Below are 56,599 nucleotides of genomic sequence, written 5' to 3'. Positions count from 1 at the left end.
TGGATCACGTGGCCGGCGGGCACCAGCTCGCAGATGTGGCCGCAATCATCGGCACGATGGATGTCGTTTTTGGAGAGATTGACCGCTAATGCTTCGCCGTCTTCATCCCGAACAACCCGCAAGCTTTGCTTTTACGCCCGCCAATCAGGCGTGGGCCAAAGGGCAGATTTCCAAGTACCCTGAGGGCCGCGAGGCTTCAGCCGTCATTCCGTTGTTGTGGCGCGCCCAAGAGCAAGAGGGTTGGTTGACCAAACCCGCGCTCGAGGCCGTGGCTGACATGCTCGGCATGGCTTATATTCGTGTGCTCGAAGTGGCGTCATTCTACTTCATGTTCCAGCTTCAGCCGGTCGGCACTGTGGCCCACATTCAGATTTGTGGCACAACGTCCTGTATGATTTGCGGAGCAGAGGACCTGATCGCCGTCTGTAAAGAAAAGATCGCGAACGCGCCGCACACAGTGTCTGCGGATGGCAAGTTTTCTTGGGAAGAAGTCGAATGTCTTGGCGCGTGTACCAACGCACCGATGGCGCAAATCGGCAAAGACTATTACGAGGACATGACCGCTGAGGGGTTCTCAAAGCTGCTTGATGATCTGGCCGCCGGATCTGTGCCTGCACCCGGTCCGATGAATGGCCGTTTTTCTTCGGAACCTTTGGGTGGTTTGACCAGCCTCAAGGAATACGACAGCGGCAAGACGCAATATAACGCGTCTGCGCAACTGGCGACAGACATTGGCGACACAATCAAGCGCATCGATGGCACCGAGGTTCCGTTGTTGACGCCTTGGATCGGCAAAGATGGCAAGGTTGCTGGCCGCGACCCGTCAACACCTGTGCCTGCCGAAGCTCCGACGCCCAAACCCGCTGTAAAGCAAGCTGAAGATGCAAAGAAAACGCCTGCTGCCAAAAAGCCGGTCGCCGCAAAAGCAGAAGAAAAAGCAGCCGACGTTGCCGAAGAGGCTCCGGTGATTTTGACCGAAGCGCGCGACGGTGGTGCGGATGACCTTAAGAAACTCAAGGGTGTTGGCCCCAAGCTTGAGCAAACTCTGAACGAATTGGGTTTCTTCCACTTTGATCAGATCGCGGCATGGACCCAAGCCCAGATCGCATGGGTGGATAGCCGCCTGTCGTTCAAGGGCCGCATCGAACGTGATGGCTGGGTCGATCAAGCGAAAGCTTTGGCCTCTGGCGAAGAAACCGAGTTCTCAAAGCGCGTTGCCAAGGGCGACGTCTATAAGGACTAACGCAAGATGGGTGGGCAGAACGATCAACATCTGGCACGCAAGGGGCGCACTGTCAGCCTTGTGATTGCAGGTACGATGGTGATCTGGTTGGCCGCCCAATGGCTGGGAAAAGCAATGGGCATGCCAGGTCGGTATGCATTGTTGTTTGATTTCGCCGCAATTGCCGCGCTGATTTGGGCGCTGGTAAATATTTTTCAGATCTGGCGCGCGCGTCAGTCAACGCAAGGGTAACAAGATGCTCAAAGATCAGGATCGTATCTTTACCAACCTCTATGGCATGCACGAGCGCACGCTCAAGGGCGCACAGGCGCGCGGCCATTGGGATGGCACCGCAAAGATCATTCAGAACGGGCGCGACTGGGTCATCGACCAGATGAAGGCATCCGGCCTGCGTGGTCGTGGCGGTGCGGGTTTCCCCACCGGTCTGAAATGGTCATTTATGCCCAAAGAAAGCGACGGTCGTCCGGCGTATCTGGTGATCAACGCGGATGAATCCGAGCCGGGCACATGTAAAGACCGCGAGATCATGCGTCATGATCCGCACACATTGATCGAAGGCGCCCTGATCGCGTCTTTCGCGATGAATGCACACACCTGCTATATCTATATCCGCGGCGAGTACATTCGCGAACGCGAAGCTCTGCAGAACGCAATTGACGAAGCCTATGATGCGGGTCTTTTGGGCCGCAACGCGGCTGGCTCCGGTTGGGATTTTGACGTGTTTGTTCACCACGGGGCAGGCGCCTATATCTGTGGCGAAGAAACAGCCTTGCTCGAAAGCCTTGAAGGCAAAAAGGGCATGCCACGTATGAAACCGCCGTTCCCAGCGGGCGCGGGTTTGTACGGATGCCCGACAACAGTGAACAACGTTGAATCTATTGCGGTTGTGCCGACGATCTTGCGTCGTGGCCCCGAGTGGTTCTCGGGCTTTGGTCGCCCGAACAATGCTGGCACCAAAATTTTCGGCATCTCCGGTCACGTCAACAACCCCTGTGTTGTCGAAGAAGCCATGTCGATCAGCTTTGAAGAGCTCATTGAAAAACACTGTGGCGGTATTCGTGGCGGTTGGGACAATCTTAAGGCGGTTATCCCCGGTGGATCGTCTGTGCCATGTGTTACGGGTGAAAATATGCGCGATGCCGTGATGGATTTCGACGCATTGCGCGAAAAAGGCTCGAGCCTTGGTACCGCGGCGGTGATTGTCATGGACAACTCGACCGACATCATTAAGGCCATCTGGCGTTTGTCCAAGTTTTACAAACATGAAAGCTGTGGCCAGTGCACGCCATGCCGTGAAGGCACTGGTTGGATGATGCGCGTCATGGATCGTTTGGTGCGAGGCGAGGCAGAACTCGAAGAAATCGATATGCTGTTTAGCGTGACCAAACAGGTTGAAGGCCACACCATCTGCGCGCTTGGCGATGCGGCCGCTTGGCCAATTCAGGGTCTGATCAAGAATTTCCGCAATGAGATCGAAGATCGTATCAAAGCCAACAAAACCGGCCGTATGGGCGCGATGGCGGCGGAGTAAAATCAGATGTTTGCCCAGCTCCCCTCAACGACATCATCCAAAAGCACAAAGTTGCGTTCAGCAGCTTTGATTGTGCCCGTATGTCTTGTGGTGGCTGTTTCTGGTTGCGAGCGTATGGGGAAAAAGGACGAGCTGTCCTTTAATGGCATCAACTTCCGCTCCAAGGCCAAGATGGTCGACAAGAAAGATCGCAGCCACTTCACGGTGAATGTCGACAAAGCCACTCAATCAATTGAAGGCGCGCGCGAGGCTGGTCGTCATGCTGCCGTGACCTATTGTATTGAAAACTATGGTAGCTCGTCGATTGACTGGGTTCACGGACCGGATGTCGAACCAGAGAATCTTCGCATGATCGAAGATGATCTGTATCTCGAAGGCGTGTGCAAAGAATGATCGCACGTTATTGCATAACACAGGCCTCTGGCCTTTCTGCTCAGGGCGGGGCGCGTGCAAGCGCGCCTGTGACCAAGACAGATCGGAGAGAGACTATGCGTGCGATTATTCCAGTGACCCTGTGTGCTGTTCTGGCGGCTGGACCTGTGTTTGCCAAGACGGGGCTGAGTCAGGAAAAATCTATTAATGACGGGCTTTTTGCTTTGGCTGTGGCGAATGAAATTCGCGACTATTGCCCCACAATAAGTGCTCGGTTGTTCAAGGCCTATTCATTCATGCGCGCGCTCAAGCGTTCTGCGAATGAATTGGGGTATGCTGACAACGAAATCGAAGCCTACATCGAAAATGACGATGAAAAGGCCAAGATGCGCGCGCGCGGCGAGGCGTATCTGAAACAAAACGGGGTCTCTTATGACGACCCACAAAGCTTTTGCACGCTTGGGCGTGCAGAAATTCAAAAAACAAGCCAGATCGGCGCGCTGTTAAGGGCGAAATGAACATGTCTGACCTACGCAAGATCATCATTGACGAGACCGAAGTAGAAGTGGATGGGGCGATGACCCTCATTCAGGCCTGCGAACAAGCCGGAGTGGAAATTCCGCGGTTCTGTTATCATGAACGTCTTTCCATTGCCGGCAACTGCCGCATGTGTCTGGTAGAAGTGGTCGGTGGACCGCCCAAGCCTGCGGCGTCATGCGCGATGCAGGTGCGTGATTTGCGCCCTGGGCCAGAAGGTCAGCCCCCTGTGGTGAAAACCAACTCGCCGATGGTCAAAAAAGCGCGTGAAGGCGTGATGGAATTCATGCTGATCAACCACCCGCTGGATTGCCCGATTTGCGATCAGGGTGGCGAATGCGATCTGCAGGATCAGGCCGTGGCCTATGGTCTGTCAGGTACACGGTTTAACGAACCGAAACGTGCCGTTGACGATCTGGAACTTGGGCCCCTTGTCAGCACAGCCATGACGCGTTGCATTAGCTGCACGCGGTGCGTGCGTTTCACATCAGAGGTCGCAGGTATCACCCAGATGGGCCAAACGGGTCGCGGTGAGGATGCCGAGATCACCAGCTATCTGAACCAAACACTTGATAGCAATCTGCAAGGCAACATCATTGACTTGTGCCCAGTCGGTGCTCTGACATCCAAGCCCTACGCCTTTACTGCGCGTCCCTGGGAATTGACCAAGACCGAAACCATCGATGTGATGGATGCCTTGGGGTCTAACATTCGCGTCGACACCAAAGGTCGCGAAGTGAAACGCATTCTGCCACGCAACCATGATGGCGTGAACGAAGAATGGATTTCCGACAAGACACGCTTTGTTTGGGATGGATTGCGCCGCCAGCGTCTGGACACACCCTATGTGCGTGAAAATGGTAAATTGCGTCCGGCAACTTGGGGTGAAGCCCTGACTAAAGTCGCTGATGCGATGAAGGGTAAAAAGGTCGCTGGTCTGATCGGTGATCTTGCTCCTACCGAAGCAGCCTTTGCTCTGAAGCAAATGATCCAAGGTTTGGGCGGCAATGTTGAATGCCGGACCAACGGTGCTGTGTTGCCTGCAGGCAACCGCAGTGCCTATGTTGGAACCGCATCGATCGAGGACATTGATACCGCCAAGGTTATCTATTTGATCGGGTCCAACCCGCGCAACGAAGCACCGGTGTTGAATGCTCGCATTCGCAAGGCTTGGTTGCAGGGCGCTGAAGTGATTGTCTTGGGTCCAAAAGGTATGGATCTGACCTATGAGACAACGTATGGCGGTCGCGGTCGTGCACCTTTGAATGAACTTGCCGAAAATGCACAGGCGCAGGACAATGCGATTGTGATTGTAGGGCAGGGTGCCATTTGCGAAGGCGACGGCATTGCCGTGCTGGGCAAGACAATGGCACTAACCGAGAAACTTGGCGGCAAAATGATGGTTCTGCACACTGCGGCAAGCCGTGTGGGTGCCATGGATGTTGGCGCGGTCACCGAAGGTGGTCTGGACACTGCGTTGGAAGGGGCCGAGGTCATTTATAACCTTGGTGCTGACGAAGTTGAAATTTCCGATGGTCCGTTTGTGGTGTACCAAGGGAGCCATGGCGATCGGGGCGCGCATCGTGCCGATGTGATTTTGCCAGCGGCAGCATATACCGAAGAAAACGGTCTATTTGTGAACACCGAAGGGCGCCCTCAGTTGGCGATGCGTGCAGGATATGCACCAGGTGAAGCCAAAGAAAACTGGGCCATTTTGCGCGCTCTAAGTGCTGAAGTTGGCGAGGGGCTCGCATATGACTCTTTGGCGCAACTGCGTCAGGCGCTGATTGCCGAAGTTCCACATCTGGCCAAGATTGATCAGGTTGTTGAAAACACGTGGCAACCTCTCCCTGCGGCAGCTCTTAAGAAGGGCGCATTCGTGGAAACGATCGCTGACTTCTATCTGACAAACCCGATTGCGCGCGCAAGCGTTCTAATGGCCGAGCTGAGCGCTGCTGCGAAAGCACGTGGCGCAGAACAGATTGCGGCGGAGTAAGTGAAAATGCACCTGCAAGCGCTCATGGCTCCGACAATTCCGGCCCTCGCGGTTGGTCTGTCGGCGTGCGCCCCCACATGTGGGGACGGCGAGCAATGCGGGGCATCTGATCCTGCGCCAGAATACCTTGGCGTCGAGACCCGTCTATTGGACGGTGATTTGGTGAATTTCCGCGTATCGATGCAAGATGCGCTGTCCACCAATGACATAGATAAATATGCGGAATGTGCCGCAGCGCAATATGCGTTGATCCGAGGTTTCGGATTTGCGCGTCATGTGCGCACGACAATGGAACAAGACGGCAGAGTTTGGCGGGGGGATGCTGTTTATACCATCTCTGCGTCGCTGCCCCGTGGTTTGAAAACGATTGACGCAGAAGTCACCGTTTCAAATTGCGAAGATAACCAAATACCCACGGTGTGAGGACAAATGGCTGAATTCTTTACCACCCCTCTCGGAATAGGCATCCTGATCGTCGCCCAAGTGCTGGCGGTTGTTGCTTTTGTGATGATCTCGCTTCTGTTTCTCGTTTACGGGGATCGGAAAATCTGGGCTGCTGTGCAAATGCGCCGCGGTCCCAATGTTGTGGGTACCTTCGGGATCCTGCAATCAGTTGCTGACGCTCTGAAATATGTCGTCAAAGAAGTGGTGATCCCGGCTGGTGCCGACCGCCCCGTCTTTATCCTTGCGCCATTGGTCAGCTTTGTGATGTCCATGATTGCTTGGGCGGTGATCCCGTTCAATGATGGTTGGGTTCTGTCCAACATCAACGTGGCGATCATGTATGTGTTCGCGGTGTCCTCGCTTGAGGTCTACGGCGTCATCATGGGCGGCTGGGCTTCCAACTCGAAATACCCATTCCTTGGCTCATTGCGCTCTGCGGCTCAGATGATTTCATATGAGGTCTCGATCGGCCTGATTATTATCGGCATCATCATCAGCACCGGGTCAATGAACTTTGGTGATATCGTGCGTGCGCAAGACGGCGACTATGGATTGTTTAGCTGGTATTGGTTGCCGCACTTTCCAATGGTCTTCTTGTTCTTTATTTCTGCTTTGGCTGAAACCAACCGCCCGCCATTCGATCTTCCCGAGGCGGAGTCGGAATTGGTCGCGGGCTATCAAGTCGAGTACTCGGCGACGATGTTCCTGCTGTTTATGGCCGGTGAATACATCGCGATCTTCTTGATGTGTGCGTTGATGTCCCTGTTGTTCTTTGGTGGCTGGTTGTCCCCAATTCCTGGATTGCCCGATGGCGTTCTTTGGATGGTCGGCAAAATGGCGTTCTTCTTCTTTATCTTCGCGATGGTGAAGGCGATTACGCCACGGTACCGCTATGACCAGCTGATGCGCATTGGTTGGAAGGTGTTCCTACCGCTTTCGTTGGCTTGGGTCGTCATTGTCGCGTTCCTTGCAAAATTTGAACTTCTTGGCGGTGCCTATGCCCGCTGGGCGATTGGAGGCTGATATGGCGAATATCGACTACAAGCGCGCCGCAGGCTATTTCCTGCTCAGCGATTTCATCGGTGGCTTCAAACTTGGGCTGAAGTATTTCTTTGCGCCCAAGGCGACGCTGAACTATCCGCACGAAAAGGGGCCTCTGTCGCCACGTTTTCGCGGTGAACACGCGCTGCGTCGCTATCCCAATGGGGAAGAGCGTTGCATCGCCTGTAAACTGTGCGAAGCGATTTGCCCCGCACAAGCGATCACAATTGATGCCGAACCACGTGAAGACGGCAGCCGCCGGACCACACGGTATGACATCGATATGACCAAATGCATCTACTGCGGTTTCTGCCAAGAGGCCTGTCCGGTTGATGCGATCGTCGAAGGTCCGAACTTTGAATTTGCCACAGAAACACGTGAAGAACTGTTCTATGACAAAGCCAAGCTTTTGGAAAACGGCGAACGTTGGGAAGCAGAGATTGCGCGTAACTTAGAACTGGATGCACCGTACCGATGACCGATAGCCCGAACCCATTTGAAGCGATGATCGCGCAGTATCAGGAAATGGCCAAAGCCATGAATCCTGCGCTGGAATCCTTTACACCTAAAGGGTTTGAAAAGCTGTGGCCAACGATGCCCAAAGATATGATGGAAATGTTCTTTGGCAACTCGTTCAACAAAGACGGTCTTGATGCGAAAACACGCCTGTTTTTGACCTTGGCCGCTTTGACTGTTCTGGGTGCTCAGGCCGAGGCGCAAATCCGACTAACTGTACGCCACCTGCTCGAAGCAGGGGCTACGAAACAAGAAATTGCCGAAACAATCGGACAGATGTCCATGTTTGCTGGCATTCCGGCCACGACCAAGGCGCTTGAAATCGCCCAAGAGGTTCTGGCTGAAAACGAGGAAAGTGACACATGACTATTGCAGCGCTGGCCTTCTATCTGTTTGCGATCTGTGTGATCGTTGGCGGATTGTTCACCGTAGTAAGCCGCAATCCGGTGCATTCGGTGCTCTGGCTTATTCTTGCATTCCTAAGCTCGGCAGGGCTGTTTGTTCTGTTGGGTGCCGAATTTGTGGCAATGCTCTTGGTGATTGTCTACGTGGGCGCGGTTGCCGTGCTTTTCCTCTTTGTGGTGATGATGCTGGATGTCGACTTTGCCGAGCTCAAGGCGGAGATGGCGCAATATATGCCACTGGCCTTGTTGATCGGTGTTGTCCTGCTGATGCAGTTCGGCATGGCTGTGGGCGCATGGCAGGCATCTGATGTCGCCGAAGCCCAACGTGCCGCTGTAGCGCCTGAAGGTGTACAGAACACCGAAGCACTTGGGTTGTTGATTTACGACCAATATTTCCTCCTGTTCCAGTTGGCGGGCTTGATCCTGTTGGTGGCCATGATTGGCGCCATCGTTCTGACCCTGCGTCATCGCAAAGATGTCAAACGTCAAAATGTTTTGGCGCAGATGTGGCGTGACCCTGCTGAGGCCATGGAATTGAAAGATGTAAAACCGGGGCAGGGCCTTTAAGAGCTCGCTACTGGAAGAATAAGGACCGAGGGACGAACATGATCGGACTTGAACATTACTTAACCGTGGCAGCAGCATTGTTTGTCATTGGTATCTTTGGCCTCTTCCTGAACCGGAAGAACGTCATCATCCTTTTGATGTCGATCGAACTGATGCTTTTGTCGGTCAACATCAATCTGGTCGCTTTCTCAAGCTTCCTTGGCGATCTCGTCGGACAGGTCTTTACCTTGTTCGTCCTGACTGTTGCGGCTGCTGAAGCTGCGATCGGCCTTGCTATCCTCGTCTCTTTCTTCCGCAACCGGGGCACGATCTCGGTGGAAGACGTCAACGTCATGAAAGGCTAAGCGACAATGGAAAAGATTATCCTATTCGCACCGCTTGTCGGCAGCCTGATTGGCGGCTTTGGCTGGCGGTTTATCGGAGAAAAAGGCGCACAGTATGTGACGACAGGTCTGCTGTTTCTTGCCTGTGCTCTGAGCTGGATCGTATTTCTTGGCCACGATGGCCAAACCCAGTATATCCACATTCTTGACTGGATTCAGTCTGGCACATTGGACACCGCCTGGGCGATCCGCCTGGATCGGCTGACGGCCATTATGTTGATTGTTGTGACTTCGGTCTCGGCCGTTGTGCACCTTTATTCCTTTGGCTACATGGATCACGACCCACAATGGAAAGAAGGCGAAAGCTATAAGCCGCGCTTCTTTGCATATTTGTCGTTCTTTACCTTTGCCATGCTTATGCTGGTCACGTCCGACAACCTTGTTCAAATGTTCTTTGGCTGGGAAGGCGTGGGCGTTGCATCCTACTTGTTGATTGGGTTTTACTATCGCAAGCCCTCTGCAAACGCCGCCGCGATCAAAGCATTTGTTGTGAACCGTGTGGGTGACTTTGGTTTTGGCCTTGGGATCTTCGGGTTGTTCATGCTGACCGATAGCGTCAAGTTTGATGATATCTTTGCAGCAGCGCCTGCGCTCGCGGATACACAGCTTCACTTCTTGTGGGCTGATTGGAATGCAGCGAACCTTATTGCTTTCTTGTTGTTCATCGGGGCGATGGGGAAATCGGCGCAGCTCTTCTTGCACACTTGGTTGCCTGACGCGATGGAAGGCCCGACTCCAGTGTCGGCTCTGATCCACGCTGCGACCATGGTGACTGCGGGTGTTTTCCTGATTTGCCGGATGTCTCCGCTGATGGAATACGCACCCGAAGCGACAGCGTTTATCACCTTCCTTGGTGCGACCACAGCTTTCGTGGCTGCGACCATCGGTTTGGTGCAAAACGACATCAAGCGCGTGATTGCATATTCGACCATGTCTCAGTTGGGCTATATGTTCGTTGCGGCGGGTGTCGGTGTCTATTCTGTCGCGATGTTCCACCTGTTTACGCACGCTTTCTTTAAGGCGATGTTGTTCCTTGGCGCCGGCTCGGTGATCCATGCGATGCATCACGAGCAAGACATGCGGAACTATGGCGCGTTGCGCAAAAAGATCCCTTATACCTTCATGGCAATGATGATCGGTACGCTTGCGATTACCGGCGTTGGCATTCCTTTGACCCATATCGGTTTTGCTGGATTCTTGTCTAAAGATGCCGTGATCGAAAGCGCATGGGCCGGAACCGCTGGCGGCTATGCCTTCTGGATGCTTGTGATCGCTGCGTTGTTCACGTCGTTCTATTCTTGGCGTCTGATGTTTATGACCTTCTATGGCAAGGCGCGCGGCGACAAGCATACGCACGACCATGCCCATGAGAGCCCAATGGTGATGTTGGTTCCGCTTGGACTTCTGGCGCTTGGCGCAGTGTTCTCCGGGATGATCTGGTACGGCAGCTTCTTTGGCGACCATGACAAAGTGAACAAATTCTTTGGCATCCCTGCACATACTGCTCAGGCAGATGGCGGCCACGGAGCGGCGGCATCGTCTGACACCCACGCGGCTGAAGACACGCACGCCAAGGTTACTCATGTCGATGACGCGGCACATGGCGATGACCACGCAGCAAAAATGGACGATCCGGCGCATGCCCCAGTGATGGCTGCACACCATGGCGAGGCTCCGAAAGGGGCGATCTTTATGGCGCCAGACAATCATGTGATGGACGAAGCACACCATGCCCCGACTTGGGTTAAAGTGAGCCCATTCGTTGCGATGATCATCGGTTTTGTGGTGGCGATGTGGTTCTATATCTGGAACCCTTCGATGCCCAAGAAACTGGCAGACGCGCAGCGCCCGCTGTATCTGTTCCTGCTCAACAAATGGTACTTTGACGAATTGTACGACGTGATTTTCGTACGTCCCGCCAAAGCGATTGGCCGTTTCCTTTGGAAACGTGGTGATGGAAACGTCATTGATGGTGCGTTGAACGGTGTGGCGATGGGTATTGTACCGTTCTTCACCAAACTCGCGGGCCGCGCCCAATCTGGTTACATCTTCACATATGCCTTTGCCATGGTGATCGGCATTGTAGTCCTGATCACATGGATGACGCTCAGCGGAGGAGCGCACTAATGAACGACAGCTTGCTCTCCCTAGTCACTTTTATCCCTGCGATTGCAGCGGCGATCCTAGCGATCTTCCTGCGCGGGGAAGAAGCGGCAGCACAGCGGAACGCCAAATGGGTTGCGATGGTGGCAACGGTCATCACCTTCCTTGTCTCGCTGGGTATCTTGTTTGAATTCGACCCTTCCAACACGGGCTTTCAGTTCGTTGAGGAGCGTGAATGGCTGATGGGCCTCAAGTACAAGCTTGGTGTTGATGGTATCAGCGTTCTGTTTGTGATGCTGACCACCTTTATGATGCCGCTTGTGATTGCGGCCTCGTGGAACGTGAATACGCGTGTCAAAGAATATATGATCGCCTTCCTGCTGCTTGAAACGCTGATGCTTGGCGTGTTTATGGCGCTTGATCTGGTGCTGTTCTATATGTTCTTCGAGGCTGGTTTGATCCCAATGTTCCTGATTATCGGGATTTGGGGCGGCGCCAACCGGATTTATGCATCGTTCAAGTTCTTCCTCTATACGTTCCTCGGATCGGTGTTGATGCTGGTGGCGATGGTTGCAATGTTCTCGGACGCAGGCACCACTGACATTCCCACGCTTATGAACCACTCCTTCGGATCTGAGACGTTCTCGGTCTTGGGTATTCAGGTTGTGGGTGGTCTTCAGACATTGTTGTTCTTGGCCTTCTTTGCATCGTTCGCGGTTAAGATGCCAATGTGGCCGGTCCACACCTGGTTGCCGGATGCACACGTTCAGGCGCCCACAGCAGGTTCTGTTGTGCTGGCTGCGATCCTGTTGAAAATGGGGGGCTATGGCTTCTTGCGGTTCAGCTTGCCAATGTTCCCCATCGGGGCAGAGGTGATGACGGATCTTGTGCTTTGGATGTCTGCAATTGCGATTGTATACACGTCGCTGGTTGCGCTGGTTCAAGAAGACATGAAAAAGCTCATCGCGTATTCCTCTGTTGCACACATGGGCTATGTGACCATGGGTATTTTTGCAGCGAACCAACAAGGCATTGATGGTGCGATCTTCCAGATGTTGAGTCACGGCTTTATTTCGGGTGCCTTGTTCCTATGTGTCGGCGTGATCTATGATCGTATGCACACTCGCGATATTGACGCGTATGGCGGTCTGGTCGTGCGGATGCCTGCGTATGCGCTGATCTTTATGTTCTTTACGATGGCCAACGTTGGTCTGCCGGGCACTTCTGGCTTTGTCGGTGAGTTCCTTGTGCTTGTCGGGATTTTCAAGGTGAACACTTGGGTTGCGGCTGTGGCGGCATCCGGGGTGATCTTCTCGGCGGCCTATGCTTTGTGGCTGTTTCGTCGGGTGGTCCTTGGGGACCTGATCAAAGAAAGCCTCAAGACGATTTCCGATATGACGGCACGCGAAAAATGGATTTTTGCGCCGCTGGTGATCATGACACTGCTATTGGGCGTCTATCCGGCGCTTATCACAGATATCATTGGGCCTTCTGTTGAGGCTCTGATTACCAACTATGAAACCGCTCTGGCGCATGCCCCTTCGGGCGCCCAGATGACATCGCATTAAGGAGAGCTTGAGAAAATGATCCAGGCTGATCTGAATATTATCCTGCCCGAAATCCTTCTGGCAATCTACGCGATGGTGGCGCTTGTCGGTGCGGTGTACACTGGCAAGGACCGGCTCGCGTCCCTGATGACATGGGTGACCGCAGTGTTGTTCGTGCTTGTGGCAAGCTGGATTGGCGTGTCGGGTTCGGGCGAAAACGTGGCTTTCAACGGTATGTTCCATGACGACGCGTTCTCGCGTTTTGCCAAGGTCACCATCTTGTTGTCTGCTGCGGCTGTACTGGCGATTGGTCAAGAATACATGAGCCGCCGCGGCATGCTTCGTTTTGAATACCCGGTGCTGGTCACATTGTCCGCAGTTGGGATGATGATGATGGTGTCCGCAGGCGACCTCATGGCGCTTTACATGGGCCTCGAGCTACAATCTCTGTCGCTCTATGTCATTGCATCCATGCGCCGTGACAGCGTGCGCTCGTCCGAAGCTGGCCTCAAGTATTTTGTGCTTGGTGCGTTGAGCTCTGGTTTGTTGCTGTATGGTTCGTCTTTGATCTATGGGTTCTCCGGCACGACCTTGTTCTCGGGCATCATCGAAGCGGTTGGACACGGGCATGTCTCACTTGGCATGTTGTTCGGGCTGACATTTGTCACCGCGGGCTTGGCATTCAAGGTATCTGCCGTTCCGTTCCACATGTGGACACCGGATGTGTACGAAGGCTCTCCGACACCTGTCACTGCATTCTTTGCGACAGCCCCAAAAGTGGCTGCGATGGCGTTGTTTGCGCGGGTTCTGCATGATGCCTTTGGGGGCGTGGTTTCCCAATGGCAACAGATCCTTGTGGCCCTGTCGGTGCTGTCTATGTTCCTTGGTGCGGTTGCTGCCATCGGTCAGACAAACATCAAACGCATGATGGCCTATTCGTCGATTGCGCATATGGGCTATGCCCTTATGGGGTTGGCAGCGGGCACGGCCTTTGGTGTGCAGTCGATGCTGATTTACATGGCGATCTATGTCACGATGAATATCGGCACATTTGCCTTCATCTTGAGCATGGAAAAAGATGGCCAGCCTGTGACCGACATTCAGTCGCTGAACATGTATTCCAAGCGCGAACCGGCCAAAGCATTGGCGATGCTCATCTTGCTCTTCTCTCTGGCAGGTGTTCCGCCGCTGGTCGGCTTCTTTGGCAAGTTTTATGTGCTGCGCGCAGCATATGATGCTGGGCTGGTGTGGCTTGCTGTATTGGGTGTGGTCGCTTCGGTTATTGGCGCGTTCTACTACCTGCGGATCGTGTACTATATGTACTTCGGCGAAGAAGGCGAAGTACTCGACAAGGGGCGCTCGCCGATCCTTTGGGGTGCACTTATGGCGTCCGCCGCCATCATGTTGGTGGGGGTTGTGAACCTGTTCGGTATCGAAAGCATCGCCCAAGCTGCGGCTGCGACATTGGTCAATTAGGCTTGACCACGTCGAGATATTCTTAATCTGTATTGCACGCGCCCCTTTCGGGGCGCGTCGTCGTTTTTAGCTACGGCCTTTGGCAATAAATTGATCGGAGACATGTGATGGAAAGCTGGCCTCAAGACTATGGCAGACGCGTTTTAGACCAAGTCGATAGCACCAATGCTGAGGCCGCGCGTATTGCGCCAACATTGACAAAGCCTGAGTGGATCTTGGGGCTGTCACAAACCAAAGGGCGTGGCCGACGTGGCCGCCCGTGGATTGATCCCAAGGGGAACTTTGCCGCGACACTCGTGATGCGACCTGCTGAACCTGCCGACCGGATGGCGTTACGGTCGTTTGTAGCGTCTTTGGCGCTGTTCGACGCGTTTGTGCTGGCAACAGGTCGCCCCGAAGCGTTTTCGCTCAAGTGGCCAAACGATGTACTGCTGAATGGGGCCAAGGTTGCGGGAATTCTGTTGGAAAGTGCTGGGTTCTCCGGTGGGGAAATTAGCCATATCGCCATTGGGATTGGGGTGAATTTGGCACAGGCACCGGCTGGAGCAGATCTTGAAACAAAAGCTGTTAGACCTGTATCGCTTTTGTCGGAAACCGGCGCACATGTGGATCCGGAAACTTTTTTGGATATCTTGGCGCCAGCATATGCCCGCTACGAGGCGCAATTCGCGACCTATGGATTTGATCCAATTCGGGCTTCGTGGCTGGATCGGGCCGCCAGACTTGGCGAGGTGATTACCGCAAGAACCACACGTGACGAAACGGTAGGTGTCTTTGAAACGGTGGACAATGCAGGCAATCTGGTGTTGAAAACACCCAAAGGCGCTGTGGCGATCCCCGCAGCTGAAATTTTCTTTTAGGCATCAAGGGGCTGATCATGCTTCTGGCAATCGATTGTGGCAATACCAACACCGTGTTTTCCATTTGGGATGGCGAGAAATTTCTGTGCACGTTACGGACATCGACGCACCACGCCCGCACGGCTGATGCCTATTTCACGTGGTTCCACACGCTTGTTCAGCACTATCAGATCGAAACCGATATCACTGATGTCATCATTTCGTCCACGGTGCCGCGCGTTGTGTTTAACCTTCGGGTGTTTGCCGACAGGTTCTTTAACTGTCGCCCTCTGGTCGTGGGCAAGCCCGAGTGTCTTTTACCCCACAATGCGCGCGTCGAAGCAGGGACCCAAGTGGGGCCGGATAGATTGGTCAATACCGCCGGAGCGTTTGACACCCACGGCGGAGATTTGATTGTTGTCGATTTTGGCACAGCCACCACATTTGACGTCGTTGATACCGACGGGGCCTATGTTGGGGGCGTCATTGCCCCGGGGGTGAACCTGTCTCTAGAGGCTCTGCACATGGCCGCAGCGGCGTTGCCTCATGTTGACATCACAAAACCACAAAACGTCGTCGGGATGAACACGGTTGCTTGTATGCAATCGGGGATTTTCTGGGGATACGTCGGACTTGTCCGCGAGATCAGCTCGCGCATTCGCGAAGAGCGCGGCCGTCCGATGAAAGTTATCGCAACAGGCGGGCTGGCGCCTTTGTTCCAGCAAGATACGGGCCTTTTTGACGCGTTCGATGAACATCTGACGATGCACGGGCTGACCGTAATACACAAATACAACAAGGATATGGCCGCGTGAGCAGCGAAAGATTAATTTACCTTCCTTTAGGAGGTGCAGGCGAAATTGGAATGAACGCATATGTGTATGGGTACGGCCCCAAGCACAAAGAACGTCTCATTCTTGTCGACCTAGGGGTGACGTTTTCCGATATGGAAAGCAGCCCAGGCGTAGATCTGATTTTCCCGGATATTCGCTGGCTGGAAGAAAACAAATCCCGCTTGGAAGCGGTATTTATTACACATGGCCACGAAGATCACGTTGGGGCCGTTGGCCATTACTGGGAAAAACTGGGCGTGCCGGTGTATGCGCGCGCATTCACAGCCAACCTTGCGCGTCACAAAATGGCAGACCAAGGGCAACCGGAAACCGAAATCAAGACAGTCTCGGCGTGGCCCGTCGTGACCAAGGCCGGTCCGTTCAGTGTTGGATTTTTGCCCGTCAGTCACTCGATTCCCGAAAGCGCTGCGTTGGTGATCGACTCACCTGCTGGTCGCGTCATCCATTCGGGTGACTTCAAGCTGGATGAAACACCTGTTGTCGGCGAGCCGTTCGACCCCGATCTTTGGGCGGATGTCGCCAAGGATGGTGTCAAAGCCCTGATTTGCGACAGTACAAACGTATTTTCATTGAAACCGGGACGGTCAGAATCCACCGTTGGGCCGGAAATTGAAAAACTGGTCGCGTCAGCGCCTGAAATGGTAGTGGCCACGACTTTTGCCTCCAACGTGGCCCGGGTTAAAACACTGGCCGAAGCTGGCGAGCGTGCAGGTCGTTCTATCTGCCTTATGGGGCGTGCCATGCGCCGCATGGTCGAAGCTGGCATCCAGACCGGTGTTTTGACCAGCTTTCCCAAGGTTGTGAGCATTGAGGATGCACGCGGGATTCCACGTGAGAACCTCATGCTTCTTGTGACGGGGTCTCAGGGTGAACGCCGCGCCGCGAGCGCGCAGCTTGCGCGCGGAAAATACAACGGCATGCAGTTGAAAGAGGGGGATCTGTTTTTGTTTTCGTCGAAAACCATTCCCGGAAACGAGCGTGGCGTCATTCGTATTATGAACCAGTTCTCTGAGATGGGCGTCGATATTGTCGACGATTCCGAGGGCAAATATCACGTATCTGGCCATGCCAATCGGCCCGACCTCGAGCGGCTTCAGGATATCGTGAATCCGCAGATGGTCATTCCAAACCACGGCGAACACCGTCACTTGCGTGAACATGCCAAACTGTCCAAAGAGCGTGGTCGCGAGTCGATCGTTGCAGTGAACGGAACAATGCTGGATCTGACGGGCGCGTCACCAAAAGTGGCCGAGTTCGTAGAGACAGGTCGCACCTATCTGGACGGGTCTGTGAAAATTGGCGCACTGGACGGTGTGGTCCGCGATCGTATTCGCATGGCGCTGAACGGGCACGTCATTGTCACGGTCATTCTGGACGAAGATGACGAACCGCTTGGCGAAGCATGGTGCGAGCTCAAAGGCTTGCCTGAACAAGGGCGTAGCTTTGCGCCGTTGCTGGATGTTGTCGAAGCGGACCTCACACAGTTCCTTGGGCGTGCAAACGAGAAAACGCTGTCAAACGATGACAAGCTTGAAACCGAATTGCGTCGGATCGCCAGAAACACCTGTCAAACAGAGATCGGCAAAAAGCCAGAAGTGACAATTATTGTCAGCCGGATGAGCTAAGGCCACCTCTGATCCATAAGGTCAGCTATCACGCACAAAAAAAGGGGCCATGATTGGCCCCTTTTCTTATTGAGATTTGATGTGTTGTCTAACCTGCGCGGCGCTCGTCAAAGCTCAGCGCGATAAAGCTGGGAAGATGATCGCCCATGCCGACAACACGGTTGTCCTTACCACCACGGTCATTGCGTCCACCACGGCCACGACGCGGCTGGCGATCCTGCTGTGCGGTCGCAGGCTTGTCTTCTGTGCGGGGGGCAGGGGGCTCGACTGCGGTCTTAGCTGGCGCAACAGGGGCCGCGGCCTCTGGCGTTTCGACTTTTTCCGCACGTTTGGGTCTAGGCTTGGATGGTTTCGCCGCCTTGATCGGGTTTTCGATCCGCGGAACCTCTTTTTGCAGCAACGTCTCGATGTCGGCAAAATTCTTTTCATCACGCGGCACGCAGATCATGATGGCTTTGCCATCACGTCCGGCGCGACCCGTCCGGCCGATACGGTGCACATAGTCTTCGGCATGCCCCGGCACATCATAGTTGAACACATGGGTCACATCCGGCACATCAAGCCCCCGTGCAGCCACATCGGATGCCACGAGAAATCTGAGCTCGCCATTGCGGAACGCATCCAAGGTTTTCATGCGTTGACTTTGGTCGAGATCGCCGTGAATTGGCGCTGCATCCAAACCGTATTTGGTCATGGACTTTGCGCAGATATCAACATCTGTCTTACGGTTGCAAAAGATAATTGCGTTGGTGCATTTGTCACCTTCAAGCGCGATCAATTCACGCAAAAGCTTGCGTTTTTCGCTGCCTTCACGATCTTTGCGCGAGGCCTTGAACATAACAACGCCTTGCTCAATGTTTTCGGACGCAGTGGCCTGACGTGCAACTTCTACTCTGGCAGGTGCAGACAGAAAGGTGTTGGTGATGCGTTCGATTTCCGGCGCCATGGTTGCGGAAAAGAACAAGGTCTGGCGCGTAAAGGGCGTCAGCGAGAAGATGCGCTCGATATCAGGGATAAAGCCCATGTCCAACATGCGGTCGGCTTCATCGACCACCATCATCTGAACACCTGTCAAAAGCAGTTTTCCGCGCTCGAAATGGTCCAGAAGGCGACCGGGCGTTGCAATCAGAACGTCCACGCCCCGATCAATCAAGGCGTCCTGTTCTTTAAAGCTCACGCCACCAATCAAAAGCGCTTTGGTCAGCTTGAGGTGCTTTGTGTAGGTATCAAAGTTTTCGGCAACCTGTGCGGCCAACTCTCGCGTGGGGCACAATACCAGACTTCTTGGCATGCGAGCCCGCGCGCGGCCTCGTGCCAAGAGCGAGATCATAGGCAGCGTAAAGCTGGCGGTTTTACCCGTTCCGGTCTGGGCGATGCCCAAAACGTCCTGCCCGAGAAGGGCTGGGGGAATCGCTCCGGCCTGAATGGGGGTCGGGGTTTCATATCCGGCTTCGCTGACTGCTTTCAGCACCTTGGGATTAAGGTTGAGATCGGAGAATTTTGTCATGTGTATCCGTGGTTTACGGACACATCTGGCCCGTAGCATCTGGGTGTGGGTCGGGCCCGTCTGGCCCCGTGGTTTGCCACATATGTGACCCACGGCGGGTTGTAGACCAATGGGCGGCTTTGGTCAATCAAACCTCTGATATGGAGCTGTTTTGTCGCCAATTCGGCAACATTAAGCCTGAAATGACGGGAAATGTTTTTGGCGAGAGGTGTCCAGAGCCATATCATAGCTTCGGAGAAGCCCATGTGTCTGCAGGGCTTTCAGGTGTTTTGGCGTCGCCAAGCAGACTTCTTCAAAGAAGTCGCGTATTCCGTTTTCTTTCTGAAGTTGGTCGAACAGGACATGCAGCGTCAGCCCGCCTTGGGATTCGGGCAGAGCCGCGCGCATTTCGGCGCGGTAAGAGCCCTTTTTGTGACGATAGGCCAAGGTTTGTGTCCACTCTGCCCAATCGGTCGCGTGGAAATGGCACAGATCGATATTCTGTAATTCAACGGAATTCGGGTTTTCGACATCATTCAGAAACGCATTGTGTATCCGAATTGACATCCCCTCAAGGCCCGTGCGCACAAATATCTTGCCTTGGACATGGCTGAGAAAACCGCCTCTGAGATATGGACCAAAGGTGGGGTAAACGGACCGCGAGCGCTCTGCGCGCCCCTGTTTGGCGCTGATCCATGCCTTGAAGTGCGAAATGTTGTCTGTTTGGCTGTGCATTGGAGCAAGCGCCTCAACGGGGCGTACACGTGCGACCTGTGCAGAGGAGGGCGTTTCGCACAGCAGAGCGCGAACAGAGTGTGTCTGGGGCCATAGAAATTCGTCGACGTCCATATGCATCAACCAGTCGATGTCGCTTGCCTGTGCATAAGCGTGATTGGCATTGCGTGATTGGCGCACCTGATGTTTCGGAGGTCGCTTCTTGCCGTCGGCTGTCCAATAGGCCTGATTGGTGCGCGTCACGGTTATCTTTGGGTGGGCCGCGAGCAACGATTGGGACACATCATTGCGTTCATCCAGATAGATAAACAGGTGATCTGCGCCCAACTCTAGATGGTGCGCAGCGAAATTCAAAACCGCCTGTGTCGGAGCCTTTACTGTGGCAACCACGCCCCAGCGCATTATTTCGACGCCTTGATGCGGGCGCGTTCGTCACGCATGGCGGCCAACCGACGAAACAGCGTTGTGGGATCATCGTTCAGCGTTTCGAACAAATGATTAGCCAGCGGTGCGATCACAGGATCAGTCTGCGATAGGGTCCAGACGGGTGCCAACAGGTTGATGTCCAAGCCCCCGTGCTGAAGCGAGTAGGGATCCATATCCATCGGCAGATTTGCTTTGATGCGGCCCTTGAAAGGATGCGCCGCGTCTGGTGGCGTACCAGAGAACAGCCGCTCGAATTCATAGAGTTTCATCATGCCAAACAGCATGCGCAAAGCTTGGCCGACTTGGCGTTGCACGTCTGTGTCACCATGGTCGGCAAATGTCATGATCGAGGAGACTTTCCAGCGCAGGTCAAGCACGTCAATCAAATGGGTCGACTGTTCGCGCCAAAGTCTCAGGAATAACGGTGCCGCCTGAACAGGCGCCTGCTTTTTGCGCAGGTTCGCAATCAGCATAGCGTTCAGATATGCGAGTTGTGAATTGCCGACAAATTCTGTTGCGATGGCGCGTCGCTTGTTTGCCCAAGAAGAGTTTTTTTGAGGCTCGGTCGCAAGCTTTTGCGTCGCCGTTTGTGGCACGGTCTGTTGAGAGAATGCATGTAAATCAGCGTCAAGATCAGGCAGGGATTCTTTGAAAAAAACAAAGGGTTCTCGCCGACTGTTGTAGCGTTCATTTAGCGCGGATAGCCCGCCCGGATAGCTCTGACGTTTGGTGTTCATACTGTATGATTGCACGGAGAAAACCCCCGTGCAATTACCCAAATCTTTAGACCATCATTTCCTTGGTCGCCGTCAAGACAACGTCTGGATAGTCTCTGGCCACGCGATCGATATCCCACTGCAGGCGTGTCAGAAACACGATGTCCCCATCATTGTCGAGTGCGATGTGCTGCTTGTTGGTATTTGTAAATTTATCAACAGCTTGCGCATCACCGCTCACCCATCTTGCCGATGTGAACTGGCTTTGTTCAAACCGCACGGGCAGCCCGTATTCCATCTCGATACGGCTGGCCAGTACCTCAAACTGCAGTTGCCCCACGACGCCGACAATAAAGCCGGATCCGATCGAGGGCTTAAAGACTTTGGCAGCACCTTCTTCCGCGAACTGCATCAAGGCTTTTTCCAGGTGCTTGGCCTTAAGCGGGTCGCCCGCGCGTACACCTTGCAAAAGCTCTGGGGCGAAGGAGGGAATGCCACTGACGCGCAGCGCTTCACCTTCGGTTAGGGTGTCACCGATCCGCAATTGCCCATGGTTGGGAATACCAATGATATCTCCGGCCCATGCCTCTTCTGCGAGTTCGCGATCCGATGCCAAAAACAACACAGGATTTGAAATGGCCATCGGCTTTTTCGTGCGCACATGGGTGAGTTTCATGCCGCGTTTAAAGTGCCCGGCCGCCATACGCACAAACGCCACGCGGTCGCGATGTTTGGGGTCCATATTGGCCTGAACCTTGAATACAAACCCCGAAACTTTGGTTTCTTCAGGGGAAATGTTGCGCGGGCTGGCAGATTGAACCTGAGGTTGCGGCCCATAACGGCCGATCCCGTCCATAAGCTCTTTGACGCCAAAGGAATTGATCGCAGAACCAAACCAAATCGGTGTCATATGACCTTCAAGCACGGCTTGCGGGTCAAGTGTGGGCAGCAATTCGCGCGCCATCTCGATTTCTTCAAGGAACTGGTCCAGCAAATGCGCGGGGACATGTTCAGAAAGCTTGGGGTCATCAAGACCGTTGATTTCTATGGTTTCTGCAATTTTGTTCCGATCCGCACGGTCCATCAATTCCAGACGATCCCGCAGCAGATCATAGCAGCCGACAAATTCTTTGCCGGTCCCAATTGGCCAAGACGCAGGAGTTACGTCAATCGCGAGGTTTTCTTGAATTTCATCAATGATCTCAAACGTATCACGGCTTTCGCGATCCATCTTGTTACAGAATGTCAGGATCGGCAGGTCACGCAACCGGCAAACTTCAAAGAGTTTCTGCGTTTGGCTTTCTACACCTTTTGCGCCATCGATGACCATAACGGCCGCGTCGACGGCAGTGAGCGTGCGATACGTGTCTTCTGAAAAGTCCGAGTGACCCGGTGTGTCGACGAGATTAAATCGCAGGCCGTTGAAATCAAAGGACATTGCGGATGCGCTTACCGAAATTCCGCGGTCTTTTTCCATCTGCATAAAGTCCGAACGGGTTCGGCGTGCTTCACCTTTGGCGCGTACTTGACCCGCCATCTGGATCGCACCACCGTACAACAGGAACTTTTCGGTCAGCGTTGTCTTGCCCGCATCAGGATGCGAAATAATCGCAAACGTACGGCGCCGCGCAATTTCTGGCGGCAGGTCAGGGCGGTTTGATGAAACGTCAAGCATGCGACCGCATATAGAGACGCTGCAGAATGGGCGCAATATGGCGCGAAGAATAACCTGTTTGAATTGAGATCAGCTTGAGCAGGCTGATCGCCATTGCCGGCCGCGCTATTTTGAAGAGGCGCGCCGCAATAGATCGACCACGTTGGGGCGTTTTAACAAGGTCTCGGTGACTTCAATGGCTTGATGTGCTTGTGATGCGGCCGCGTCATGCGCATTGGGAAGTTCTTGGTTGATCTCTTGGGGCAAAACGGGGCGGGTCCGTGTGTCGGCCTGCATGGTTTCTGCGGAAATGCCTTCTGCGAAGATGATCTGATGCGTATCAAATAGCAGTTGGAAGTAATCCACATAGCCGCCTTCTTGCACAAACACGGTGTTGCCGTTCACAAGGTGCCGCGCCCGCACCAGCAGCTCTGAGCGACCTGCGCCGATGTGGTCATGGCGCTGGTAAATAAACAGGCGGTGATCAGGGCTCACGATCAGATCGTCGGCGTTGTTCAAGGTGCCAGCTGTAATCACGATGGGGGCAAACTCGCCCAAAGCACGTACGGTTGAATGCCCGACCCAACGGATCGGTTGCGGACCGTCATCGCGGGTCAGCACAAGATCCCCCGCCTTGAGGTCCTCTATCGCGCGCTGTTCTCCCGAGGCCATGGTGATGTGGGTCCCCGAGGAAAAGCTCACGCAGGCCATTTGGGCCATGCGCAGACGCGCACTTTCGCGGTCAATTCCCACAAGTGAATACGGCGTTTTGACATATAGCGGGGCGAGGGGGGCGGCATAGATATCAGCCACATGCCCGTCTGTATCAACCTCGACAAGCAACAGCGTTTCGACGGTTTCTCCGGTGGGTGCCATAAATGTCAGCACACTGTCGGCGTGTAGTCCGGCACCGGGCGTACCCAAGGAACTCTCGGGGCTGATGATGAACTGGCCGCTCTCGCGAACCTCGATAGATAAGCCTTGGATGTCAGAAAGATACCGCAACTCGTAAATGTCGTCCGGCACCAATTCGTCTGCAAATGACAATGCATCGCCAAGATTGGCGCCATCCGTCACACGCAGTCTATCTGCACGATAGACCGGCAGCCGCTGAGCGGGCAGGGATGTTTGTTGCAGGTCATTGGACATTCGTGGACAATCTCACTTTTGTAAGGGTGTAATCAAGAGGGTACTGAAAATTGTGACCAATTCAGGCCAACCGATTGGCAATTTGCTGGCGCGCACCACAAATTAGGCATTAGGTGTTCACAAAGGTAGGGAGAATACGATGGATTTGGGAATTCGTGGCAAACGTGCGCTGGTGTGCGCATCATCCAAAGGTCTGGGGCTCGGCTGTGCCGAGGCGTTGGCAGAAGCGGGTGTTGATTTGATAATGAATGCGCGCGGGGCTGAAGCGCTCGACGCATCCGCAGATGATATCCGATCACGGTTTGGCGTTGATGTGGTGACGGTTGCGGCAGACGTGACCACTGCAGACGGGCAGACTGCGGTACTAGAAGCTGCGCGTGATGTTGATATTCTGGTGACAAATGCAGGCGGGCCGCCTCCTGGACTTTGGTCAGACTGGGAGCGGGACGATTTTATTAAGGCGTTGGATGCCAATATGCTGGCGCCGATTGCCCTGATGAAAGGGCTGCTTCCGACTATGATGGCCAAAGGGTGGGGGCGTGTGGTGAATATCACATCCCAATCGGTCAAAGCGCCAATCGCGGTTCTGGGGTTGTCGAATTCGGCGCGCGCGGGTCTGACTGGATATGTCGCCGGCACCGCCCGTCAGGTCGCGGGATCAGGCGTCACCATCAACAATCTGCAACCGGGCATTCATGCGACGGATCGGGCGGTGTCGTTGGACACAGGTGTCAGTCAGGCGCAGGGCATTTCTATGGATGATGCCAAGGCTGCCCGATGTGCTACGATTCCTGCGGGCCGATATGGGACGCGGCAGGAATTTGGTGCGACATGTGCCTTTCTCTGTTCGCAACACGCCGGATTTGTTGTGGGACAGAATTGGCTTTTGGATGGCGGCGCCACAAACTCAACGATGTAGGTCACCATGGCGCAAGGCTTTTCACTAAAAGATCAACTGTTCAATGCATCGACTTTGGGTGATTTGGCGGCAGAGTATTCTGCCGCCTTGCCCGATTTTGATGCACAGCCTTTTCTGGCCGAGGTCTTGGCCGGTCTGGAAGGCCGGGAGCTGATGGCGCGGCTGGACTGGATCGCCGATTGCGTCGAGAAACGTCTTGCGAGCGATTTTCCAACGATGGCGTCGCAGCTTGAGGCGGCGATGCCGGATCGCCTTGATCCCACGCTGCGTGACGACGATTTTGGCCGCTTTATCCATGCAGTACCCGGAATTTTGGCTGTGCGTCATGGGCTCGAAACCCACGCAAGCCGTGCCTTGGATTTGCTGCACGAGGCGACACAGCGGTTTTCTATGGAGTTCTATATCCGTCCGTTTTTGGACCGTTGGCCCGAGGACACGCTTGCGCGATTGTCTCAGTGGGCGACGGATGAAAATTATCACGTGCGTCGACTTGTCAGCGAAGGCACACGGCCCAAGCTGCCGTGGGCCAAAAAGATCACCTTGGATCCGCTTGTGCCGTTGCCATTCCTCACGACATTGCATGCGGATTCCACTCGGTTTGTGACCCGTTCGGTTGCCAACCATTTGAATGATATTGCCAAGTTCGACGGCGATCTGGTGGTGGCCACATTGCGCGATTGGCGCACGCAAGGGCGTCAGGTCTCAAAGGAGCTGGATTGGATGACCCGTCATGCTTTGCGCACGCTGGTCAAACAAGGGCATGTCGGGGCTCTCGAGTTGCTGGGGTTTCACGCAGACGCCCCCGCCAAAGTGGCATCTTTGGTCCTCGCAGAAACACGCGTGCCGATCGGATCGGCACTTGAAATTTCTCTGACGCTTGCCACTGATGCACCTCACGACGTGCCGGTGATGGTTGATTATATTTTGCGCTTTCACCGCCCCAAAGGGGGAGCCGGTGAAAAGGTGTTTAAGCTTAAGCAAACCAAACTGCCGAAAAACGGACAGGTTCTCTTGACCAAGAAGCATCCCCTTAAAGGTGACGCGACCACGTTTCGGCTGTATCCGGGACCCCATACGGTGGCCATTCAGGTAAATGGACGTGTCTTGGATGAAGTCGCGTTTGAACTGGTGCCCGCGATTGGCTAATCTTGATAAACTTCGTACCCATAACAGAGGCGCGAATGGTTGCAGCCCAAAAGGGGGGCTGGTAGAGATCAGGAAATCCGATGGTTTCCATCGGACATAGCGCGAGGCCCTTGTGACAACTGTTCCCCCAAGACTTGAAATCCGCAACCTCAAGCGCCGCTTTGGCGATCGCATGGTGGTGGATGACGTCTCTCTGAGCATTCAGCCCGGACATGTGACGTGTCTGTTGGGGCCGTCCGGGTGTGGAAAATCCACAACGCTGCGCATGATTGCCGGTGTTGATATGCAAGACAGCGGCGAAATCTATGTTGATGGCCAGCTGATTTGCGACACCGTGTTTCGCATTCCCCCCGAGCGGCGGCACATCGGATTGATGTTTCAGGATTTTGCGCTGTTTCCTCACCTGAGCGTGGCAGACAACGTGGCCTTTGGGCTTTCTGGGTCCAAAGAGGTGAAACGCGCGCGTGTGAGTGAGCTGTTAGACAAAGTGGGGCTGAGCTGGGCCATCAACGATTATCCGCATGTTTTGTCAGGGGGCGAGCAGCAGAGGGTCGCCTTGGCGCGGGCCTTGGCACCGCGTCCCCGGATCATGTTGATGGACGAGCCGTTCTCGGGGTTGGATAACCGCTTGAGGGATGCCATCCGGGATCAAACTCTGGCCCTGCTCAAAGAAGAAGACACCGCAGTGATGCTTGTGACACATGAGCCAGAAGAGGCCATGCGTATGGCCGACGAAATTGCATTGATGCGTGGCGGGAAAATTGTTCAACAAGGCGCGCCATATAACATTTATAATGCACCTGCAGACAGAGAGGCCGTGGCGTTTTTCAGCGACGTCAATGTCATCAAAGGAACCAGCAACGGGGCTTTGACAGATACGCCTTTTGGCCAATTCTTGACACCCGGGCTTGCGGATGGTGCCGAAGTTGACATCGTTATTCGACCTCAGCACCTCAAGCTTGACTTCGATCGCGGCGGCAAGGGGCCGCTGCCCACCGCCACCGATGGTGTTGCTGCACGCGGGATTGTGACGCGCGCAAGATTCATGGGCAACGAGAGCCTTGTCGAGTTCCGTATGGACTATGACAATTCAACCCTTACTGCGACGGTGCCCAACGTCTTTTTGCCAGCCATCGATACTCCGTTGTGGCTGACAATCCGGCGGGATCGGTGTTTTGTATTTCCCGCCAAATAAGCGGTTTGCTTACATACCCCAGTCAGGCCAAATCTCGTTGACACAAGTGTCTTGCCACCGTGTCCCCGGATAGACGCTGTCGATGACGATCTGAATGCTGCGCGGTTGCAGGTGCGACCAAGGCAGCGGAATTGGCTGTTCTACGCCATGATCCTCGAGACGATAGGACATGGTGCGGCGTTCCATATCGTCTTGGGCCCAAAAGTGCACAGTGATGTCTTTGACGCGACTGTTTGATGTGAACGATTTGCTCGATTTGGCATAACCGTTGCTGATCCAGATTGTGTTTAGGGGGCCAGCAAATCGATAATCAAACGAGATCGTTTCGCCGATCCCATGCCCTGAACGGCCTTCACACCATGCTGTGCGCGAATCCGAGTCACGCAGCGAGCGGATGTCATATCGGTTCCCTGATTGCGGCGCGAGGGCACTGCTGACGCAAATAGATTGATAGTCATATGCTTGCGTCCCCGATGACGTGTCGCACAACTGTTGGGCACCGACGGGGGCGGCAAGCGCGAGCATTACACCTGTCATACTGATCAAAGTTCGCATGGATCACCTCTTGGTTGGGATGTCCCAAGTATACCATGATCGTGATGGCGCGGCCTTGACCCGCCTCAAGTGGCATTGGCGTCAAAATCTCTGAGCCGCTTACCCGGTTCATCCACAAACAGACCCGGAAGTATTACGAGTTTCTCGATTTGATCCGCGCGCAGCGTCAGAAAACTCTCCGAACTGTCCGACCATACCAGGCAGGTCCATACGCGCCCCCAATAGTCGAGCTTGAGTGGGCGCACATCCTGAACCGTAGTGTCTTGTAACGTCACACGAAGCTTTTGACGGTTTCGGATGGCCGCGCGTAACGGCGCCAAATGCCGAAACCCTTGGGCCGCGTCGGCAAAGGGATATACGGCAAAGCCAAATGATTTCGGCGCGCCGTGGCGGTCCTCGGGAAGCACGGCATCAATTTTGGCCGACAGGCTTTCGGCGGCAGTGCGCAATGCGCCGTCTACGCCGTTGCCTACGGCTGCAAGTCCAAGGTGTAGGGCCTCCAGCTCGGTTTCCGTCAGGTTGAGCGGGGGCAGGGTGATGGCCGCACGTGCCGAATATCCGGCGCCACGTTCGCCTTCGACAGGAATGCCGCTGGCCGCCAGTGTGTCCATGTCGCGGTAAATTGTGCGCACAGATACCTTGAGCTGGCTGGCCATGTCTTCGGCACGGTGCAAATCCCCGTCTTTGAGGATCTCAATTAGTGCATAGAGCCGGTCAGAACGTTTCATTTGGTGATTCTCTTGAGGTTTCTCGGCTATTACTGACAAAATTCTGTCAACTGACAAGCTGTTGACAGAAGTCAGTCAAAAAACAACTCCAAAACAGGTGAACTGACCGAGTTTGGCGCTTTTCGTTCTGTGCGTGAAGGGCTAGATATGACGGGTCATTTACCGAATGTGCACGGGTTACATTCGACGCAAGGGAGACTACTCATGTTGAACAATATCGGCCTGCCAGGCCTTCTGCTGATCGCTGTTGTTGTGCTGGTTCTATTCGGGCGCGGCAAAATTTCGTCTTTGATGGGCGAAGTGGGCAAAGGCATCACATCTTTCAAAAAGGGTATCAACGAAGGCCAAGCCGAGTTGGATCAGGACACTGCTGATGCCGCCAAGGACGTGACGCCGGAAGACGAAAAAGACAAAGTCTGATCAGGGGATTGAACGGGTATGTTTGATCTTGGTTGGACCGAGCTATTGGTGATTGGAATTGTGGCCCTGATTGTTGTGGGTCCCAAGGATTTGCCTGTGATGTTTCGTCAGGTGGGGCGCTTTGTTGGCAAGGCCAAGGGCATGGCGCGTGAGTTCACCAGCGCGATGAATCAGGCCGCGGATCAATCCGGCATGAGTGATGTGACCAACACATTCAAAAGCGCCACAGATGGATTGAACAAGATGTCCAATCCGATGAAGGCGGCCACAGATGCCGCGCAGGATGCGATGAAATCGGCGACAGACCTGGGCCTTGATCCAGAAAGCGCGACCGGGAAGCTTGCTGCAGAGCGGGCAGAGGATGCACGTAAAATCCGAGAGGCCACAGCCAAAAAGGCCCAAGAGCGTCTTGATGCCGAGGCTAAGGCGGCCGAGGAGGCCAGCGCAGCACAAGCGTCTGAGACAGATGGCGCGGTGCCTTCCGACCCCAAACCTGCGCCCAAAAAGAAAGCTGCGACGAAGTCCGCCGCCAAGAAGCCAGCCGCGCGCAAACCTGCGGCAAAAAAGGCTGCAACCAAGGCACCGAGCAAAGCAGCGGCGAAATCCGCAAAACCTGGCGCAACACCGGCTAAGGCCAAGAAATCTGCGGCAAAATCGCCAGCGGCGAAGGATAAAGCATGAGCACCACCGACGAGATGGAAGACAGCAGTGCACCGCTGATTGAGCATCTGGCGGAGCTGCGGAACCGGTTGATCCACTCTGTGGTGGCGTTCCTGATCGGGATGATCATTTGCTTTACTGTCGCAACGCCGATCTTTAACTTTCTGACCAACCCCCTGTGTTCGGTGTTGGCTGAGCGTGGTCAGGATTGCGACCTTATCTTTATCAGCCCGCAAGAAGGCTTCTTTGTCGCCATCAAAGTCTCGCTATTGGGGGGCTTTATCCTGTCGTTTCCCTATATCGGGCTTCAGATGTGGCGCTTTGTGGCACCCGGGTTGTACAAAAACGAAAAAGGTGCGTTTCTGCCCTTTATGATCGCATCCCCCTTTATGTTCCTTCTGGGGGCGTCATTCGCATTCTTTGTTGTGACACCACTGGCCTATGACTTTTTCCTTGGTTTCCAACAATTTGGTGGGCAAGGCGAAGCTGTTGCAGAAGGGGGCGCAAATGCTGCACCCCTGAGCGTGGTGTTCCAAGGTTCCGCCCAAGAATATCTGAACCTGACCATCAAGTTCATCGTGGCCTTTGGCCTATGTTTCCAATTGCCAGTGCTCTTGACCTTGATGGGCAAGGCGGGTCTTGTCAGCGCCGAAGGTTTGAAATCTGTCCGTAAGTATGCCGTGATCGCGATTTTGGTCTTGGCGGCTTTGGTGACGCCACCTGATGTGATCACCCAGATCATCTTGTTTGTGGTTGTCTATGGGCTCTACGAGGTTTCGATCTTTTTGGTTGCACGTGTAGAGGTCAAACGTGAGGCCAAGCTGCGGGCCGAGGGGTATTATGACGATGAAGATGAAGAAGAGTTCGATGATCCTTTGATGAAGGAATTCGACGAGGATGAGAATGAAAAGTAAATCATTGAAGCGTATCGCTGCGGCGCTGGAGAGACTGTCTCCGGCGCCGCTTGCCGTTCCAGCCTTTGACGATGTGAATGCGTTTGTCTGGCATGTGGATCCTGATCGGCTGGTGCCTGTGCCAAGCGTCAGCCGTGTCGATATTGGGTTGTTGATCGGGGTGAACCGCTCGCGTGACACCTTGTTGGAAAACACGCTTCAATTTGCGCGCGGGTTGCCAGCCAATAACGCTCTTCTTTGGGGGGCGCGCGGCATGGGCAAGTCTAGCCTTGTCAAAGCGGTCCATGCCGAGGTGCTTAACCAGGGCCATGAGCTGAAGATCGTTGAACTACAGCGCGAGGATTTACCAAGCGTATCACGTCTGTTGCAGGTGCTGCGGGATCGATCAGAACGGTTTCTGCTGTTTTGTGATGATCTGTCATTTTCCCACGATGACCAGCATTACAAGAGCCTTAAGGCGGTGCTGGACGGGGGCATCGAGGGACGACCGGAGAATGTCGTGTTCTATGCCACATCAAACCGCCGCCACCTGATGCCGCGTGATATGATTGAAAATGAACGCGGCTCTGCGATCAACCCGTCCGAAGCGGTTGAGGAAAAAGTATCCTTGTCGGACCGGTTTGGGCTTTGGCTTGGGTTCCATCCATGTTCGCAAGACGAGTACCTGGAGATGATCCAGGGGTATTGTACTGCGTATGGGGTGAACATTTCACCAGAGCAACTGCGTGCGGAAGCCATTGAATGGCAAGCCACGCGGGGGGCGCGGTCTGGCCGTGTCGCGTGGCAGTATTTTACGGATCTTGCTGGTCGCAGTGGCGTGAAAATCTGAGCTGCGCGGGCTGTTTCACACTATCCCGAAGGGCGCTAAAGCTGCGCTCGGGCCACTTTGTGGCCGTCGCATGGCTTTGGTCGCAGTCCGCGACGTTGCGCACTTAACTAGCGGGCGTCGTGAACTCTATTTCAGATAGGGCATTGGATCGATGCTATCGAAGCCTTTGCGGACTTCGAAATGCACAAAGTTATCCTTTTTGGGAATGACAGCCAAAGCTTGCCCGCGTTTCACCTTGGCACCTTTGGCGACTTTTACACCTTCGACATTATAATATACCGTCATCAGATTGTCTGAGTGGCGTAGCACAACAATTTTGACATTATCCGAGTCGGTGGTGATTGCGGCGACTTTGCCATCTTTGGCGGCTTTAACAGATGTTCCAGCGGGCGCTGTAATGTCGATCCCGTTGTTTTTGCCTTTAGAATATGGGCGGATGATTTTGCCGTCCACCGGATAGCCCATCTTGGACGTCGTTTTGGTCTGGGTTTTTCCCAGATCGGGGGCAGGCGGCACCACTGGCGCCGTGGTTTGTTGCGGCAACGGTTTGGTCGCGCTTGGCGGGGTCGGCGTTGGGGTGCCTTGGCCTGGCACAGTGGTCGCAGCGACCCCTGCGGCGCCGGCCGCAGCAGCAGCAGTTCCACTGGACTTTCCAGTAGCGTTTGCGGGCGGAATTAGCAAAATCTGATTTTCACGGATCGTAAAGTTGCTATCCAGACCATTCCAGTCAGCCAAAGAGCGCACGGACACATTATACAGGCGTGAGATGGTAAATGCGGTTTCGCCACGCTTCACCTTGTGCCGGATGGGTTCAAATCCGGTCTCGCCCTTTGGCGCATCTTTTGGTGCCGGCTGTAACTGCGAGGTGCTGATGCCGGTTTGAGCGCTGTCAATCGCGCCGCCAGCCAAGGCCGCGACATCGACGTCAGACGGCGCTGTCACCACACCGGTTCCGCCGGTTGCCGCGGAGGGTTCTGCGACCCGATAGGGAAGTGCGATGACCTCGCCTTGGCGGAGTTTGTCATCGGGACGACGCGCATTATAGGATGCCAGTTTGTCTACTGGGACATCAATCCGGTTTGCCACATCTGTCAGGGTGTCACCGCGACGCGCGACGGCCACCTGATAATTGGGATAAGAGATGATCCCGCGTTTGTCCGGCGTTGGTCGAGGGGCCGTCGCTGATTGCGCCGCTTGGGTGGTGTCCAAACCGCCGCCAAAGCCGCCACGCATATCCAGATCAAGGCCATCCTCGCAGGCGCTCAGGGCGCTAAGTGCCAAGCCGGCGAAAACGACGCGGGCAGGGAATCTTTGGCGAAATGTCATCTCGATATCCTCAAATTTGCCTTGATATACCAGATTTGCAAGGCGCGGGTGGTACTCGTTACAGTGTATTGGCGTTGCGCGGCTGTGGTTGGGGCTGCGTACAGCCCCTGCATAAGGCCAGTTGGCGCACGTTTCAACTCTCGGGGCCAAGACCTTCGATCAGTGGCACAAAACGGACAGGGCGCAATTCGTCATAGTCAAAACCCGTCTCAAGGCGCCGTACGCGGATCATGCTTTGGACTGTGTCGGACTGCCCGACGGGAACCATCATGATGCCGCCGATCTTGAGCTGGGCCAACAGAGGTCCCGGGGGATCTTCGGCTGCGGCGGTGACGATGATACGATCAAAAGGGGCCTGATCTGGCAATCCAAAGCTGCCGTCAGCGGTGAAGGCCGTGATATTGTGTAAATCCATGGCTTCAAAAATGCTGCGTGCCTCGCGTACGAGGCGCTTGTGGCGATCCACCGTGTATACTCGGCGCGCTAGTTGGCTGAGAATGGCCGCCTGATATCCGGACCCGGTACCCACCTCGAGAACCTTGTCACGCGGCTGAACATCAAGCGCTTGTGTCATAAGTCCAACGACTGATGGTTGTGAAATGGTTTGGCCGCACGCGATTGGAAGTGGCGTGTCTTCATACGCGCGATCGGCAAAGAGCCCCTTGATAAACGGACCGCGATCAACCTTTTCCATGGCGGTGAGTACGCGTGCATCCGTGACGCCTTTGCTGCGCAACGCGAACAGAAATTGCATTTTGCGTTCGGCCTCGGTGGAGTCTGTCATTCGATTGCCTTTAGCGCGTCCATCATGTCGTGGGCCGTCAGGTCAGCGCGCATCGGGGTCACCGACACATATCCGTCCAGATTGGCCGCAGCATCCGTGCCGGGTGCGGTCATGATGCGTTGATTGCCCCCTTTGATCCACAAAAAACGGCGGCCTGATGGAGAACTATGTGGCTCAACACTGAAACTGGTGCCCTGACGAAATCCTTGTGATGTGACGCGAATGCCTTTGACGTTGCCTGACAACACCGGAGGGAAGTTCACATTGTAAAACAGACAATAGTCAGACGTCTCGGGTGGCGTGTTGGCAAGGATTTTGCGGATAACGTCAGCGCCATGCGTGGCGGCGGCCTCGAACGGGGTGTCGATGTCATAATTCTCCGGCCCGAGGTATTGCGAGAGGGCCATTGCCGGAATGCCCTGAAGCGCAGCCTCCATCGCGGCGCCCAAGGTCCCAGAGTAAAGCGCATTCTCAGCCGAGTTATTGCCGCGATTTACGCCCGACAATACCAGATCAGGTGGGCAGTCTTTCATGACGTCATGCAAGCCTGCCAAAACGCAGTCTGCGGGGCTTCCTTCGGCGGCAAAACGGCGTTCGCCCATTTTGGCGATCATGGTCGGGTGCGTATAGCTGATACAGTGGCCGACGCCGGATTGTTCGAATGCGGGTGCGACGGTCCAGACTTCGCCGTGCTCTCCGGCAAGATCATGTGCAATGTCCGTCAGAACCTGCAGACCCGGTGCGTTGATGCCGTCGTCATTGGTAATGAGAATACGCATGATGTGCCTGCCTTGCTTGGTCTTTTACCCTGTCTAGTGGAGGCCTGCATGCGGAGCAAGCGCTGGTTCGAGCATTTGGGGGAAGTGTCGCGCTGCGGGCAGGGGCCTTGCCCCTGCGCCTTGGCGGCGACATCGGGCTGAGCGCCCGATATGTGCCTCTTAGAGAGACAGGTCTTTTACAACGCGTGCGGCTTCGTCGCGAGGGTGAGAGAGCGGCGCGCGTTCTTCGCCAGGGAAGAACCGTGCACGGGTGCCAGTCGGCATGCCATTTGGTTCGACGACTGATACACGCGGGCCTGTTTTGGTGGTTTCGGCCTGCCAACTGCGTGCGAGCGCGATTTGTGCGGCTTTGGTTGCGCCGTACGACCCAAAGAACTTTTGACCGCCTCGTGGATCGTCAAAAAACACAGCGTGACCGTCCGTACCCAACAAAGGCGACAAGAACGGAATAAGCCGCCCTGTGGCGGTGACGTTGATGCTGACGGATTTATCCCAGTCTTTGGCGTCAATATGCCCTGCAGGCGTAAGCGGTGCGCCATGCACTGCGGTGTGGATCCACAGATCAAGTTTGCCCCACCGATCATGAATAGAGCGACAGAGCTGCGCCATGGCGTCTGTGTTGGAGATGTCCATAGGGGCCAATGTTGCTTGGCCCCCTTTGGCTTGGATGCGATCGTCCAACTCTTCCAGTGCGCCAGTGGTGCGTGCCACGGCCACGATGTGATAGTCGGAGGAGAGGGCCTCGGCCAAAGCAGCGCCAAGACCGCGCGAGGCACCAGTGATAAGAGCAATTTTCTGGGTCATAGGTCTCATTTGCGATCTATTCTGCGTGAGGTCAAGAGGGGCTTTGACGCGGGGGCGATCCCAAAGCCCGGTTCGCACCCCAACAGACATGACGCAGCGTCTTTGAGACAGGTGGCTGTTGGAACGTCTGAAAACGATTAGGTCAGAAGATATCACAGGAATAGGAAAGCACTAAGATGATCAAAGTCCATCATTTGAACCGGTCACGGTCGCATCGTATTTTGTGGCTGTTGGAAGAACTGGGGCAAGCGTATGAAGTTATACGCTATGAGCGCAACCCAGTGACCAACCTAGCCCCGCCAGAGCTGCTTGAGCTTCATCCGCTTGGGAAATCGCCGATGATCGAAATCGACGGGCGTCTTGTGGTCGAGTCTGCTGCAATCGTAGAATTACTGTGCGCGCGATTTGGTCCCGAAATGGTCCCGCCTGCTGACTCCGATGCATATATCTCGCATCTCGAGCTGATGCATTTCGCCGAAGGCTCCGTTATGACACCCATTCTGCTTGGGTTGTATGTGGGAATATTGGGCGAGGCCGGTGCGCCGCTGACACCGCGCATTTCGCAACAACTTGATGCGCACTATGCCTATATGGAGCAGGTTTTGCGCCCGTCAGGTCATTTTGTGTTGGATGATTTGTCGGCTGTCGACATCATGCTGAGCTTTCCGGCCGAAATAGCATTGAGACAAGGGCGTCAGGATGAATTCCCCAAACTGGCGGCATTTGTGGCCAAGATGCAGGCGCGCCCAGCCTATATTGCTGCCAAGGAACGTGGCGGGCCGGATTAAGGTAACCCTGTCTAGTTGGGCATCTGCAGTGTGATTTCCTTGCCACCGCGCACCAACACAACGGTTGTTTCGTTGATGCCCATGACGTGACCCACGCTTGACCGCTCGCCCATGCGGGCGGTCACGACCTTGCCAGATGGCAACATGATCAGCGCCCGAAGCGCGTCTGTGCTCCCGGCAATTCCAATCAGCGTCAGAGACTTCCGTTTCAGCGCGCCAGATTGTGTGGCTTTCTTGGCCACTTGATTTGGGGTGTCGGTGCTCATTCTTGATCCAATACATCGCGGTTTCACCCCAATATGGGGGCGAAGGGGCGCAGGTATCAGGGCGGGTTCTGAATGAAAAGCACGGTGTACACGGCATCGGCAAGTTTACGCCGCAATGCAGCATAGAGTCAGCGGCAAATGGCGCGGGGCTATCCTGACAGGTGATAGGTAAAGGCGCGCTGACCACAAAATGCGACGGCGTCTTCAGGGATGTCGCTATTGAGCGAGAGCATTGCGCCGCGCGTGCCAACGTATCGAAAACTGTCTGGATACAGGCTACGCACCTGTTCCAGCATATCGGTCCGGCAAATCACATAAATCCCGATGTCGTCAGGGTGTTTTGCCGACCACGAAATACGAAGGGTCGTGCCAGACCCGCTTTGTTTGGTCAAAAATGACGGTTCGCCCCATCGTAGGGCTTCACTCAGATGACCAATAGCAGGATCAGCTGCAGCGACACCCCAAAGGATGTCGCGCAATGTATAGAAATGAGATTGAGCCGCAGAAGGCCACGAACGCACAACGGCCTGAACATCTTTGGGAAGTTCAGGCCACATGGTCATTCAGCGGCTTTCACTTCAAACCCTTTGTCGATCATATCAGACGGTGCAACGGGATATTCCCCCGAGAAACACGCATCACAATATTGCGGGCAATCATTTTTGCGGCCTTGAGCTTCGCCCGCGGCACGGTACAGACCGTCCAGCGAAATGAACTTGAGACTGTCCACCGACAGATGTTCTGCCATTTGGTCTTCTGTCATGGTTGCAGCCAACAGCTTGTCGCGCTGTGGCGTGTCGACACCATAAAAACATGGCCAAGCTGTGGGCGGGGACGCAATTCTGAAATGCACTTCTGCAGCACCTGCATCCAAGATCATTTCTTTGATCTTGCGGCTTGTGGTGCCGCGCACAACCGAGTCATCGACCAGAATGACGCGTTTGCCTTTGATCAAGGACCGGTTCACGTTCAGCTTAAGGCGCACACCCATGTTGCGAATTTGCTCTGTGGGCTCGATGAATGTACGGCCCATATACTGGTTGCGCACAATGCCCATGGCAAAGGGAATGCCGCTTTCTTGGCTAAAGCCAATGGCAGCGGGTGTGCCCGAGTCAGGTACTGCACACACCAAGTCTGCGTCCACCGGATTTTCGCGAGCCAGTTCAACGCCGATTTGGCGGCGGGTTTCATACACCGACTGCCCACCAATGATGCTATCGGGGCGCGAGAAATAGACGTGCTCGAAAATGCAGAACTTGGACGGTTGCGGGCGGAACGGAAAGTGGCTTTCGACGCCTTCGTTTTCGGTGATAACGACCATCTCGCCCGGTTCGATTTCGCGGACCAATTCGGCACCGATGATATCCAAGGCACAGGTTTCAGACGACAGAACCCAGCCGTCACCGACTTTGCCCAACACCAAGGGGCGAACCCCCAGCGGGTCACGTACGCCAATCAATTTGGTACGGGTCATGGCCACAATCGAGAACGCACCTTCGACGCGGCGCAGGGCATCTTGCATCCGCTCGGGAATGTTGCGTTGCAAAGAACGTGCCATCAGGTGAATGATGCATTCGCTGTCAGAGCTGGATTGGAAAATCGATCCGCGCTCGATCAGTTCTTTGCGCAGCGAAATGGCGTTGGTGATGTTGCCATTGTGCGCAATGGCAGCACCGCCCATTGAAAACTCGCCAAAGAACGGCTGGACGTCTCGAATGACCGCGCCTTTGGATCCCGCAGTGGAATACCGCACGTGACCGATCGCAAGTGGCCCCGGCAGAGTTTTCATCAAGCTTTCTTTGGTGAAGTTATCACGGACATATCCAAAGCGGCGGGCGCTATTGAAACCGTGTTCGGGATGATGACAGACGATTCCGCCGGCTTCTTGACCGCGGTGCTGCAATGCATGCAGCCCAAGGGCGACGAAATTGGCTGCATCGGCTAAGCCGACAACGCCGAAAACGCCGCACTCCTCTTTCAGTTTATCATCATCAAACGGGTGGGCAGGTGGCATATGGATGGACAAGGCGAGTGGCTCCGAATCCGAGTGGCGTGCACGGCCTCTCTTAAGGGGTCCGGGGTCATATGTCACGAAAGGATCACATACAGAAATGTCGCGGGGGCCAATTTCATTTCCCGCGCTGCACAATGCATACGCGTAATACGCGCATTCCAAGCGCAGCAATACACGGAAAGGCGAGAAACCATCAAAACGCCGAATGTTTGGTGATTTGGTGATTTCGTGCAATGCTGGTGCCAAGCCATAGGTGTCTAGCGAAAATAGGGGGAAATAGCATGACGAAACTTGGGGTTTTAACATGTACGGCGGCGTCCTTGATGTGGATCGGGACATCGGCGGTCTCACAAGAGTATCAAGCGGCAGATGGGCAGCTAGACAACCTGTTTCCGGCGGACAAGCCATACTCACCCTATGTAGATCGCCATTTTCCAGAACGCCCCCTATGGGGGGACAGTCACCTGCATACAGCATTGTCGATGGATGCGGGCGGTTTTGGCAATCGGCTTGGCTTGAACGAAGCCTATAGATTCGCGCGTGGCGAGCAGGTCACCGCATCGTCGGGACAGCCTGTGCGTTTGGCGCGCCCATTGGACTGGCTCGCGATCACAGATCATTCTGACGGAATGGGGATGATTCAGGATGTTCTGGCCAGATCGCCTTTGGTCACAAAATATGAACAGGGGGCACGCTGGGCAGATAGCTTTAACGCGGGCGGCCAAGACGCCGTTGATGGGGCTCTGGATTTGATTGGCACTTTTTCGCAGGGCAAAATGGACCCTGAAATGTTTGCAAATTATTCGCCCGGGTCTCGGCGCTATGCAACCATCTGGGAAGACGTGATTCAAGCCGCAGAAACGTTCAATGATCCCGGAACATTTACAGCGTTTATCGGATTTGAATGGACCTCGTTGTCAAAAGGCGCAAACCTGCACCGGAATGTAATTTTCCGGGATGGTGCGGATCGCGCGCGACAAGTGGTGCCGTATACAACGCAGGCCCCCGTTGGCAGCACGGATCCTCTGGATCTGTATAAATACCTCGAAGGGTATGAGGCCAAAACCAACGGCGCAACAATGACCTTTGCGCACAACGGCAACCTGTCCAATGGCATCATGTTTCCGATGGACGCCCAATATACCGGACGCGCCATCGATAAATTGTATGTCGAACAACGTGCAAAATGGGAGCGCATGTATGAGGTGACCCAGATCAAGGGCGACGGGGAAACCCATCCGTTCTTGTCACCGGATGATGAATTTGCCGACTATGGGACGTGGGATGTGGGCAATCTGGATTTGTCCGAAGCCAAAACCGACGACATGTTGGCTGGCGAATACGCGCGCGAGGCACTCAAAAACGGAATGGTGCTTGAGGCCAAGTTTGGCACAAATCCCTATAAATTTGGGATGATCGGCAGCACTGACAGCCACACGTCATTGGCTGCGGTTGAGGAAGAGAATTTTTTCGGTAAACACGCCGGATATGAGCCGTCAGCCGAACGCCTGTCGCATCCGTTCATGAAGAACGAAAACGGCGAATTATTTTCATGGCAGCAAGTCGCGTCCGGTCTGACGGCGGTTTGGGCCAAAGACAATACACGCGAATCCCTGTTTGACGCGATGGACCGCAAAGAAGTCTATGGCACAACGGGTCCGCGCATGAGTGTGCGCTTTTTTGGTGGGTACGAATTCAACGCCAATGACCTGCGCAGTCGCGAACCCTCGGCGATTGGGTATATGAAAGGTGTTCCAATGGGAGGCGATCTGGTCGCTGCACCTGACGGCAAGTCCCCGACATTTTTGTTAGCGGCGTTGCGTGATCCGATTGGTGCAAATCTGGACCGAATTCAGGTGGTCAAAGGCTGGGTGGACGGCAACGGCGACACACATGAAAAAGTTTATGATGTGGCATGGTCGGGAGATCGCGAAGCCGATGCAAACGGCAAAGTGCCAGCGGTGGGCAACACAGTCGACGTCGCATCAGCCACGTGGACAAACACGATTGGGGCTCCGGAATTGATTTCGGTTTGGGAAGACCCCGATTTCGATCCGGCCGAGCGCGCCTTTTACTATGCTCGTGTCCTCGAAATTCCGACACCGCCTTGGTATTTGTTTGATGTTCTCAAGTTCGGAACAGCGCTTCCGGAAGGGGCACCCACTGCACAGCAGGAACGGGCGTACACGTCGCCAATTTGGTATACGCCACCTATGTGACGGATGTCGGCATGTGTCAAAATCACAAAGGGCCTGCGCAATCGCCGCAGGCCCTTTTTTTGAGTGCCAGATATTTCACCGTCGATGCGAACTGTCTGACAGCCTCTTACGCTTCGGTGCCGTCAAATTCTGAACATGCGGTTTCAAAGGCATCGATCAACGGCCCGACAATGCTTTCATCCAGCAGTCGCTCGTTCACATAGATGATATTGTATTGTCGCGGATGAAACTCGCAGTCGCGCAAAATCGGGCGGAAACCCAGTGCCCGAATTTGGGCGTCGACACCTTCAACGGTGACCTGACCGACAAAAATAGGTTCGGCTTCGACCTCGACCATAATTGCCAAACAGGACGGAAGCGCTTGGGTTGCGCCCTCGATCAACTGGCTTGTGGCACCTTCGACGTCAATCCAAACCACGGGTGGTTCTTGGTCGATTGGGGGGATTTCGCCTGCGGCGACGGCCTCGGATGTCAGGTCGTCAAAGGTGATGCCACGCACTTCGACTTCTTTGTACTCTGAGAAACCACTGCGTTTGAGCAGGGAATTGGATGTGCTGGTATGGCCGCGCTTTCGGGCGCGATCATGGTCCTTGAGTTGCAGGCTGATTGGACCTGACACCGCTGTGAGCGCCATATTTTTATAAATGGTTCCGCCTTTTTCGACGTTCTCGCGGAATTTTTCAAAGTTATACGGGTTGGCTTCGACGGCGATGGCGAAATGTTCGTTGCCTTGCCGCATGAAATGGCGCGATGCCATGGCCCGATGCGCGCCCAGTTCTAAAAATGTTTTGCTCTCGGAGGCATCCAAAAGTTCAAAAAAACTCTGAACCAACAGGCGATTTGAAAACTGATTAAAGGCCTTGTCGTACTTTAGGGATTGTGGCGTCAAATACGACGAGGTTTCGTCAAAGAAAGCCTGAAAACTGTTGGCGTTTGGCATTTCTGATCCTTTTACCATACCGATACGATAGGTCTATTTGATCGCGTCCAAACGCCATTTACCAGAGTTACTTTTCACAAATTCCAACAAGTTCTTCATATTGGCTGGTGATCCAACCCAATGCTTGTGCAGGGTCGCGTTCTTCGATTTGGCCCGTCATGCGGGAAAACACTTTGGCTGAACGGCTGTCGTCGACGACGGGAAAGGTTTGCGATGTCGCGACGGTTTCATAGACAAAGAATGCAATGGCCACCAACAGAATGCCGCGCAGGACGCCAAACAGAAATCCCAAACCCTGATCGAGCCCGCCAAGGGCCGAACGTTGGACCACACTGGCGAAAAGCGGCGTGAACAGCGACACAACCACCAACGACAGCGCAAACACAGCGGCAAATGACGCAATAATAGACAGCTCGCAGCTTTCAGAGAGGTATTTTCCCACAGCGGGGACCTCTTTGATCAATGGCTCGACTTGCGGTGCAAACATAAAGGCCAACACTGCCGCGGCAATCCAGCCCACAATGGCCATGCCTTCACGCACAAGCCCACGGCTGTAGGCCAGCAGAGCTGATACGATAATGACGCCCGCAACTACGCCGTCGATAATGGTGAAACCTTCCATGGTCTTTCATCCCCTTGGCCGCGTGCGGCTTTATCCTGCTCCGAATACATCTCCGACAAAGCTTGTCAAATCGCCCACCCGATTCAGCTTCATACCGCTGGTCGCTGGTGATTTTCCGCCCTTTGGAGCGATTGCCGTTGTGAAACCAAGTTTTTGGGCTTCTTTCAACCTGTTTTCTGTCTGTCCGACCGCTCGAAGGGCTCCTGAGAGACTTATTTCGCCAAAAACCACGGTATCTGCGGGGATTGCAGCGTCTTCTCGCGCAGACAACAGCGCCGCAGCCACCGCAAGGTCGGCGGCAGGTTCGTTGATCTTCATGCCTCCGGCGACATTCAGATATACATCAAGTCCGGTGAACGGGATGCCGCAGCGCGCTTCGAGCACCGCAAGAATCATCGCCAGACGTCCGCCATCCCATCCCACGACCGTGCGCCTTGGTTGGGAATGCGGGCTTGGTGCCACAAGCGCCTGAAGTTCTATCAATACGGGGCGTGTGCCTTCGATACCGGCAAACACCACACTGCCAGGGGTCGGTTCACCCCGATCCGACAAGAACAAGGCGGATGGGTTCAGCACCTCGGCCAATCCGGCACCCGTCATTTCAAACACGCCAATTTCATCGGCAGGTCCAAACCGGTTTTTGACAGCGCGCAGAATACGGAACTGATGGCCGCGCTCGCCTTCAAAATACAATACGGTATCCACCATGTGTTCGACCACACGCGGTCCGGCAATCTGTCCGTCTTTGGTCACGTGTCCCACCAAAACGACGGCCATGCCTTTGCGTTTGGCAAAAGATGTCAGCTCGTGCGCAGCGGCCCGTACTTGACTGACGCTGCCGGGGGCAGAGCCGACGTTGTCGGACCACATGGTTTGGATGGAATCAATAATGGCCAGTTGCGGGCGCTCGGCCTCGAGCGTGGTTAAGATATCGCGCAGGTTCGTTTCCGCAGCCAGTTGGACCGGCGCATCTGTCAACTTGAGCCGTTGCGCACGCATGCGGACTTGGGCGCTGGCTTCTTCGCCGCTGACATAAATTGTTTTGACACCCTGTTTGGCAAATTGTGCGGCGGCCTGAAGCAACAGGGTCGACTTGCCGATCCCCGGATCGCCCCCCACAAGAATGGCGCTGGCTTGCACAAGCCCGCCACCCAACACCCGATCCAGCTCTCCCATTCCGGAATGGGTCCGCGGAGGAGGGGCCTCTTCGGTGCGCAAATCGGTCAGAACGATGTTGCGCCCCTTTGAGGACCCGAGCGTGGCCGCAGACGGACCCGTTGACAGCGGTGTGTCCTCGACGATGGAGTTCCATTCGCCGCAGGCATCGCATCTGCCTGACCACTTGTTGGTGACGTTTCCGCACGCGGAACACGAGAATTGAGTTTTTGTTTTAGCCATGTTCCCGTTTTGGACCCTTAACGCTTGCGGGTCAAATGGCTAATGCCAATTGATGCCAGAATGCATCCGGTAAATAGATACAGGCCCCATCCGGTTTCGATGGTGACATGACCTGCACCTTTCATGATGACCAAATAGAGCGCGATCAAAAACACATCGGCCATGGCGAGCTTTCCAAGAAACTCGAGCACCGGCAGGGTCTTGCGACGCAACATCCCAAATTGAATAAGTGCGACGCCGATCACCTTCATATACGGGGCAAAGATCGCGAGGAATGTGACCAACAGGGCCAGCGCCACATCGCTTTCCCACAATGATTGCAGCCCCGAGACGATCGAAATTTCATTGAGCCCAAAAATTGGCAGAAAGCCCGCGCGCATTAGGGGGGCGAACCATGCGAGTGGAAACAAGACAAGTAGAGCGAGGTTGGCAATACGTAGTGGCATGGGGTCTCCGGTGGTGGGTCTCCGGTGGTCGCGTGGCCTTTGACCTAAAATCCAGGGTCGACCGCTTCAAGGGGCGAACGCGGGGAAAATGCCGATTGTATTCCCGTTGCGACAGGCGCTGGCCGCACAAACAGACCATCGCGGATGGTGGTCAAAGGACAGATGATATTGGCGCGCGCTATCGCACGGCCTCAATCGGGCCTTCGGCGCTACCGGAAATGAACTGGGTCAAATACGGATCGCCTGACGTGTCCATGTCGGCGACGGGGCCTGTCCATTGGATGACACCGTCATGCAACATAGCGACCTTGTCTGCGATAGCGCGGACGCTGCTCATGTCGTGGGTGATGGTCATTGCAGTCGCGCCCATCTCCACTACAATTTCGCGGATCAAGTCATTGATGACGCCGGACATAATCGGGTCCAGACCCGTCGTGGGTTCATCAAAGAAAATGATTTCGGGGTCGGCTGCGATGGCGCGGGCAAGTCCGACGCGTTTTTGCATCCCCCCAGAGAGTTCGGATGGAAACAGGTCAGCGACATCAGGCGTTAGCCCCACGCGGCGCAGCTTTTCGATGGCAATCTCTCGGGCTTCTGATCTGGGGCGCTTAAGGGACCCGCGCAAAAGTCGAAAGGCGACGTTCTGCCAGACGGGCAACGAGTCAAATAGGGCACCACCCTGAAACAACATGCCAAAGCGTGCCAGAAATGCGTCGTGATCGCCTCTGGTGGCGTCCTGTCCATCCACCAGAATTTGTCCGCTGTCGGGTGTGATCAGGCCAAGCACAGATTTCAGAGCTACAGATTTTCCTGTGCCTGACCCACCGATGATGACCATGGATTCCCCACGTGGGATGTCCAAGGTGACGCCTTGTAACACCTTTTTGGGGCCAAAGGATTTGTGAACGTTTTCAAATGTAATCATGACGAGAAAAACAACGATGTAAGCATGAAGTTGGCCGCTAATATCAGGACGGCGGCGGCTTGGACGCTGGCTTTGGTGGCTTGTCCGACGCCTTGTGCACCGCGCCCCGAGTTCATTCCGTAATAACACCCCATCGTCGCTGCAATACCGCCAAACGCGGCCCCCTTGATGAGCGACGACACAATGTCCGAGCGTTGAAGGAAATCAACGGTGTTGGTCACATAGGTGGCGGGGTTAAATCCAAGTTGCTGCGTGCCCACGACAAAGCCCCCATAGATGCCGATGATATCCCCGATGCCCACAAGGATCGGCACCACGATCAGGGCGGCCAAGACACGCGGCGCCGTCAAGTACTTCATTGGGTGAGTGGATAATGTGGTCAGCGCATCAATTTGTTCGGTCACTTTCATGGTCGCAATTTCTGCCGCGATCGAAGATGTGACGCGCGCGGCCACCATGAGACCAACAAGCACGGGGCCCAATTCCCGAACCATGCCAATGGCGACAATCTGGGGCACCACGGCTTCGGCGGAAAACCGGCTGCCGCCGTCATAGATCTGAAGCGCCAGAGCGCCCCCCGTGAAAATCGCGGTCAACCCCACCACAGGCAGGGAAAGCCACCCGATGTTGAGCAAGGCAATCGCAAACTCGCGCCCATAAAACGGGGGGCGAAAGATATGCAGGATGGCCTGGAGCGCGAAAATGGTGACTTGGCCAATCGTGGCAAAGACAGCCAAGGTGCTGCGACCAAGCGCAGCCAAAGGCGTGGTAAGAATCATCCTAAGTACCGCCGCGTATAGCGAGCCCCCAGAGAGGTGAGAATTTCATAGCCGATCGTACCAGCCGCTGTGGCCAATGTATCCACGGATTGATGTGGCCCCAAGAGCTCAACACCTTTTGGGCTGGCGGCCAAGTCGGTCACGTCCACGCCAATCATATCCATCGAGATACGCCCAATGATCTTACAGCGTTTTCCCGCCACATAGCACCATGCGTGTTCTCCCATGGCGCGCAAAATGCCATCGGCATATCCGGCTGCAATGGTGGCGACTTGACTGGGTCGCGTGGCCATCCATGTATTGGCATATCCCACGGTTTCGCCTTCGGCGACGTCTCGCACCTGGATGACAGGCACGGCAAGCCCCGCAACAGGTGCGGCGTCTACAAAAGGCATGCCGCCATAAATTCCGATACCCGGGCGCGTCAGATCAAAGTGATACGCGTCCCCCAGCAGGATACCGCCGGTTGCCGCCAGAGACCTTGGCACGCCAAGCCCATCGGTCATGGTCTTGAACGTGGCTAGCTGCATCGCATTCATCGGGTGTTCGGGATCATCGGCACATGCCAGATGCGACATCAACACCGTCGGATTTTGCGCGAGCGCGATGTCTTGCACAGCATCCCATTCCGCGGCTTCCAGCCCAAGCCGGTTCATCCCTGTATCCAGTTGAACTCCGAACGGGGCACCGGGCAGGGCTTCGAAGTGGCGCAGCATCTGATCGACGGAATTCAACATCGGCGTCAGGTTCAGATCGCTGATCATGTCCGTGTCTCCGGCCATATGGCCCGAGAAAATGTTGATTTCAGGATCAGGTCCAAGCGCTTGGCGCAAGGATGCCCCTTCTTCAGCGGCGGCCACAAAGAACTTGGTCACGCCGGCTCGCGCCAAAGCGCGCGCAACGCGGTCCGCGCCCAAGCCATAGCCGTCAGCCTTGACCACCGCAGCGGTGTCACAGTCAGTTTGCGCATGTAGCGCGCGCCAGTTTTCAACGAGCGCATTCAGGTCAATCGTAAGAGTTGCAGTAGCCATGTGGGTTTGTCGAACGGGGGAGGCATAAGGTCAAGTGGAAACGGGTGCGCCGTATGACCTTAGAACCCGACATCGTCCCCTTGCTGTTGCCAAGATTTTGCCAAGTTGCCAAAGCGTGTGAACTGCGCTTCGAATGACAAATGGACAGTGCCAATCGGACCGTGACGTTGTTTGCCGACAATGACCTCGGCCTTGGCGTGCAAGCGCTCCATCGCGGCTTTCCAGTCTTCCATTTTGTCCAGATCTTCATCACCCGGCTTTTCGCGTTCTTTGTAATATTCTTCGCGAAATACGAACATCACGACATCGGCGTCTTGCTCGATCGATCCGGATTCACGCAAATCTGACAGCATTGGGCGTTTGTCGTCACGGCTTTCGACCTGACGCGAGAGCTGGGACAGCGCAACGACAGGGATGTTAAGTTCCTTGGCAATCGCCTTCATGCCCATCGAAATTTCGGCAATTTCGTTCACGCGGTTTTCGGCTGTTCCACGGCAAAGTTGCAAATAGTCGATCACCAACAGGTCAAGACCATGCGTCCGCTTAAGCCGTCGTGCGCGGGCTGCCAATTGAGAAATCGGCAGGGCAGGCGTGTCGTCAATAAACAGGGGGCAAGCCTCAAGGTCTTTTGCGGCGTCGACAAACCGGCGGAATTCACCTTCGGTCATGTCGCCCTGACGAATTTTATGGGAAGAAATTTCTGACGCTTCAGCCAAAATCCGGCCCGCCAACTGTTCCGCGCTCATTTCGAGCGAAAAGAACCCGACTACGCCCCCATCCACGGCACCCTCGGTGCCATCGCGCTTGAGCCCCTTTTTGTACGCTTTGGCGACGTTAAATGCGATGTTGGTTGCCAAAGAGGTTTTGCCCATCGACGGGCGTCCCGCAAGAATGAGCAAATCCGACGGGTGCAAACCGCCAAGCTGTTTGTCCAGATCGACCAACCCGGTCGAGATACCCGCCATGCCGCCACCGCGCTGGTAGGCTTCGTTGGTGACATTTACCGCCTCGGTCACGGCCTTTAGGAACGAAACAAATCCGCTATCGGTTTTGCCTTGTTCAGACAGCTTATACAGCGCCTGTTCGGCTTCTACGATTTGTTCTTTGGGTTCTGATGCGACATCTATTTTGGTGGCTTTGGTGGCAATGTCATTGCCCAAACCGATCAATTCGCGGCGGATCGCCATGTCATAGATCATCTGGGCATAGTCGCGCGCCGCAAAGGCTGAAATGGCCGCCCCGGCAAGGCGTGCCAAATATGCCGGACCGCCAAGTTCTTTCAGGCCTTCGTCATCCTCAAGAAACGCTTTGAGCGTCACGGGGGTTGCAAGGTTGTTCTTGGCGATGCGGGCTTTGGCAACTTCGTAAATCCGCGCATGCACAGGATCATAAAAATGCTGTTCCGTGATGATGGAGGCCACACGATCATAAATGTCATTGTTGGTCAGGATCGCGCCAAGAAGCTGTTGTTCAGCTTCGATCGAGTGGGGCATCGGGTCAGCGGATTTATCCTCAGGCCCATTTGGATTAATGATTGCAACTTCGTTCATCGGTTTCCCCAACTACATGTGTGCGCATACCGCAGCACACCCATCCCCAAGATGCATTCATAGCCAAGGTTGGTGTGATTTGCCATCGGGATAAATCTGTGAAGAACTCTCGGGATATCCCTGTGGATAACGTCGTGGGTTACCTGAGATTTCGCTGAGGGCGCCAGATGTGGCAACTCTTCTTATATAAGGCGCAAAATGTGGATCGCTTGACTTGATTCGAAACGGCTGGGGAAATGTTACCCCCAGCCTATCCACAGCAAAGTTATGCCTTGTTGGCGTCTTGCCAAGCACGAGGGTCTTTTAGGAAGACTTCGACTTCGCTCAGAGTGGCCTCGCTAAACGCACCTTGGGCGCGGGCTTCGGCCAGAACATCCCACCATGTGCAGAGATAGTGCAGGTCCACACCATGGTCGCCCAATGTTTTGGTCGTTTCCGGGAAGATGTCATAGTAGAAAATGACCGCTGTATGGCCGCACGTGGCACCCGTTTCACGGATTGCATCCACAAACGATAGTTTGGAGCCGCCATCAGTGGTCAGGTCTTCAACAAGCAAAACGCGCTCGCCTTCACTCATCGCACCTTCGATGCGTGCGTTGCGGCCGTACCCTTTTGGTTTTTTGCGCACATATGTCATCGGCAATGCCATGCGCTCCGCCACGAGTGCGGCAAACGGAATACCCGCAGTTTCCCCACCGGCAATGTTGTCAAAGGCTTCAAAGCCTGCATTGCGCATCACGGTGATGGTCAGGAAATCCATCAACGTGCTGCGAATGCGCGGAAAGGATATCAGCTTGCGACAGTCAATATACGATGGTGAAGGAAGTCCAGACGCAAGCGTATAAGGGGTTTCGGTGTTGAAATTGACCGCGCCAATTTCCAACAACATGCGTGCGGTCAAACGGGCAATTTCCTGTTGCGACGGGTACGTGGTTGGGATCATCTCGGGTGTCCTTTGACAGTGTGCGCGCCTTGGGCACAGGGGCCTTTGGCACGAGTAGTTAAGTCTAGAGCAAGCTTACAGAACAGACCAATGCACGGGGAAACCGGGGTCGAACACCGTGACGGGTCCTTCTTTGGTGTCGATGTGGCTCGGGAAGCTGGTGGCCGCGTCTGACTTGGCAAGGGTGATGCTGTCGCTGTTTACCGGAAGGCCATAGAATGCAGGGCCGTTTTTACTGGCAAACTGTTCCAGATTGGCCAATGCGTTTTCTTCTTCGAAGACATGCGCCAAAAGAGGCATCGTATTTGTTGCGGTGAAGCATCCAGCGCAGCCACAGGCGCTTTCTTTGTTCGGATCGGTGTGCGGGGCACTATCAGTGCCAAGGAAAAAACGCGCATCTCCCGATGTTGCCGCAGCGCGCAACGCCAAACGATGTTCTTCGCGTTTTGCAACAGGCAAGCAATAATAATGTGGTTTGATCCCACCGACCAGAATGTGGTTGCGGTTGATAATCAAGTGGTGCGTTGTGATCGTTGCCCCAAGGTCGGTCGCGTTGGCTTTGACATAGTCAACGCCGTTTGATGTCGTGATATGTTCCATCACGACCCGCAAGCCAGGAGTAGCGGTGCGGATTGGATCAAGAACGCGATCAATGAACACGGCCTCACGGTCGAAAATGTCGATGTCGGCGTCGGTGACTTCGCCGTGCACACAAAGAGGCAAGCCGATCTCTGCCATTTTTTCAAGAACGCCGCGGACCTTATCAAAGTCGGCAACGCCGCTGGCCGAGTTGGTCGTGGCACCCGCCGGATACAATTTGACGGCTTTGACCAGACCGCTGGCATGTGCAGCGGCGACATCTGCCGGATCGGTATCTTCGGTCAGATACAGCGTCATCAGCGGCGTAAAGGCCATCCCTTCGGGCAACGCGGCCAGAATACGATCACGATAGGCCATGGCCTGAGCGCCCGTGACCACAGGGGGCACGAGGTTGGGCATAATAATGGCGCGGCCGAAATCTCGGGCGGTTTCGGGCAAAACGGCGCTCAGCATTGCGCCATCGCGCAAATGCAGGTGCCAGTCATCGGGGCGGGCAATTGTCAGGCTTTGGGTCATACCTGCCGCTTACACAAATCGCGGGGTACGATCCAGTGCTTCGCAGCAATTATTGGCGAAAACCGACCTAACCGGCGCGTTTCTCTTCTGATGCGGATTGTTCAAGCGCGTTGAGGTGATTGGCGAATCGCGGCGCTTTCATGCGTTGCGTGACATTTGCGCAGAGCAACGCCTCGAGGTAAGGGCGTTTCTGCCCTTTCAGTTTGTGCAGCAGACCCAACAAATACGGTTTGTGGTTGCGGCGTGCGCGATACAGATCGTTAAACGACGCAGAGCTCAGCTTCCCGCCGCCAGCCTGTGCCAGAATACGGTACAGGATTTGCATGTTCAAAAGGTTGGGTTCCAATTTGGACCCCATGTTTGGCATCCGCAAAAGCGTGACGTTTTCGCGCGCAAAAAGCGCGGCATGCATCGCATCTTCGGTTTGGTTGGGATCAAACAAGACAAAGGCGTGATCCGCAGCATCAATCATGTCAGGCGCATAGCCATACCGATCGGTAAACGACATTTTACGTGTATGGGGAAACCGATGATCCCATCCGGCAAGGCGGGGATCAAGTGTTGCCTGAGGCTGAACTGTGATCACTGTTGCACCCGGTGCTGCGACAGAGAACGCCGCCGCAGCATATCCGCATGCGCCGCTGCCGTAAAAGATAACCTTTTGAAAGTCTTCAAAAAAACCATCATCTACAAGACGGTCGATGTATCGGTATACAGCGTCGTCGCGAAACCAAGTGTCGCCATCGCTCATCAGACACAGGTGTGACCATCCAAGTTCGCGCACCAACTCAAAGCCCATGGGTTGCCCAGTGTCGCCGCGGGACTGAATGCCCTGCAGTGTTTCAAACGTCACCAACAGCGTTGGCTTGTCTTCGACAAATGTCGCGAAATGCCGGTCGCCAAGAGGTTGGAAATAGCCATGTTCGTCCACAACTTCTTCCAACTTGGTCAGCCATTCGTCTTTTGGCAATCCCAGCATAGGAATATCAAAACCGTTTGGGGCGTCCTGCATCTGTTCGATCCTCTTTTGCTCCAAATCGGAGCACGTACTCGTTCAACATCATTTTTTTCCAACCTAAGTCTGGTTTGAGGCAGAAATAGGGAAAAACCAAAAAATTCATGTGCCAAACTGCCGTGTTTTTGCCGTTTTACACTGCAAATTGCGGTGATCCTGTGCACTTGGGCGTGGGTATCTTATACAGAATTTCGATGTGAAGCGAGCCACTCGGATCAACGAGGCACTGTTGAGTGCGCACCCGAATGTGCAGGGTAGGGCGGCTTGATCCAAATCAATAACACAAATTCGAAATATTATATATATTACTTTAGGAATGTAATACTAAGGAAAATATCCATGGTTTTGAATTGGAAATTTGGCGGGGTCTTGCTTGGCTTTGTGTTTTTCTTGGCAGTTGTGCTTGTAAAACCGATTGGGGTTTCGACCCAATTTGTGATTCTTGATGCAATCGTCGGGGATGTCGTAAATGCCGAACTGATTACCCAAAATGATGATGGTGCGTATACGTCAAGCAACGCATATCTCGCAAAATCAAAAGGCAAATACGCAAAATCAGCGGCAAACCCGCTCAACTATAGCTTTGTGTTTGTACTGGCGATGATGGTCGGCGCGTTTCTGTCCAGCATGGCAAAAGGTGGCATCAGTTCAGAGGAAAGAAACCTTCCGGCGATCTGGTATGCAAACTATGGTGATACACCCATTAAACGATACGCGGTTGTGTTCTTGAGCGGCTTTATCGTTCTGTATGGCGCACGCTTGGCTGGCGGATGTACGTCGGGCCATATGATGTCGGGCATGATGCAGACATCCTTGTCCGGGTATATTTTTGCCGCAGGTGCATTTGCAGCCGCCGTTCCCGTTGCCATGATGATGTATAAGAAAGAGGGCTGAGCCATGGAAATTTTATTGGCAATCGTGGTCGGCGCCGCATTTGGCGCGACTTTGGATCGGATCGGCGCAACCAGCCCGAACTGGATCATCCGCATGCTGAGTCTGCGCAATCTGCATCTTATGAAAACCATTCTGTTGGCGATCGGAACAGGGTCCATTTTGATGTTTGCAGGGCAAATGGCGGGCATTGTGGATGTGATGCATATGTCCGTCAAATCCGCCTATGTCGGTGTGTTTATTGGGGGCCTGTTGCTTGGTGGCGGTTGGGCCGCGTCAGGATACTGCCCGGGTACGGGTGTCTGTGCTGCCGCTTCTGGTCGCAAAGATGCATGGGTGTTCATCGCGGGCGGTTTGCTTGGCGCTGCGGCGTACATGATGACTTATCCGTCGTGGAAATCATCGGGCTTGCTTGACGGGCTCGCTGGCGGAAAGGTCACTTTGGGGACGGTTCCGGGGGCAAAATACGACGGCCTTATGGCGATGTCCGGAGATGTTCTGGGGATCGTTTTGGGCGGTGTGTTTGTGCTGGTGGCCTTCCTGTTGCCAGAGCGTCTTGTTGGTAACGGACCAGAAGCAGTCGCCGCCGAGTAGTCTGTCGGCATAGATGATGACATTACGGCCAGTCCTTATTGGGCTGGCCGTTTGTATGTGTGGCAGGGCTTTGTCTCTTGCGCTTGGCGATGACGGTGGCCATCTTGCGGGCATTGAATGCATGCACACAAGCGGTACGGGGCACACGACATGACCGAATTTTCGACCACAGTTTCTGGTGTGCCAGAGTTGGCGCTAAGGTGGCACCGTGCGGGGCAGGGCGCCGTCTTGGCGACCGTTGTGGAAACTTGGGGCTCAGCTCCGCGCCGCGCGGGGGCACAAATGGTGGTTTCGGGCGACGGACAACACGAGGGGTCTGTGTCTGGTGGCTGCGTCGAAGGCGCGGTCATGACAGAGGCGCTCGAGGCGCTGGCCGATCAAAAATGCCGGATGCTTGAATTCGGCGTCAGCGACGGAGATGCCTTTGCAGTTGGCTTGGCCTGTGGCGGTACAATTCGGATCTTGCTTGAACCTGTTGGCTCGGTAATGCCCGAAGCAACGCTTGCCGATCTTGTTCAGGCACGTGCGGCGCGCCAAGACGTGGCGTATGTGTTTGATTTGGCCACTGAGCATGGCACGCTTGTGTCCAAAGACGATGGGCCTCAGCCGTTTGACCAGCGGTTTCGTCTGGATCGATCCGGTCTTGAGAACGAGAACACCTTTGTGTGCATCCATAATGCGCCGCTTCGAGTTGTGATTGTGGGGGCGGTTCATATTGCCCAAGCGTTCGTGCCAATGGCGCGCATCGCCGGTTTCGATCCGGTCATCATTGATCCGCGCACGGCTTTTGCGTCTGCCGAACGCTTCCAGGGTGAGAGCATCATAACCGAATGGCCCCAAGATGCTCTCGCGGACCTCAATCTGGATGCGCGTACCGCGTGCGTGTTGCTGACACATGACCCAAAGCTGGATGATCCGGCATTACATAGCGTGTTGCGATCCGACGTGTTCTATATCGGGGCGCTGGGGTCAAAAAAGACCCATGCCGCGCGGCGTGCGCGGCTTGAGGACGCAGGGTTTTCGGATCAAGATATCGATCGGATTTTCGGTCCGATCGGATTGAGTATCGGCGCAGCGAGCCCCGCCGAAATTGCGGTGTCTATTTTGGCGCAACTTGTTGAGGTGTTGCGCAAAGGGTGATCAGCCGTCTGTGGTGGATTACGGAGCGGGTGGTTTGCGGGCGATCAGGTCAATCAGCGCGGACAGGCCGGAATGGCCACGACCTTCCTGAACATCCCGCTCATAGGCGCGGCACTCAAGAATGTCCCAATCGGCAAAGTCTGTGCGCAGACCTGCTTCGGTGTACATGTTCTCCGCGCTCGGCGGGCCGCCGGTGCCGTGTTCAAGTTGCTCTGGCGTATACCCGTGCAACAAAATCAGCCCTCCGGGCTTGGTGGCGCGCTTCATCCCGTCGAATTGTGTCTTGCGATCTTGTGGGCCGACAAACTGGATGAATATTCCTGCCACCACATCGTATGCGTTTTCAGGCCACTCACATGTCAGGATATCTCGATTTTCGTACCGGACCGTGACGCCAGCGTCCTGCGCCAGAGATTTGGCGCGGGCGATGGCCGACGGGGCAAATTCCCATGCGGTGACATCCAGCCCCCGTTGCGCCAAGTAAACCGAGTTACGGCCTTCGCCATCGGCGACCGCCAATGCGGACTGCCCTGAAACCAGATGGTCGGAATGATCTCGTAAAAACTGGGCGGGTTCCCGGCCAAATACAAAATCCGGCGACGTAGCAAATCGATCTTCCCACATGTCTGTGTTCCTTGTTCGGGTATTGGATTTGACAAAATAAAAGCCCCCTCGTGCGATATGCAAGCGAAGGGGCAATTTACGTGATGCGATCAATATGACCGGCACCTGTAATTTGGCTTATTTAGGCAGTGGGCCGATCAACATGATCATTTGGCGGCCTTCCATTTTGGGGAAGTTTTCCACCTTGCCGATTTCTTTGGTGTCTTCTGCAACACGTTCCAAGAGCTCGCGACCCAAATTTTGGTGGGCCATTTCACGGCCACGGAAGCGCAGGGTAATTTTTACCTTGTCGCCGTTTTCAAGAAACTTGAACACGTTCCGCATTTTTACCTGATAATCATTGGTATCAGTGTTGGGTCGGAATTTGACCTCTTTGATCTCAATGATCTTCTGCTTCTTACGGGCTTCTGATTCGCGCTTTTGCTGTTCGTATTTGAACTTGCCGAAATCCATAATCTTGCAGACGGGCGGAACCGCATTCGGAGAAATCTCCACGAGGTCCAGTCCAGCTTGTTGGGCCATTTCCATCGCTTTTGCAGGATGGACAACGCCGACGTTTTCACCTTCCGCACCAATTAGGCGGATTTCTGGTGAACGGATGCGGTCGTTAACGCGGGGGCCGGTGTCGCGCTGCGGAGGCGCGTTATGAGGTCTGCGGGCTATGATTTCGTTCCTTCGATGGTGGAGTTCTTACGCGCAGCAATTTATGCGCGCATTTGTGCCGATACAAGCGGTTAATCGGTGTGGATGAGCCAAAATGCAAGAGTTTCCCCCTTGTTGCCCAACAATAGAGAGGGCATTTGGTCCTCAACGGGGGTCACCAGTGGGGATGGCCCGAAATTGTAAGGAGTCGTTAACGATGAAAAATCTGATTATCGCAGTTGTTGTCTTGGGTGCTGGCGTCGTTGGGTATGTGCTTTTGACAGGTCAAAAAGGGGATGACACAGCCCCGACAGCGCAAGCTCCATCGGCTGTTGAGACTGTGACGGAGCAGGTGCAAAGTGCAACAGAAGAAGCCGCAGAAGCAGCGTCAGATGTCGTCACAGACATGACTGACAGTGCTACAGACGCAATGGAAGATGCCGCGACTGCTGTTGAGGAGACTGTTGATACAGCGACTGAAGCCGCCGAGGGCGCAATGGAAAGCGCCTCTGACGCTGTGACCGAGGCCGCCGACACTGCTCAAGACGCTGTTTCTGATGTGGTCGAAGACGCAACCACTGCGGCAGAGTCTGCTGCGGATACAGCCACCGAGGCCGCCTCTGAAGCAATGGATGCCGTGACGCCAACGACCGACACTGCCACGGATGCTGCAACGGACGCTGTAACAGATGCCGCGACAGACACGGCGACCGAAGCTGCAAGTGCCGCGGCTGAGGCAACGATGGCGGATGTGTTGACCGTAGATGGGTTCGACATGGGCAAAGTGTCCGAGATGATTGACCAATCTTCTTTGGACGCGATGAAAAAGACGGCATTGAAAACCGGTCTTCAGCAAGCACAGGATAACCCCGAGATGCTAAAAGCTGCCTTGGATGGTGTTAAGTCTGCACTTGGTATGTAAGTTCCAAGACGCACATTTCGGCGACTGCCGGATCACGAGGCCGCAACTAGCGATAGTTGCGGCCTTTGTCGTCTTTCGAGAAGGTGCGAATACCGGTAGAACAAAAAAGGCCGCCCACACAGATGATGCACTCCGCCTTGTGGGGCGCAATCTCAAACATACCTGCCTTAACGTTCGCGTCAGATTATTGGTTTTAAAACAAGTTTTGAAAGTTCGGCGCTGCGAGAAAATTGGAATTTCAACCCAGAACGGACGGATAGTGACTACAGATTGGCTCGCTGGTCTCAAGCAAGAGCTGGCCTCGCTCAAGACCAAATAGAAGGTCGTGATGAAAAATGGCCAAGTGGCATGCAAATTGACCGGTGCGGACAAAAAATACCGTTGCATCAACCGCCTCAGACATCCCACTGGTGTTCTTGATGGTCTTTCTTGGGGAGCCTGCCGGGCGCGTTTCTTGAATATCTAGAACAGTTTTCCGTAACTGGTGTGCACCAGTCCACACTTGACGGTAACGGCAGGCCAATAAAGAGGATTGCTTACCAAAGTCGGCGCGAAAAAGTTGAGCGCAGTGAGCAAGTCGTTGAAAATCGCATTTGTCATGACAACATGATCTTGAACGTGAATTGGGAAACAGCAACCGATAGGCGAAACACCAACTGATCTGTATGGTCACCGACGATGCATCCATCGGCTATGGAACCCAAAAGATCATTTTCTAAGAAAGTGTGTGTTGCTCATCGCTGTCTCGGCAAGGTCCAAGTGAAAGTGATCTAAGCCTTGCATGGAAATATTCGAGCACCAAAGACCAGGTGCAAGAGACAGCTGACCACGATAGAAATATCATATTCAATCAGTGGGCACCTGAAGACGTGTTCATTCCATTCCGGCATCATCTATTTGTGTAATAGAAATTCGGTTGGGATGAAGCAAATCTCGTTCTCAATATTTCCAGTTTTTGATCGCAATTGGACCTGTCGCGTTTTAGTGCCGCCCCAAGTGCTCGTTTAAGCCACCTTTCGTTCGAAGGCGAC

General features: G+C 54.6%; 59 protein-coding genes (1 of these 59 cut by a window edge). 32 read left to right on the top strand and 27 right to left on the bottom strand.

Annotated features, from left to right (window positions below; genetic code table 11):
• The 19 genes from FAP39_RS03760 to FAP39_RS03670 all read left to right on the top strand — a co-directional run.
• A protein-coding gene (locus tag FAP39_RS03760) for an NADH-quinone oxidoreductase subunit D (protein WP_138015277.1) crosses the window boundary here: on the top strand, positions 1-89 show its 3' end. It extends 1,126 nt beyond the left edge of the window; the window shows 89 of its 1,215 coding nt (coding positions 1,127-1,215); its start codon lies off the left edge, out of view; it ends in the stop codon at positions 87-89.
• On the top strand, positions 89-1,243 hold the full coding sequence (locus tag FAP39_RS03755; RefSeq protein WP_138015049.1) for an NADH-quinone oxidoreductase subunit E: 1,155 nt from the start codon (positions 89-91) through the stop codon (positions 1,241-1,243). Before FAP39_RS03760 ends, FAP39_RS03755 begins: the two co-directional genes overlap by 1 nt.
• Before the next feature lie 6 nt (positions 1,244-1,249).
• Entirely contained in the window at positions 1,250-1,474 is a 225-nt protein-coding gene (locus tag FAP39_RS03750; RefSeq protein ID WP_138015048.1) for a DUF5337 domain-containing protein, read from the top strand.
• 4 nt (positions 1,475-1,478) lie between these two features.
• Entirely contained in the window at positions 1,479-2,774 is a 1,296-nt protein-coding gene (gene nuoF, locus FAP39_RS03745; RefSeq protein ID WP_138015047.1) for an NADH-quinone oxidoreductase subunit NuoF, read from the top strand.
• 6 nt (positions 2,775-2,780) lie between these two features.
• Positions 2,781-3,167: a hypothetical protein gene (locus FAP39_RS03740; protein WP_246058920.1), complete on the top strand. Its 387-nt coding sequence runs from the start codon at positions 2,781-2,783 to the stop codon at positions 3,165-3,167.
• On the top strand, positions 3,164-3,664 hold the full coding sequence (locus tag FAP39_RS03735; RefSeq protein WP_246058919.1) for a DUF5333 domain-containing protein: 501 nt from the start codon (positions 3,164-3,166) through the stop codon (positions 3,662-3,664). Before FAP39_RS03740 ends, FAP39_RS03735 begins: the two co-directional genes overlap by 4 nt.
• A 2-nt stretch (positions 3,665-3,666) precedes the next feature.
• A complete protein-coding gene (nuoG, locus tag FAP39_RS03730; RefSeq protein ID WP_138015045.1) occupies positions 3,667-5,679 on the top strand; it encodes an NADH-quinone oxidoreductase subunit NuoG in 2,013 nt (670 codons plus the stop codon).
• A gap of 6 nt (positions 5,680-5,685) precedes the next feature.
• Positions 5,686-6,102: a hypothetical protein gene (locus FAP39_RS03725; protein WP_138015275.1), complete on the top strand. Its 417-nt coding sequence runs from the start codon at positions 5,686-5,688 to the stop codon at positions 6,100-6,102.
• Between the two features lie 6 nt (positions 6,103-6,108).
• Positions 6,109-7,146, top strand: a complete 1,038-nt coding sequence (nuoH, locus tag FAP39_RS03720; protein ID WP_138015044.1) for an NADH-quinone oxidoreductase subunit NuoH — start codon at positions 6,109-6,111, stop codon at positions 7,144-7,146.
• Position 7,147: 1 nt separating this feature from the next.
• Positions 7,148-7,642 carry an NADH-quinone oxidoreductase subunit NuoI gene (gene nuoI, locus FAP39_RS03715; RefSeq protein WP_138015043.1) on the top strand — a complete coding sequence of 165 codons (495 nt, stop codon included), beginning with the start codon at positions 7,148-7,150 and terminating at the stop codon, positions 7,640-7,642.
• Positions 7,639-8,046, top strand: coding sequence for a carboxymuconolactone decarboxylase family protein (locus tag FAP39_RS03710; protein ID WP_138015042.1), 408 nt, complete (start codon positions 7,639-7,641; stop codon positions 8,044-8,046). The genes nuoI and FAP39_RS03710 overlap by 4 nt, the downstream gene beginning before the upstream one ends.
• Complete coding sequence (locus FAP39_RS03705; RefSeq protein WP_138015041.1) at positions 8,043-8,651, top strand: NADH-quinone oxidoreductase subunit J; 609 nt, start codon at positions 8,043-8,045, stop codon at positions 8,649-8,651. The genes FAP39_RS03710 and FAP39_RS03705 overlap by 4 nt, the downstream gene beginning before the upstream one ends.
• Before the next feature lie 38 nt (positions 8,652-8,689).
• Positions 8,690-8,995, top strand: a complete 306-nt coding sequence (gene nuoK, locus FAP39_RS03700; RefSeq protein ID WP_138015040.1) for an NADH-quinone oxidoreductase subunit NuoK — start codon at positions 8,690-8,692, stop codon at positions 8,993-8,995.
• A 6-nt stretch (positions 8,996-9,001) separates the two neighbouring features.
• Positions 9,002-11,161 (top strand): NADH-quinone oxidoreductase subunit L, encoded by a 2,160-nt coding sequence (gene nuoL / locus FAP39_RS03695; RefSeq protein WP_138015039.1) that lies wholly within the window; start codon positions 9,002-9,004, stop codon positions 11,159-11,161.
• The gene (locus FAP39_RS03690) at positions 11,131-12,705 is read left to right on the top strand and encodes an NADH-quinone oxidoreductase subunit M (protein ID WP_138015038.1); all 1,575 of its coding nucleotides are present in this window, start codon (positions 11,131-11,133) and stop codon (positions 12,703-12,705) included. Before nuoL ends, FAP39_RS03690 begins: the two co-directional genes overlap by 31 nt.
• Positions 12,706-12,720: 15 nt before the next feature.
• On the top strand, positions 12,721-14,160 hold the full coding sequence (gene nuoN / locus FAP39_RS03685; protein WP_138015037.1) for an NADH-quinone oxidoreductase subunit NuoN: 1,440 nt from the start codon (positions 12,721-12,723) through the stop codon (positions 14,158-14,160).
• A gap of 107 nt (positions 14,161-14,267) precedes the next feature.
• Positions 14,268-15,020: a biotin--[acetyl-CoA-carboxylase] ligase gene (locus FAP39_RS03680; protein ID WP_138015036.1), complete on the top strand. Its 753-nt coding sequence runs from the start codon at positions 14,268-14,270 to the stop codon at positions 15,018-15,020.
• A gap of 17 nt (positions 15,021-15,037) precedes the next feature.
• Complete coding sequence (locus FAP39_RS03675; protein ID WP_138015035.1) at positions 15,038-15,814, top strand: type III pantothenate kinase; 777 nt, start codon at positions 15,038-15,040, stop codon at positions 15,812-15,814.
• A complete protein-coding gene (locus FAP39_RS03670) occupies positions 15,811-17,478 on the top strand; it encodes a ribonuclease J (protein ID WP_138015034.1) in 1,668 nt (555 codons plus the stop codon). The genes FAP39_RS03675 and FAP39_RS03670 overlap by 4 nt, the downstream gene beginning before the upstream one ends.
• A gap of 88 nt (positions 17,479-17,566) precedes the next feature.
• On the opposite strand, the gene FAP39_RS03665 is transcribed toward FAP39_RS03670, so the two are convergent.
• The 5 genes from FAP39_RS03665 to FAP39_RS03645 all read right to left on the bottom strand — a co-directional run bounded on the left by FAP39_RS03665 (position 17,567) and on the right by FAP39_RS03645 (position 23,644).
• Complete coding sequence (locus FAP39_RS03665; protein ID WP_138015033.1) at positions 17,567-18,985, bottom strand: DEAD/DEAH box helicase; 1,419 nt, start codon at positions 18,983-18,985, stop codon at positions 17,567-17,569.
• A 171-nt stretch (positions 18,986-19,156) separates the two neighbouring features.
• Positions 19,157-20,101: a glycosyltransferase family 2 protein gene (locus FAP39_RS03660; RefSeq protein ID WP_138015032.1), complete on the bottom strand. Its 945-nt coding sequence runs from the start codon at positions 20,099-20,101 to the stop codon at positions 19,157-19,159.
• Positions 20,101-20,877, bottom strand: a complete 777-nt coding sequence (locus FAP39_RS03655) for a hypothetical protein (RefSeq protein ID WP_138015031.1) — start codon at positions 20,875-20,877, stop codon at positions 20,101-20,103. The genes FAP39_RS03660 and FAP39_RS03655 overlap by 1 nt, the downstream gene beginning before the upstream one ends.
• Before the next feature lie 31 nt (positions 20,878-20,908).
• The gene (locus FAP39_RS03650) at positions 20,909-22,516 is read right to left on the bottom strand and encodes a peptide chain release factor 3 (RefSeq protein ID WP_138015030.1); all 1,608 of its coding nucleotides are present in this window, start codon (positions 22,514-22,516) and stop codon (positions 20,909-20,911) included.
• Between the two features lie 105 nt (positions 22,517-22,621).
• Positions 22,622-23,644: a Hint domain-containing protein gene (locus FAP39_RS03645; RefSeq protein ID WP_138015029.1), complete on the bottom strand. Its 1,023-nt coding sequence runs from the start codon at positions 23,642-23,644 to the stop codon at positions 22,622-22,624.
• Between the two features lie 139 nt (positions 23,645-23,783).
• Between FAP39_RS03645 and FAP39_RS03640 the strand changes: the two genes are divergently transcribed.
• The 3 genes from FAP39_RS03640 (at position 23,784) to FAP39_RS03630 (ending at position 26,904) form a co-directional block, all read left to right on the top strand.
• Positions 23,784-24,563 (top strand): SDR family oxidoreductase, encoded by a 780-nt coding sequence (locus tag FAP39_RS03640; RefSeq protein WP_138015028.1) that lies wholly within the window; start codon positions 23,784-23,786, stop codon positions 24,561-24,563.
• 6 nt (positions 24,564-24,569) lie between these two features.
• Complete coding sequence (locus FAP39_RS03635; RefSeq protein WP_138015027.1) at positions 24,570-25,709, top strand: hypothetical protein; 1,140 nt, start codon at positions 24,570-24,572, stop codon at positions 25,707-25,709.
• A gap of 172 nt (positions 25,710-25,881) precedes the next feature.
• A complete protein-coding gene (locus tag FAP39_RS03630) occupies positions 25,882-26,904 on the top strand; it encodes an ABC transporter ATP-binding protein (protein ID WP_138015274.1) in 1,023 nt (340 codons plus the stop codon).
• A gap of 9 nt (positions 26,905-26,913) precedes the next feature.
• Here FAP39_RS03630 and FAP39_RS03625 read toward each other — a convergent pair whose 3' ends face one another.
• Together FAP39_RS03625 and FAP39_RS03620 are read right to left on the bottom strand one after the other, a co-directional pair.
• Positions 26,914-27,459, bottom strand: coding sequence for an NADase-type glycan-binding domain-containing protein (locus FAP39_RS03625; RefSeq protein ID WP_138015026.1), 546 nt, complete (start codon positions 27,457-27,459; stop codon positions 26,914-26,916).
• A gap of 65 nt (positions 27,460-27,524) precedes the next feature.
• On the bottom strand, positions 27,525-28,187 hold the full coding sequence (locus FAP39_RS03620) for a helix-turn-helix transcriptional regulator (protein WP_138015025.1): 663 nt from the start codon (positions 28,185-28,187) through the stop codon (positions 27,525-27,527).
• 204 nt (positions 28,188-28,391) lie between these two features.
• Between FAP39_RS03620 and FAP39_RS03615 the strand changes: the two genes are divergently transcribed.
• From FAP39_RS03615 to FAP39_RS03600, 4 genes are read left to right on the top strand one after another with little or no spacing between them, the layout of a single operon-like run.
• Positions 28,392-28,607: a twin-arginine translocase TatA/TatE family subunit gene (locus FAP39_RS03615; protein WP_138015024.1), complete on the top strand. Its 216-nt coding sequence runs from the start codon at positions 28,392-28,394 to the stop codon at positions 28,605-28,607.
• Between the two features lie 18 nt (positions 28,608-28,625).
• Positions 28,626-29,288, top strand: a complete 663-nt coding sequence (gene tatB / locus FAP39_RS03610; protein WP_138015023.1) for a Sec-independent protein translocase protein TatB — start codon at positions 28,626-28,628, stop codon at positions 29,286-29,288.
• Positions 29,285-30,181, top strand: coding sequence for a twin-arginine translocase subunit TatC (tatC, locus tag FAP39_RS03605; protein WP_138015022.1), 897 nt, complete (start codon positions 29,285-29,287; stop codon positions 30,179-30,181). Before tatB ends, tatC begins: the two co-directional genes overlap by 4 nt.
• The gene (locus FAP39_RS03600; protein WP_138015021.1) at positions 30,171-31,010 is read left to right on the top strand and encodes an ATP-binding protein; all 840 of its coding nucleotides are present in this window, start codon (positions 30,171-30,173) and stop codon (positions 31,008-31,010) included. Before tatC ends, FAP39_RS03600 begins: the two co-directional genes overlap by 11 nt.
• Positions 31,011-31,136: 126 nt before the next feature.
• Here the strand turns inward: FAP39_RS03600 and FAP39_RS03595 are convergent, their stop codons facing one another.
• From FAP39_RS03595 to FAP39_RS03580, 4 genes are all read right to left on the bottom strand, one after another.
• Positions 31,137-32,336 (bottom strand): LysM peptidoglycan-binding domain-containing M23 family metallopeptidase, encoded by a 1,200-nt coding sequence (locus tag FAP39_RS03595; RefSeq protein WP_138015020.1) that lies wholly within the window; start codon positions 32,334-32,336, stop codon positions 31,137-31,139.
• Positions 32,337-32,469: 133 nt separating this feature from the next.
• Positions 32,470-33,120, bottom strand: a complete 651-nt coding sequence (locus FAP39_RS03590; RefSeq protein WP_138015019.1) for a protein-L-isoaspartate(D-aspartate) O-methyltransferase — start codon at positions 33,118-33,120, stop codon at positions 32,470-32,472.
• Complete coding sequence (surE, locus tag FAP39_RS03585; RefSeq protein WP_138015018.1) at positions 33,117-33,899, bottom strand: 5'/3'-nucleotidase SurE; 783 nt, start codon at positions 33,897-33,899, stop codon at positions 33,117-33,119. Before surE ends, FAP39_RS03590 begins: the two co-directional genes overlap by 4 nt.
• 159 nt (positions 33,900-34,058) lie before the next feature.
• A complete protein-coding gene (locus FAP39_RS03580) occupies positions 34,059-34,703 on the bottom strand; it encodes an SDR family NAD(P)-dependent oxidoreductase (protein WP_138015017.1) in 645 nt (214 codons plus the stop codon).
• 176 nt (positions 34,704-34,879) lie between these two features.
• Between FAP39_RS03580 and FAP39_RS03575 the strand changes: the two genes are divergently transcribed.
• The gene (locus tag FAP39_RS03575; RefSeq protein ID WP_138015016.1) at positions 34,880-35,491 is read left to right on the top strand and encodes a glutathione S-transferase family protein; all 612 of its coding nucleotides are present in this window, start codon (positions 34,880-34,882) and stop codon (positions 35,489-35,491) included.
• 11 nt (positions 35,492-35,502) lie between these two features.
• On the opposite strand, the gene FAP39_RS03570 is transcribed toward FAP39_RS03575, so the two are convergent.
• The 3 genes from FAP39_RS03570 to purF all read right to left on the bottom strand — a co-directional run bounded on the left by FAP39_RS03570 (position 35,503) and on the right by purF (position 37,771).
• Positions 35,503-35,757, bottom strand: a complete 255-nt coding sequence (locus FAP39_RS03570) for a hypothetical protein (RefSeq protein WP_138015015.1) — start codon at positions 35,755-35,757, stop codon at positions 35,503-35,505.
• Positions 35,758-35,906: 149 nt separating this feature from the next.
• Complete coding sequence (locus FAP39_RS03565; protein WP_138015014.1) at positions 35,907-36,320, bottom strand: hypothetical protein; 414 nt, start codon at positions 36,318-36,320, stop codon at positions 35,907-35,909.
• The gene (gene purF / locus FAP39_RS03560; RefSeq protein ID WP_138015273.1) at positions 36,317-37,771 is read right to left on the bottom strand and encodes an amidophosphoribosyltransferase; all 1,455 of its coding nucleotides are present in this window, start codon (positions 37,769-37,771) and stop codon (positions 36,317-36,319) included. Before purF ends, FAP39_RS03565 begins: the two co-directional genes overlap by 4 nt.
• A 281-nt stretch (positions 37,772-38,052) precedes the next feature.
• Between purF and FAP39_RS03555 the strand changes: the two genes are divergently transcribed.
• Positions 38,053-39,990: a DUF3604 domain-containing protein gene (locus FAP39_RS03555; protein WP_138015013.1), complete on the top strand. Its 1,938-nt coding sequence runs from the start codon at positions 38,053-38,055 to the stop codon at positions 39,988-39,990.
• A gap of 106 nt (positions 39,991-40,096) precedes the next feature.
• Here the strand turns inward: FAP39_RS03555 and FAP39_RS03550 are convergent, their stop codons facing one another.
• From FAP39_RS03550 to FAP39_RS03500, 11 genes are all read right to left on the bottom strand, one after another.
• Entirely contained in the window at positions 40,097-40,930 is an 834-nt protein-coding gene (locus FAP39_RS03550) for an FkbM family methyltransferase (protein ID WP_171006772.1), read from the bottom strand.
• Between the two features lie 67 nt (positions 40,931-40,997).
• Positions 40,998-41,552, bottom strand: coding sequence for a CvpA family protein (locus tag FAP39_RS03545; protein ID WP_138015011.1), 555 nt, complete (start codon positions 41,550-41,552; stop codon positions 40,998-41,000).
• Between the two features lie 30 nt (positions 41,553-41,582).
• The gene (gene radA, locus FAP39_RS03540; RefSeq protein ID WP_138015010.1) at positions 41,583-42,950 is read right to left on the bottom strand and encodes a DNA repair protein RadA; all 1,368 of its coding nucleotides are present in this window, start codon (positions 42,948-42,950) and stop codon (positions 41,583-41,585) included.
• Between the two features lie 17 nt (positions 42,951-42,967).
• Positions 42,968-43,396, bottom strand: coding sequence for a paraquat-inducible protein A (locus FAP39_RS03535; RefSeq protein ID WP_138015009.1), 429 nt, complete (start codon positions 43,394-43,396; stop codon positions 42,968-42,970).
• A gap of 178 nt (positions 43,397-43,574) precedes the next feature.
• Positions 43,575-44,321 carry an ABC transporter ATP-binding protein gene (locus tag FAP39_RS03530; protein WP_138015008.1) on the bottom strand — a complete coding sequence of 249 codons (747 nt, stop codon included), beginning with the start codon at positions 44,319-44,321 and terminating at the stop codon, positions 43,575-43,577.
• Entirely contained in the window at positions 44,318-45,100 is a 783-nt protein-coding gene (locus FAP39_RS03525; protein WP_138015007.1) for an MlaE family ABC transporter permease, read from the bottom strand. The genes FAP39_RS03530 and FAP39_RS03525 overlap by 4 nt, the downstream gene beginning before the upstream one ends.
• Positions 45,097-46,131: an alanine racemase gene (gene alr, locus FAP39_RS03520; RefSeq protein WP_138015006.1), complete on the bottom strand. Its 1,035-nt coding sequence runs from the start codon at positions 46,129-46,131 to the stop codon at positions 45,097-45,099. Before alr ends, FAP39_RS03525 begins: the two co-directional genes overlap by 4 nt.
• Positions 46,132-46,190: 59 nt before the next feature.
• Entirely contained in the window at positions 46,191-47,681 is a 1,491-nt protein-coding gene (locus tag FAP39_RS03515; protein ID WP_138015005.1) for a replicative DNA helicase, read from the bottom strand.
• 265 nt (positions 47,682-47,946) lie between these two features.
• The gene (locus tag FAP39_RS03510; protein WP_138015004.1) at positions 47,947-48,624 is read right to left on the bottom strand and encodes an orotate phosphoribosyltransferase; all 678 of its coding nucleotides are present in this window, start codon (positions 48,622-48,624) and stop codon (positions 47,947-47,949) included.
• 75 nt (positions 48,625-48,699) lie between these two features.
• Positions 48,700-49,740: a dihydroorotase gene (gene pyrC / locus FAP39_RS03505; protein WP_138015003.1), complete on the bottom strand. Its 1,041-nt coding sequence runs from the start codon at positions 49,738-49,740 to the stop codon at positions 48,700-48,702.
• Positions 49,741-49,807: 67 nt separating this feature from the next.
• Positions 49,808-50,752, bottom strand: a complete 945-nt coding sequence (locus FAP39_RS03500) for a phosphoadenosine phosphosulfate reductase (RefSeq protein ID WP_138015002.1) — start codon at positions 50,750-50,752, stop codon at positions 49,808-49,810.
• Positions 50,753-51,094: 342 nt separating this feature from the next.
• Here FAP39_RS03500 and FAP39_RS03495 point away from each other — a divergent pair, with 342 nt between their 5' ends.
• The 3 genes from FAP39_RS03495 (at position 51,095) to FAP39_RS03485 (ending at position 53,380) form a co-directional block, all read left to right on the top strand.
• Positions 51,095-51,649 (top strand): YeeE/YedE thiosulfate transporter family protein, encoded by a 555-nt coding sequence (locus tag FAP39_RS03495; protein ID WP_138015001.1) that lies wholly within the window; start codon positions 51,095-51,097, stop codon positions 51,647-51,649.
• Between the two features lie 3 nt (positions 51,650-51,652).
• Positions 51,653-52,240, top strand: coding sequence for a DUF6691 family protein (locus tag FAP39_RS03490; protein WP_138015000.1), 588 nt, complete (start codon positions 51,653-51,655; stop codon positions 52,238-52,240).
• A 150-nt stretch (positions 52,241-52,390) separates the two neighbouring features.
• Positions 52,391-53,380 carry an XdhC family protein gene (locus FAP39_RS03485; protein ID WP_138014999.1) on the top strand — a complete coding sequence of 330 codons (990 nt, stop codon included), beginning with the start codon at positions 52,391-52,393 and terminating at the stop codon, positions 53,378-53,380.
• A gap of 18 nt (positions 53,381-53,398) precedes the next feature.
• On the opposite strand, the gene FAP39_RS03480 is transcribed toward FAP39_RS03485, so the two are convergent.
• Together FAP39_RS03480 and infC are read right to left on the bottom strand one after the other, a co-directional pair.
• Complete coding sequence (locus FAP39_RS03480; RefSeq protein WP_138014998.1) at positions 53,399-54,004, bottom strand: SAM-dependent methyltransferase; 606 nt, start codon at positions 54,002-54,004, stop codon at positions 53,399-53,401.
• Positions 54,005-54,121: 117 nt separating this feature from the next.
• Positions 54,122-54,667 (bottom strand): translation initiation factor IF-3, encoded by a 546-nt coding sequence (gene infC, locus FAP39_RS03475; protein ID WP_138014997.1) that lies wholly within the window; start codon positions 54,665-54,667, stop codon positions 54,122-54,124.
• A gap of 196 nt (positions 54,668-54,863) precedes the next feature.
• On the opposite strand from infC, the gene FAP39_RS03470 reads away from it, so the two are divergent.
• A complete protein-coding gene (locus FAP39_RS03470) occupies positions 54,864-55,568 on the top strand; it encodes a translation initiation factor 3 (RefSeq protein ID WP_171006771.1) in 705 nt (234 codons plus the stop codon).
• Positions 55,569-56,599: the final 1,031 nt, after the last annotated feature.

The sequence above is a fragment of the Shimia litoralis genome (assembly GCF_005518135.1).
GTDB classification, from domain to species: Bacteria; Pseudomonadota; Alphaproteobacteria; order Rhodobacterales; family Rhodobacteraceae; genus Shimia_E; species Shimia_E litoralis.
This window is presented reverse-complemented; position numbering and strand designations above follow the sequence as displayed.

Coding starts and splice junctions, on each gene's coding strand:
- FAP39_RS03755 (WP_138015049.1), top strand. CDS start 89: ATGCTTCGCCGTCTTCATCCCGAACAACCCGCAAGCTTTGCTTTTACG.
- FAP39_RS03535 (WP_138015009.1), bottom strand. CDS start 43,396: ATGCCACTACGTATTGCCAACCTCGCTCTACTTGTCTTGTTTCCACTC.
- FAP39_RS03675 (WP_138015035.1), top strand. CDS start 15,038: ATGCTTCTGGCAATCGATTGTGGCAATACCAACACCGTGTTTTCCATT.
- FAP39_RS03630 (WP_138015274.1), top strand. CDS start 25,882: ATGGTGGTGGATGACGTCTCTCTGAGCATTCAGCCCGGACATGTGACG.
- FAP39_RS03635 (WP_138015027.1), top strand. CDS start 24,570: ATGGCGCAAGGCTTTTCACTAAAAGATCAACTGTTCAATGCATCGACT.
- FAP39_RS03680 (WP_138015036.1), top strand. CDS start 14,268: ATGGAAAGCTGGCCTCAAGACTATGGCAGACGCGTTTTAGACCAAGTC.
- FAP39_RS03480 (WP_138014998.1), bottom strand. CDS start 54,004: ATGTGGGAAGATCGATTTGCTACGTCGCCGGATTTTGTATTTGGCCGG.
- FAP39_RS03595 (WP_138015020.1), bottom strand. CDS start 32,336: ATGACATTTCGCCAAAGATTCCCTGCCCGCGTCGTTTTCGCCGGCTTG.
- radA (WP_138015010.1), bottom strand. CDS start 42,950: ATGGCTAAAACAAAAACTCAATTCTCGTGTTCCGCGTGCGGAAACGTC.
- purF (WP_138015273.1), bottom strand. CDS start 37,771: ATGCCACCTGCCCACCCGTTTGATGATGATAAACTGAAAGAGGAGTGC.
- FAP39_RS03525 (WP_138015007.1), bottom strand. CDS start 45,100: ATGATTCTTACCACGCCTTTGGCTGCGCTTGGTCGCAGCACCTTGGCT.
- FAP39_RS03665 (WP_138015033.1), bottom strand. CDS start 18,985: ATGACAAAATTCTCCGATCTCAACCTTAATCCCAAGGTGCTGAAAGCA.
- FAP39_RS03740 (WP_246058920.1), top strand. CDS start 2,781: ATGTTTGCCCAGCTCCCCTCAACGACATCATCCAAAAGCACAAAGTTG.
- FAP39_RS03555 (WP_138015013.1), top strand. CDS start 38,053: ATGACGAAACTTGGGGTTTTAACATGTACGGCGGCGTCCTTGATGTGG.
- FAP39_RS03710 (WP_138015042.1), top strand. CDS start 7,639: ATGACCGATAGCCCGAACCCATTTGAAGCGATGATCGCGCAGTATCAG.
- FAP39_RS03565 (WP_138015014.1), bottom strand. CDS start 36,320: ATGACCATGTGGCCTGAACTTCCCAAAGATGTTCAGGCCGTTGTGCGT.
- FAP39_RS03590 (WP_138015019.1), bottom strand. CDS start 33,120: ATGACAGACTCCACCGAGGCCGAACGCAAAATGCAATTTCTGTTCGCG.
- FAP39_RS03500 (WP_138015002.1), bottom strand. CDS start 50,752: ATGCAGGACGCCCCAAACGGTTTTGATATTCCTATGCTGGGATTGCCA.
- FAP39_RS03650 (WP_138015030.1), bottom strand. CDS start 22,516: ATGCTTGACGTTTCATCAAACCGCCCTGACCTGCCGCCAGAAATTGCG.
- FAP39_RS03620 (WP_138015025.1), bottom strand. CDS start 28,187: ATGAAACGTTCTGACCGGCTCTATGCACTAATTGAGATCCTCAAAGAC.
- FAP39_RS03470 (WP_171006771.1), top strand. CDS start 54,864: ATGAAAAATCTGATTATCGCAGTTGTTGTCTTGGGTGCTGGCGTCGTT.
- FAP39_RS03495 (WP_138015001.1), top strand. CDS start 51,095: ATGGTTTTGAATTGGAAATTTGGCGGGGTCTTGCTTGGCTTTGTGTTT.
- alr (WP_138015006.1), bottom strand. CDS start 46,131: ATGGCTACTGCAACTCTTACGATTGACCTGAATGCGCTCGTTGAAAAC.
- nuoN (WP_138015037.1), top strand. CDS start 12,721: ATGATCCAGGCTGATCTGAATATTATCCTGCCCGAAATCCTTCTGGCA.
- pyrC (WP_138015003.1), bottom strand. CDS start 49,740: ATGACCCAAAGCCTGACAATTGCCCGCCCCGATGACTGGCACCTGCAT.
- nuoL (WP_138015039.1), top strand. CDS start 9,002: ATGGAAAAGATTATCCTATTCGCACCGCTTGTCGGCAGCCTGATTGGC.
- FAP39_RS03510 (WP_138015004.1), bottom strand. CDS start 48,624: ATGATCCCAACCACGTACCCGTCGCAACAGGAAATTGCCCGTTTGACC.
- nuoI (WP_138015043.1), top strand. CDS start 7,148: ATGGCGAATATCGACTACAAGCGCGCCGCAGGCTATTTCCTGCTCAGC.
- FAP39_RS03750 (WP_138015048.1), top strand. CDS start 1,250: ATGGGTGGGCAGAACGATCAACATCTGGCACGCAAGGGGCGCACTGTC.
- FAP39_RS03600 (WP_138015021.1), top strand. CDS start 30,171: ATGAAAAGTAAATCATTGAAGCGTATCGCTGCGGCGCTGGAGAGACTG.
- FAP39_RS03570 (WP_138015015.1), bottom strand. CDS start 35,757: ATGAGCACCGACACCCCAAATCAAGTGGCCAAGAAAGCCACACAATCT.
- FAP39_RS03550 (WP_171006772.1), bottom strand. CDS start 40,930: ATGCCAAACGCCAACAGTTTTCAGGCTTTCTTTGACGAAACCTCGTCG.
- FAP39_RS03705 (WP_138015041.1), top strand. CDS start 8,043: ATGACTATTGCAGCGCTGGCCTTCTATCTGTTTGCGATCTGTGTGATC.
- FAP39_RS03725 (WP_138015275.1), top strand. CDS start 5,686: ATGCACCTGCAAGCGCTCATGGCTCCGACAATTCCGGCCCTCGCGGTT.
- FAP39_RS03660 (WP_138015032.1), bottom strand. CDS start 20,101: ATGCGCTGGGGCGTGGTTGCCACAGTAAAGGCTCCGACACAGGCGGTT.
- nuoK (WP_138015040.1), top strand. CDS start 8,690: ATGATCGGACTTGAACATTACTTAACCGTGGCAGCAGCATTGTTTGTC.
- nuoG (WP_138015045.1), top strand. CDS start 3,667: ATGTCTGACCTACGCAAGATCATCATTGACGAGACCGAAGTAGAAGTG.
- FAP39_RS03645 (WP_138015029.1), bottom strand. CDS start 23,644: ATGTCCAATGACCTGCAACAAACATCCCTGCCCGCTCAGCGGCTGCCG.
- tatC (WP_138015022.1), top strand. CDS start 29,285: ATGAGCACCACCGACGAGATGGAAGACAGCAGTGCACCGCTGATTGAG.
- FAP39_RS03640 (WP_138015028.1), top strand. CDS start 23,784: ATGGATTTGGGAATTCGTGGCAAACGTGCGCTGGTGTGCGCATCATCC.
- tatB (WP_138015023.1), top strand. CDS start 28,626: ATGTTTGATCTTGGTTGGACCGAGCTATTGGTGATTGGAATTGTGGCC.
- FAP39_RS03625 (WP_138015026.1), bottom strand. CDS start 27,459: ATGCGAACTTTGATCAGTATGACAGGTGTAATGCTCGCGCTTGCCGCC.
- FAP39_RS03545 (WP_138015011.1), bottom strand. CDS start 41,552: ATGGAAGGTTTCACCATTATCGACGGCGTAGTTGCGGGCGTCATTATC.
- FAP39_RS03580 (WP_138015017.1), bottom strand. CDS start 34,703: ATGACCCAGAAAATTGCTCTTATCACTGGTGCCTCGCGCGGTCTTGGC.
- FAP39_RS03515 (WP_138015005.1), bottom strand. CDS start 47,681: ATGAACGAAGTTGCAATCATTAATCCAAATGGGCCTGAGGATAAATCC.
- FAP39_RS03485 (WP_138014999.1), top strand. CDS start 52,391: ATGACCGAATTTTCGACCACAGTTTCTGGTGTGCCAGAGTTGGCGCTA.
- FAP39_RS03615 (WP_138015024.1), top strand. CDS start 28,392: ATGTTGAACAATATCGGCCTGCCAGGCCTTCTGCTGATCGCTGTTGTT.
- surE (WP_138015018.1), bottom strand. CDS start 33,899: ATGCGTATTCTCATTACCAATGACGACGGCATCAACGCACCGGGTCTG.
- FAP39_RS03575 (WP_138015016.1), top strand. CDS start 34,880: ATGATCAAAGTCCATCATTTGAACCGGTCACGGTCGCATCGTATTTTG.
- nuoH (WP_138015044.1), top strand. CDS start 6,109: ATGGCTGAATTCTTTACCACCCCTCTCGGAATAGGCATCCTGATCGTC.
- FAP39_RS03490 (WP_138015000.1), top strand. CDS start 51,653: ATGGAAATTTTATTGGCAATCGTGGTCGGCGCCGCATTTGGCGCGACT.
- nuoF (WP_138015047.1), top strand. CDS start 1,479: ATGCTCAAAGATCAGGATCGTATCTTTACCAACCTCTATGGCATGCAC.
- FAP39_RS03690 (WP_138015038.1), top strand. CDS start 11,131: ATGGATGACGCTCAGCGGAGGAGCGCACTAATGAACGACAGCTTGCTC.
- FAP39_RS03530 (WP_138015008.1), bottom strand. CDS start 44,321: ATGATTACATTTGAAAACGTTCACAAATCCTTTGGCCCCAAAAAGGTG.
- FAP39_RS03735 (WP_246058919.1), top strand. CDS start 3,164: ATGATCGCACGTTATTGCATAACACAGGCCTCTGGCCTTTCTGCTCAG.